The sequence below is a fragment of the Labrenzia sp. 011 genome (assembly GCF_003075075.1).
In the GTDB taxonomy this organism is placed as follows: domain Bacteria; phylum Pseudomonadota; class Alphaproteobacteria; order Rhizobiales; family Stappiaceae; genus Roseibium.
In genome coordinates this window covers 115180-172850 of the sequence record NZ_QCYM01000010.1, presented here as the reverse complement: position 1 = coordinate 172850, position 57671 = coordinate 115180, and the positions used below count along the sequence as shown (strand labels likewise).

48 protein-coding genes and 1 tRNA gene (2 of these 49 only partly in view) are annotated in these 57671 nt (G+C 62.9%); 20 read left to right on the top strand and 29 right to left on the bottom strand.

Going from position 1 to position 57671, the window contains the following annotated elements:
* The 4 genes from DCO57_RS12880 to DCO57_RS12865 form a co-directional block, all read right to left on the bottom strand.
* Nucleotides 1-106, bottom strand: partial view of an ABC transporter ATP-binding protein gene (locus tag DCO57_RS12880; protein ID WP_116699303.1) — the beginning only. The gene continues 953 nt to the left of window position 1, outside the view; 106 of the gene's 1059 nt are visible here — the first part of the coding sequence; it begins with the start codon at nucleotides 104-106; its stop codon lies off the left edge, out of view.
* Nucleotides 106-933 (bottom strand): carbohydrate ABC transporter permease, encoded by an 828-nt coding sequence (locus tag DCO57_RS12875; RefSeq protein WP_116699324.1) that lies wholly within the window; start codon nucleotides 931-933, stop codon nucleotides 106-108. Before DCO57_RS12875 ends, DCO57_RS12880 begins: the two co-directional genes overlap by 1 nt.
* A gap of 14 nt (nucleotides 934-947) precedes the next feature.
* Complete coding sequence (locus tag DCO57_RS12870) at nucleotides 948-2252, bottom strand: sugar ABC transporter permease (protein WP_116699302.1); 1305 nt, start codon at nucleotides 2250-2252, stop codon at nucleotides 948-950.
* Nucleotides 2253-2330: 78 nt separating this feature from the next.
* Entirely contained in the window at nucleotides 2331-3701 is a 1371-nt protein-coding gene (locus DCO57_RS12865; protein WP_116699301.1) for an extracellular solute-binding protein, read from the bottom strand.
* 476 nt (nucleotides 3702-4177) lie between these two features.
* On the opposite strand from DCO57_RS12865, the gene adhP reads away from it, so the two are divergent.
* Complete coding sequence (adhP, locus tag DCO57_RS12860) at nucleotides 4178-5194, top strand: alcohol dehydrogenase AdhP (RefSeq protein WP_116699300.1); 1017 nt, start codon at nucleotides 4178-4180, stop codon at nucleotides 5192-5194.
* Nucleotides 5195-5380: 186 nt separating this feature from the next.
* On the opposite strand, the gene DCO57_RS12855 is transcribed toward adhP, so the two are convergent.
* Complete coding sequence (locus DCO57_RS12855; RefSeq protein ID WP_116699299.1) at nucleotides 5381-6280, bottom strand: LysR substrate-binding domain-containing protein; 900 nt, start codon at nucleotides 6278-6280, stop codon at nucleotides 5381-5383.
* Nucleotides 6281-6527: 247 nt separating this feature from the next.
* Between DCO57_RS12855 and DCO57_RS12850 the strand changes: the two genes are divergently transcribed.
* From DCO57_RS12850 to DCO57_RS12825, 6 genes are all read left to right on the top strand, one after another.
* The gene (locus DCO57_RS12850; RefSeq protein WP_116699298.1) at nucleotides 6528-7319 is read left to right on the top strand and encodes an HAD family hydrolase; all 792 of its coding nucleotides are present in this window, start codon (nucleotides 6528-6530) and stop codon (nucleotides 7317-7319) included.
* Complete coding sequence (locus DCO57_RS12845) at nucleotides 7313-8239, top strand: ABC transporter permease (RefSeq protein WP_165814733.1); 927 nt, start codon at nucleotides 7313-7315, stop codon at nucleotides 8237-8239. The genes DCO57_RS12850 and DCO57_RS12845 overlap by 7 nt, the downstream gene beginning before the upstream one ends.
* A 5-nt stretch (nucleotides 8240-8244) precedes the next feature.
* Complete coding sequence (locus DCO57_RS12840; RefSeq protein ID WP_116699322.1) at nucleotides 8245-9138, top strand: ABC transporter permease; 894 nt, start codon at nucleotides 8245-8247, stop codon at nucleotides 9136-9138.
* Nucleotides 9139-9203: 65 nt separating this feature from the next.
* On the top strand, nucleotides 9204-10751 hold the full coding sequence (locus tag DCO57_RS12835; protein WP_116699297.1) for an ABC transporter substrate-binding protein: 1548 nt from the start codon (nucleotides 9204-9206) through the stop codon (nucleotides 10749-10751).
* Nucleotides 10752-10825: 74 nt separating this feature from the next.
* The gene (locus tag DCO57_RS12830) at nucleotides 10826-11698 is read left to right on the top strand and encodes a metallophosphoesterase (RefSeq protein ID WP_116699296.1); all 873 of its coding nucleotides are present in this window, start codon (nucleotides 10826-10828) and stop codon (nucleotides 11696-11698) included.
* A complete protein-coding gene (locus DCO57_RS12825; protein ID WP_116699295.1) occupies nucleotides 11695-13368 on the top strand; it encodes an ABC transporter ATP-binding protein in 1674 nt (557 codons plus the stop codon). Before DCO57_RS12830 ends, DCO57_RS12825 begins: the two co-directional genes overlap by 4 nt.
* Before the next feature lie 33 nt (nucleotides 13369-13401).
* Here the strand turns inward: DCO57_RS12825 and DCO57_RS12820 are convergent, their stop codons facing one another.
* The 4 genes from DCO57_RS12820 to DCO57_RS12805 all read right to left on the bottom strand — a co-directional run bounded on the left by DCO57_RS12820 (nucleotide 13402) and on the right by DCO57_RS12805 (nucleotide 16337).
* Nucleotides 13402-14016, bottom strand: coding sequence for a glutathione S-transferase (locus tag DCO57_RS12820; protein WP_116699294.1), 615 nt, complete (start codon nucleotides 14014-14016; stop codon nucleotides 13402-13404).
* Nucleotides 14013-15386, bottom strand: coding sequence for an NAD-dependent succinate-semialdehyde dehydrogenase (locus tag DCO57_RS12815; protein WP_116699293.1), 1374 nt, complete (start codon nucleotides 15384-15386; stop codon nucleotides 14013-14015). Before DCO57_RS12815 ends, DCO57_RS12820 begins: the two co-directional genes overlap by 4 nt.
* A 333-nt stretch (nucleotides 15387-15719) precedes the next feature.
* A tRNA-Ala gene (locus DCO57_RS12810) sits at nucleotides 15720-15795 on the bottom strand.
* A gap of 149 nt (nucleotides 15796-15944) precedes the next feature.
* Nucleotides 15945-16337: a TIGR02300 family protein gene (locus tag DCO57_RS12805; protein WP_116699321.1), complete on the bottom strand. Its 393-nt coding sequence runs from the start codon at nucleotides 16335-16337 to the stop codon at nucleotides 15945-15947.
* A gap of 327 nt (nucleotides 16338-16664) precedes the next feature.
* On the opposite strand from DCO57_RS12805, the gene aroA reads away from it, so the two are divergent.
* The 7 genes from aroA to DCO57_RS12770 all read left to right on the top strand — a co-directional run bounded on the left by aroA (nucleotide 16665) and on the right by DCO57_RS12770 (nucleotide 23356).
* Complete coding sequence (aroA, locus tag DCO57_RS12800) at nucleotides 16665-18020, top strand: 3-phosphoshikimate 1-carboxyvinyltransferase (RefSeq protein WP_116699292.1); 1356 nt, start codon at nucleotides 16665-16667, stop codon at nucleotides 18018-18020.
* On the top strand, nucleotides 18017-18634 hold the full coding sequence (gene cmk, locus DCO57_RS12795) for a (d)CMP kinase (protein ID WP_116699291.1): 618 nt from the start codon (nucleotides 18017-18019) through the stop codon (nucleotides 18632-18634). The genes aroA and cmk overlap by 4 nt, the downstream gene beginning before the upstream one ends.
* A 283-nt stretch (nucleotides 18635-18917) precedes the next feature.
* Complete coding sequence (gene rpsA / locus DCO57_RS12790; protein ID WP_116699290.1) at nucleotides 18918-20615, top strand: 30S ribosomal protein S1; 1698 nt, start codon at nucleotides 18918-18920, stop codon at nucleotides 20613-20615.
* 190 nt (nucleotides 20616-20805) lie between these two features.
* Nucleotides 20806-21234 carry a peptidylprolyl isomerase gene (locus DCO57_RS12785; RefSeq protein WP_116699289.1) on the top strand — a complete coding sequence of 143 codons (429 nt, stop codon included), beginning with the start codon at nucleotides 20806-20808 and terminating at the stop codon, nucleotides 21232-21234.
* 378 nt (nucleotides 21235-21612) lie between these two features.
* Nucleotides 21613-22599: a signal peptide peptidase SppA gene (gene sppA, locus DCO57_RS12780; RefSeq protein WP_116699288.1), complete on the top strand. Its 987-nt coding sequence runs from the start codon at nucleotides 21613-21615 to the stop codon at nucleotides 22597-22599.
* A gap of 15 nt (nucleotides 22600-22614) precedes the next feature.
* Nucleotides 22615-22914, top strand: a complete 300-nt coding sequence (gene ihfB, locus DCO57_RS12775; protein ID WP_116699287.1) for an integration host factor subunit beta — start codon at nucleotides 22615-22617, stop codon at nucleotides 22912-22914.
* A 76-nt stretch (nucleotides 22915-22990) separates the two neighbouring features.
* Nucleotides 22991-23356, top strand: a complete 366-nt coding sequence (locus DCO57_RS12770) for a lipopolysaccharide assembly protein LapA domain-containing protein (protein ID WP_244287935.1) — start codon at nucleotides 22991-22993, stop codon at nucleotides 23354-23356.
* Between the two features lie 610 nt (nucleotides 23357-23966).
* Here the strand turns inward: DCO57_RS12770 and DCO57_RS12760 are convergent.
* The 16 genes from DCO57_RS12760 to DCO57_RS12685 form a co-directional block, all read right to left on the bottom strand.
* Nucleotides 23967-24347, bottom strand: a complete 381-nt coding sequence (locus DCO57_RS12760) for a VOC family protein (RefSeq protein ID WP_116699285.1) — start codon at nucleotides 24345-24347, stop codon at nucleotides 23967-23969.
* Nucleotides 24348-24463: 116 nt separating this feature from the next.
* Complete coding sequence (locus DCO57_RS12755) at nucleotides 24464-25075, bottom strand: trimeric intracellular cation channel family protein (RefSeq protein WP_116699284.1); 612 nt, start codon at nucleotides 25073-25075, stop codon at nucleotides 24464-24466.
* Nucleotides 25076-25246: 171 nt separating this feature from the next.
* Nucleotides 25247-25879 carry a nucleotide exchange factor GrpE gene (gene grpE / locus DCO57_RS12750; RefSeq protein WP_116699283.1) on the bottom strand — a complete coding sequence of 211 codons (633 nt, stop codon included), beginning with the start codon at nucleotides 25877-25879 and terminating at the stop codon, nucleotides 25247-25249.
* 144 nt (nucleotides 25880-26023) lie between these two features.
* Nucleotides 26024-26344 (bottom strand): thioredoxin, encoded by a 321-nt coding sequence (gene trxA / locus DCO57_RS12745; protein WP_116699282.1) that lies wholly within the window; start codon nucleotides 26342-26344, stop codon nucleotides 26024-26026.
* A gap of 85 nt (nucleotides 26345-26429) precedes the next feature.
* Nucleotides 26430-29945 carry a double-strand break repair helicase AddA gene (gene addA / locus DCO57_RS12740; protein ID WP_208977926.1) on the bottom strand — a complete coding sequence of 1172 codons (3516 nt, stop codon included), beginning with the start codon at nucleotides 29943-29945 and terminating at the stop codon, nucleotides 26430-26432.
* Nucleotides 29942-33058, bottom strand: coding sequence for a double-strand break repair protein AddB (gene addB, locus DCO57_RS12735; RefSeq protein ID WP_208977925.1), 3117 nt, complete (start codon nucleotides 33056-33058; stop codon nucleotides 29942-29944). The genes addA and addB overlap by 4 nt, the downstream gene beginning before the upstream one ends.
* Before the next feature lie 29 nt (nucleotides 33059-33087).
* On the bottom strand, nucleotides 33088-33822 hold the full coding sequence (locus tag DCO57_RS12730) for a nucleotidyltransferase family protein (protein ID WP_116699279.1): 735 nt from the start codon (nucleotides 33820-33822) through the stop codon (nucleotides 33088-33090).
* A gap of 59 nt (nucleotides 33823-33881) precedes the next feature.
* Nucleotides 33882-35408, bottom strand: a complete 1527-nt coding sequence (tsaE, locus tag DCO57_RS12725) for a tRNA (adenosine(37)-N6)-threonylcarbamoyltransferase complex ATPase subunit type 1 TsaE (RefSeq protein ID WP_116699278.1) — start codon at nucleotides 35406-35408, stop codon at nucleotides 33882-33884.
* Nucleotide 35409: 1 nt separating this feature from the next.
* On the bottom strand, nucleotides 35410-37752 hold the full coding sequence (locus DCO57_RS12720; RefSeq protein WP_244287934.1) for a PAS domain-containing sensor histidine kinase: 2343 nt from the start codon (nucleotides 37750-37752) through the stop codon (nucleotides 35410-35412).
* Between the two features lie 413 nt (nucleotides 37753-38165).
* Nucleotides 38166-39554 (bottom strand): adenosylhomocysteinase, encoded by a 1389-nt coding sequence (gene ahcY / locus DCO57_RS12715; RefSeq protein ID WP_116699319.1) that lies wholly within the window; start codon nucleotides 39552-39554, stop codon nucleotides 38166-38168.
* 349 nt (nucleotides 39555-39903) lie between these two features.
* On the bottom strand, nucleotides 39904-41193 hold the full coding sequence (locus DCO57_RS12710) for a cyclopropane-fatty-acyl-phospholipid synthase family protein (RefSeq protein ID WP_116699276.1): 1290 nt from the start codon (nucleotides 41191-41193) through the stop codon (nucleotides 39904-39906).
* 74 nt (nucleotides 41194-41267) lie between these two features.
* Nucleotides 41268-41552: an HPr family phosphocarrier protein gene (locus tag DCO57_RS12705; protein ID WP_116699275.1), complete on the bottom strand. Its 285-nt coding sequence runs from the start codon at nucleotides 41550-41552 to the stop codon at nucleotides 41268-41270.
* 8 nt (nucleotides 41553-41560) lie between these two features.
* Nucleotides 41561-41965, bottom strand: coding sequence for a PTS sugar transporter subunit IIA (locus DCO57_RS12700; RefSeq protein ID WP_116699274.1), 405 nt, complete (start codon nucleotides 41963-41965; stop codon nucleotides 41561-41563).
* A gap of 118 nt (nucleotides 41966-42083) precedes the next feature.
* The gene (locus DCO57_RS12695; protein WP_116699273.1) at nucleotides 42084-42551 is read right to left on the bottom strand and encodes an HPr kinase/phosphatase C-terminal domain-containing protein; all 468 of its coding nucleotides are present in this window, start codon (nucleotides 42549-42551) and stop codon (nucleotides 42084-42086) included.
* Nucleotides 42548-44365, bottom strand: coding sequence for a sensor histidine kinase (locus tag DCO57_RS12690; RefSeq protein ID WP_116699272.1), 1818 nt, complete (start codon nucleotides 44363-44365; stop codon nucleotides 42548-42550). The genes DCO57_RS12695 and DCO57_RS12690 overlap by 4 nt, the downstream gene beginning before the upstream one ends.
* Nucleotides 44366-44465: 100 nt before the next feature.
* On the bottom strand, nucleotides 44466-45164 hold the full coding sequence (locus DCO57_RS12685; protein WP_116699271.1) for a response regulator transcription factor: 699 nt from the start codon (nucleotides 45162-45164) through the stop codon (nucleotides 44466-44468).
* Nucleotides 45165-45779: 615 nt separating this feature from the next.
* On the opposite strand from DCO57_RS12685, the gene DCO57_RS12680 reads away from it, so the two are divergent.
* The 6 genes from DCO57_RS12680 (at nucleotide 45780) to DCO57_RS12650 (ending at nucleotide 54296) form a co-directional block, all read left to right on the top strand.
* Entirely contained in the window at nucleotides 45780-47390 is a 1611-nt protein-coding gene (locus tag DCO57_RS12680) for a phosphoenolpyruvate carboxykinase (RefSeq protein WP_116699270.1), read from the top strand.
* Between the two features lie 189 nt (nucleotides 47391-47579).
* A complete protein-coding gene (locus tag DCO57_RS12675) occupies nucleotides 47580-47915 on the top strand; it encodes an XdhC family protein (protein ID WP_116699318.1) in 336 nt (111 codons plus the stop codon).
* A gap of 16 nt (nucleotides 47916-47931) precedes the next feature.
* Nucleotides 47932-48558 (top strand): LysE family translocator, encoded by a 627-nt coding sequence (locus tag DCO57_RS12670; protein WP_116699269.1) that lies wholly within the window; start codon nucleotides 47932-47934, stop codon nucleotides 48556-48558.
* Between the two features lie 3 nt (nucleotides 48559-48561).
* A complete protein-coding gene (locus DCO57_RS12665) occupies nucleotides 48562-49257 on the top strand; it encodes an XdhC family protein (protein WP_116699268.1) in 696 nt (231 codons plus the stop codon).
* The gene (locus tag DCO57_RS12660; protein WP_116699267.1) at nucleotides 49254-50870 is read left to right on the top strand and encodes a molybdopterin-binding/glycosyltransferase family 2 protein; all 1617 of its coding nucleotides are present in this window, start codon (nucleotides 49254-49256) and stop codon (nucleotides 50868-50870) included. The genes DCO57_RS12665 and DCO57_RS12660 overlap by 4 nt, the downstream gene beginning before the upstream one ends.
* An 816-nt stretch (nucleotides 50871-51686) precedes the next feature.
* Nucleotides 51687-54296, top strand: coding sequence for a PAS-domain containing protein (locus DCO57_RS12650; protein WP_116699266.1), 2610 nt, complete (start codon nucleotides 51687-51689; stop codon nucleotides 54294-54296).
* Nucleotides 54297-54503: 207 nt separating this feature from the next.
* On the opposite strand, the gene DCO57_RS12645 is transcribed toward DCO57_RS12650, so the two are convergent.
* From DCO57_RS12645 to atpA, 4 genes are all read right to left on the bottom strand, one after another.
* On the bottom strand, nucleotides 54504-54911 hold the full coding sequence (locus DCO57_RS12645; RefSeq protein ID WP_116699265.1) for a F0F1 ATP synthase subunit epsilon: 408 nt from the start codon (nucleotides 54909-54911) through the stop codon (nucleotides 54504-54506).
* 162 nt (nucleotides 54912-55073) lie between these two features.
* Nucleotides 55074-56507, bottom strand: a complete 1434-nt coding sequence (gene atpD, locus DCO57_RS12640) for a F0F1 ATP synthase subunit beta (protein ID WP_208977933.1) — start codon at nucleotides 56505-56507, stop codon at nucleotides 55074-55076.
* Between the two features lie 16 nt (nucleotides 56508-56523).
* Nucleotides 56524-57408: a F0F1 ATP synthase subunit gamma gene (locus DCO57_RS12635; RefSeq protein WP_116699263.1), complete on the bottom strand. Its 885-nt coding sequence runs from the start codon at nucleotides 57406-57408 to the stop codon at nucleotides 56524-56526.
* A 34-nt stretch (nucleotides 57409-57442) separates the two neighbouring features.
* Nucleotides 57443-57671: the 3' end of a F0F1 ATP synthase subunit alpha gene (atpA, locus tag DCO57_RS12630; RefSeq protein ID WP_116699262.1), read on the bottom strand. The gene runs 1301 nt beyond the window's last position; the window shows 229 of its 1530 coding nt (coding positions 1302-1530); its start codon lies beyond the right edge, outside the window; the stop codon is at nucleotides 57443-57445.

Here is a 57671-nt window from a genome sequence, read left to right as displayed (position 1 = left end):
GTCCCAGCAGGGCGAGCATTTCGCCGTCCCCGATTTCCAGCGACATGTCCTCGATCACGGTGGTGTCGCCGAAGGATTTGGTGAAGTTTTCGATTGAAATTCGCATCAGCCCTTCGTGCCTCCGCCATAGATGTTCATGAGTTGCCTGTTGAAGATCAGATAGATGACGATCACCGGCAGCGCGTAGAAGACGCCGACCGACTTGAACATGTTGAAGTCCGGTTTCACGTCGTCGAAGATCAGATTGGAGAGATAGGTGGACAGCACCTGCGCGCTGCCGCTCGGGGCCAGCACCTGCGGAAGGATGAATTCGCTCCAGGCGGACAGGAACACGAACACGGCAAGAGCCGCGATGCCGGGCTGGACCTGCGGCAGCACCAGCTTCCACCAGACGGTGAAGCGGCTGGCTCCGTCCTGCAGCCCGGCCATCTCGATTTCCCAGGGCACGTTGTCGAAGAACCCTTTCATGATCCAGATGCCGAACGGCAGTTCCAGCGCGGTCTTGACCAGGATGACGCCGATCAGCGTGTTGTAGAGGCCGATCATCTGCAGGATCAGGAAGATGGAGATGATCAGGGTGATGGTCGGAAAGGCGTGCAGCGTCAGGATGCCGCCCAGGAAGAAGCGCTTGAACGGCATGTTGAGGCGCGACAGCGCATAGCCGGCGGTGACAGAGGCCGACACGTTCACCAGGGTGGTGCAAATGGCGAAGACGAAGGTGTTGAGGGTCACCGTCCAGATGCTGACTCGGCCGGTTTCCGGCGCTTCCCACAGGAAGCGCCAGTGCTGGAGCGTGAACCTGTCCGGGATCAGCGAGCCCGCCGTGGTGTCGGTGACCGTGTCCACGAACAGATAGACATACATGGTCACCAGCGGCAGCGAGAGCACGGTCAGCAGCAGGAACAGCGGCCAGGCGCGGAAATTCGAGGACATCATGGCGGTCCTCCTCACTGTTCGATCCGTGGCTTGGCCACGAGATCGTTGAAGTTGAAGATGCGCAGGTAGACGAGCGAGGCGAGGATGCCGACGATCACCAGAACCAGCGCCATGGCGGCACCGAGGCCGTACTGAAGATTGCCCGCGTAATTGTCGAGCGCGGTGTGGAAGGCCATCAGGGACCAGACTTCCGTCGCCCCGCCCGGTCCGCCGTCGGTGGACAGCAGGATGTATTCAAAGCTCGTCATCAGGGACAGGGTCGAATAGGCGCAGATGAACATGATCGGCCAGCGCAGCTGCGGCAGGATGATGTAGCGGATCTGCTGCCAGCGGGAAGCGCCGTCCACTTCGCTGGCGTAGAGCATCGGTTGCGGGATGGCCTTGATCGCGCTGCCGAACAGGATCATGCCGAGCGAGGCGCCGACCATGCCGTTGATCAGCACGATGAACACCCAGGCATGGATGTCGGTATCCAGCATCCAGTTTCGCGGCGCCACACCGAAATTGGCGAGGAAAGACGAGATGAACCCCGTATCCCAGGCCAGCCACTTCCACATGAGCACGAAAATGACATTGGGCAGGATGCGCGGCAGGAACCAGATCGCCCGGAAGCTCGCCGCCGGAAGCGACGGCAGATAGAACGTCGTGATGGCAAGAAACAGTCCCAGCCCCACGGACACCGACAGGGTCAGAACCACATACATCACGGTGTTTCCCGCCACCCGCCAGATATAGGGGATCTGCGTCATCAGCGCGAAATTGTCCGTGGTCCAGCTCCAGCCGGTATAGATTGTCCTCGTCAGCAGCTCCTGCTGATCCGGCGTCATCGCGATGCCGTTGCCCGTGACCGCACCGACAAGTCCATCGGCCGTCTCGAACCGCACGTTGAGCACGGAGCGTTTGAACAGGTCGGCCGCCTTCTTGATGTCGCGGGTCGATCTCGGCCGGGATTTCAGCTTGCGGAAGGCTCTTTCCAGGTCGCGGCGGCTGGTAAACCGCTCGCCGAGCATCTGCGACCCGATCTCGTTGGCGAACTGCTCGCCATAGGCGGCGGCAACCGCGGTGATCCCGGCATCGTCAACCACGAAGGCTTCCTGGCCGAGGGCATCGAGGAAACTCTCCTGTGCGCCCGCGTCCGCCAGCTTCCGCAGAGAGGCCGAATTGATTTCATAGGCACCGCCGCTGATCCCGGTCGCCGTGCTCATGTTTGTGAAAGAGAACATCACGGTCAGAAGGACCGGGACCAGGAAAAGCATAACAATGATCACCAGGGCCGGCGAGAGAAAGCCGAGGCCCAGCAGATGTGCGCGCCGCATGGGGTAACTCCTGAAGGTCCCGGGCAGCGGCGCATATGACGCCGCCGCCCGGTTTCCGGTACCGGATTGATCGTGCGATCAGCGAATGATCACTTCGTCGCCCAGGGTCGCCTTCATTTCGGCTTCGACTTCGGCCACGGCCTCGGCCGGGGTCTTCGTGCCGGTCCAGGCCGTTTCCAGACCCTTGAACATGATCTGGGAGAACTGGCCGTAGTCGGTGTGGTTCGGCTGCGCATTGGCCTGGCCGAGCAGACGCTCGGTGGCTTCCGCCGCCCAGCGGTCGTTGGCATAGAGCTCGATGTTGGACTGTTCCTTCGCGATGCCCAGATGCGCGGATTTGATCGCGTGCAGCGTGTTGATGCGCGGCTCGGAAGCGATCTTGATCAGCTGCGCCGCGATTTCGACATCGTCTTCATTGTCCTGGGCGGTCAGGAGATAGGCCAGCGGCTGGGTGATGGTGTTGGCGCGGCCGTTTTCATTGCCGGCCGGGATCAGCGTGAACTGGATGTTGCCGAAGAAGTCGTCGAGACCTTCCTTGCCGGTATAGCGGGCGTAGTGCCAGGTGCCGCCGTGCCAGGTGGCCGCCTTGCCGCTGGCCACTTCCGCGTACCACTGGTCCCACTCGGTGCCGATGTGGTTCTTGCGGGTGACCTTTGCATCAACGGCGTCCACGAAGAACTGGTAGAAGTCCGTCATCGCCTGCTTGTCGAGAAGCAGCTTGCCGGATTCCTTGTCGAGCAGCTCGCCGCCGAAGGACTGGTAGAACTGGGCGTAGTCCGGGCCGTTGGACACACGCGGATAGAAGCCGTAGCCTTCTTCCACCAGCTCCATGTCGACCGCCTTCTTGGCGTCTTCCAGAACGTTGGCCAGCGTGTAGTCACCGGATTCGACCTTGGCCGGCAGGGCGTCGATCTCTTCGTCCGTATAGCCGATCTTCTTCATCGTGTCCTTCCAGAAGAAGAACGGACGGCTTTCCGCATCCTGCGGCAGACCGTAGACAACGCCGTTGTAGGAGGTGATCTCCAGCAGATTGTCGTAGATGTTGTTCAGCGGCCATGTGTCCATGTCGACATAGTCCTCGACCGGCACGATGAGGCCGGCCTGGCTCCACGGTGCGATGTCCAGGTGGCTGGTGACGACGATGTTCGGCGCGTCGCCGGATTCGGCGGCCAGCGTCACGGCCTGCTTGAAGGCGCCCCAGTCGGCGAAGTCGCGCTTCTTTTCGACCGTGATGTTCAGCTCCTCACCGAGGATCGCATATTCCCGCGTCAGGATGTCCGCGGCCATTTCGATGGCATCGAGACGATATACGTCACTGTCGTTGGTCCCCCCGGCCCAAACGGTGATTGTCAGGTCTTTCGCGAAGGCGTCACCGGCAAAGGATGCCGCGGTGACGGCCAGAACGGCAGCCGCTGTGGACTGTCGCAGTTTTGAAACTAGGTTTGTCATCTGATCTCGCCTGCTGTCTGATGCGCAGCGTCCCTCCCGGAGGCGCCATGCGCAGAATAGATACAACTTGCACACGTGTGCAAGGACGGTTTTAGATCGGGCAGATTACGGAGATATGACAAGAGGACGGAAAATCGGAATTTCGGCAGCTGCCGATGCGGAGACCGAACGGAGCTCCACCGCTCGTGCCAGTTCGTCTTCATTTATGAGCTCACCCCAAATCCCGGGCATAGCCGTTTGCACCGTTGGTCCCCGATACGTAATCGGACGAACTGGCGTGACCCGACGGCCTCACATATGAATTCAGGCATCGTGCGAGACCGGTTTCCCGGGCCACCGGCACGTCGGCTTTTACGTCAGGCAGGCGAAGGTCACCGGTTGCGCCAAGTTATCGCCCGATGCTCGAAACAGGTCTTGCCCGCAGGGGATCCGGCAGAGCAAGGGCTTGGTGATCGATATGGAGAAGGATATCTGGCATGGTCAGCATGAAAGCCGCCGTCGTGCGCAAGTTCGGTGCGCCACTGGACATTTGCGAGGTGGAGAAGCCTGAGGTGACAGACGGCAAGATCGTCGTGAAGGTGAAAGCCTCCGGCGTTTGTCATACGGACCTTCACGCCGCCAACGGCGACTGGCCGGTCAAGCCCAATCCGCCCTTCATTCCCGGCCATGAAGGCGTGGGGATCGTCGCCGAGGTTGGCGCGGGCGTCACGGCGGTCAAGGAAGGCGATCGCGTCGGCATTCCCTGGCTGCATTCGGCCTGCGGTCACTGCCGCCATTGCATGGGCGGCTGGGAAACCCTTTGCACCGACCAGCAGAACACCGGCTACAGCGTGAACGGCGGTTTCGCGGATTACGTCCTGGCCGATCCAGACTATGTCGGGCACATCCCGGACGGCGTGGGCCTTGCCGCGGCCGCGCCTGTGCTGTGCGCCGGGGTGACCGTCTACAAGGGACTGAAGGAAACCGACACCCGCCCGGGCCAGACCGTGGTCATTTCCGGAATCGGCGGTCTCGGCCACATGGCCGTGCAATACGCCAAGGCGATGGGGCTGCACGTGATCGCCGTAGACATTTCCAACGACAAGCTGGAACTCGCCCGGAAACTGGGTGCGGATCAGGTGATCAACGCGCTCGAAACCGACCCGGTGGCCGAAGTCCAGGCCGGCGGCGGCGCGGAAGGCGTTCTGGTCACGGCGGTGGCAGGCAAGTCCTTCCAGCAAGGTGTCGGCATGCTGGCGCGCGGTGGCACCATGAGCCTTGTCGGCCTGCCACCGGAAGACTTCCCCCTGTCGATCTTCGATACGGTTCTGAACGGCAAGACGATCCGGGGCTCCATCGTCGGCACACGGCTCGATCTGGCGGAATCCCTCGACTTTGCCGCCGAAGGCAAGGTGGCAGCGCATTACAGCGAGGAAACGCTGGACGACGTCAACAGCATCTTCGACCGGATGAAGGCCGGGCAGATCGAGGGCCGGATCGTCATGACGATCTGACGTCGTCGACAGGCCCGCGGCCTGGCCGGGTCGGGACCAGGCGAGACCGACCTGTCCAGACGGCCCGCGGCCCCCTCGGCGCGTCTAACGAAACCTTCGACACCGGCCTCTATCGCCTGCCCGACGCGCTTGCGCGCGCCGGGCTTCGTGGCGCCGAAGGCCCAAGTGTCAGCAGCCAGACAGCCTTCAGCTCCGGTTTTCCAGAATGGCCTCGGCCTCGTTCCGGAAGGCGGTGACGGTTGAATAGAAGGCATCGAACAGCAGGTTCCGTTCGTCCGTCAGGGAAAAGACCTGCTCTTCATACTGGCGATGCATGTCGGTCACCGAGACGCGATGGACGATGTCGGTCCGGCCGGTTCCGAAGCGCCACATGAAACCGACCCCGAGACCGTTGACGACGGCTTCATAGACCGCGTCCCGGGTATCGAGGGTGAGGAGCGGCGTGGGCTCGAATCCTGCCGTGCGAAAAGCCCGGTCGACCACCCGCTGGGTCGATGACCCCCTGGTGCGGAAGATGAGCGGTTCGGCCATGAGCCGCTCGCAGGTCACCGTGCTTTCGCGCAGCAGCGGGCTGTCCGGGTGAACGATGGCGACCACATTCTGCCGCGCCAGCAGTTCCCGCCGGAAACGGCTGTCGGCCGGGACATCCGGCAGCACACCGATATCCACCTCACGGGTCAGCACCGCGCGGGTGATCTGTTCGTGGGACCCGGTCTCCACGGCGATTTCCACACTCGGATGCCGTTTCAGGAACAGCGCAATCAGCGCCATGCCGGGCATGGAGTTGCCGAGGCCGATGACCAGGCGGCCGTTGAGCAGCGTGTTGTGCCGCGTGAGAAGCCGTGTTGCCGTCCGCTCCGCCTCTTCCATGCGCTCGGCAATGTCGCACAGCTCGTTGCACAGGGGCGTCGGCGACAGAACGCCGTTCTTCCGGTCGAACAGGCGAACGCCGTAATCCGCTTCAAGATCCTTGACATGCCGGGCCACCGCCGGCTGCGAAACCTTCAGCACGCGGGCCGCTGCGGCATAGGAACCGCCGGCGGCGACGGCATTGACGGCACGAAGACGGGACAGGGATACGGACATTTCGGGATTTCCCACGGGTTCGAAGCAAAAAGTTTCACCGCCCCAAACCTTAAGTTCCGTCTGTAACAGCCACGTCACACAGAAGCGACAGTTTGGCCCCGACTTCAGCAGGCCGAAGTCCAGGACGCGGCTTTTCTGAAAATGAGGACCACCGGCCCCCGCCGGCGGACATTGCAATGCCGGGCAGCGCGGGCTGCACGGCAAACGAAGGGGTGTGGACATCGCAATGCGTGCGCGCAGAACACAAATGACAACATCGCTGAGCGCGGCGGATGTCGGCGACTATGCTGCGGTCCTGTGCGACCTGGACGGATGCCTGATCGCTGAAGCGCGCGCGCTGCCCGGAGCGGAAGCCTTCGCTCAGGCCGCCGGGGACCGGCTGTCGATCGTGTCGAACAATTCGGCGGATACGGGCGCCACGCTTTCGCGAAAACTCGGGGCGATCGGCCTGGAGCTTGCCGAGGAGCGTATTTTCCTGGCCGGCGAGCTTGCGGTGCGCACGGTCGCGGCGGAGCGTCCCGGTGCCCGGGTGCTCGTCTTCGCCGAGCCGCCGCTGCGCCACCTCGCAACCGATCTCGGTCTGCGGCAGGCCGATGACCTTGCCGAGGTCGTGGTGCTCGGCCGCGACACCCGCTTCACCCTGGCAAGTCTGGAACGGGCCCTTCGGCTTCTGGACAGGGGCGCGGAGCTGGTTCTGACCAATCCCGACCTCTTCCACCCGAACGCCGACGGCCGCCCCGTCCCGGAGACCGGGTCGCTTTTCGCGGCGTTCCGGGCCTGTCTGCCCGACCTTCCGGCACGGGTCTTCGGCAAGCCCGAACCGTTTCTGATCGAGGCCGCCCTGCGCAGGACCGGGGTTGCGGAAGCCGATGCGGTCTTCGTCGGCGACAATGCCGACACGGATGGCGCCGCCGCCGCCCGGGCCGGCCTCGATTTCATCCACCTGGTGGCAAACGGGCATCCGACGCCCGCGAGCGATCACCCGGACCCGCCCGCCTCCCCTACGGAACCGACACCCATCGAGGTCACATCATGCTGATCTACGTGCTGCGCACCCTCGCCAAGATGGCCATTACCCTTGTCGTCATCGTGACGCTGGTGTTCTTCGCCACAAGGCTCTCCGGCAACCCGATCGATTTCGTCCTCGGCGACGGCATCACCCTGGAAGACCGGGAGCTCCTGATCGCCTACTACGGCCTGGACGCCTCGATCGGGACCCAGTACTGGCGCTACCTTGTCTCCGTCTTTTCCGGCGAGTTCGGCCTCTCCTTCCTCGAACGGCGCCCGGTGTCGCAAATCGTGCTCGAACGGGCCTGGCCGTCGCTGAAACTGCTGCTCAGCGCGATCGGCTTCACCCTGATCGTGTCCGTTCCGCTCGGCATCCTGGCGGCGATCTATCGCACCAGCATCATCGGCAGCGTGGTCATGGTCATCGCCTTTCTCGGCTATGCGGTGCCCGCCTTCATCATCGGCATCCTTCTGGTCCTGATCTTCGGCTACACGCTCAACTGGCTGCCGGTGATCGGCGACGGGTCCGCCCTGCACTTCATCATGCCCACGCTGGCGATCTCGGGAATGCTGGTCGCCGCCATCACCCGGTTCACCCGCAACGCCATGCTGGACGTGCTCAGCCAAGACTACATGCGCACGGCCCGGGCGAAAGGCCTTCCCGAATGGATCGTCATACTCAAACACGGGCTGCGCAATGCCTCGATCACGCTTCTGTCGGTGATCGGGCTGCAGATCGCCGGACTGGCGGCCTCGGGCAGCGTCGTCGTGGAAGCGATCTTCGCCTGGCCGGGTATCGGCGACCTGCTCGTGCGCTCCGCCATCCTGCGTGACTATCCCGTTCTTCAGTTCGGCGTCCTGTCGGTCGCCATCGTCGTCATCGTGATCAATGCGACGGTCGACATCGCCTACGCCTATGCGGATCCCCGCATCCGGCTTGCAAAAGGATGAAGCAGATGACCGATGTGACCCGGACCTCTTCTTCGCGCGCTTCCCTCCCCTTGCATATTCCGGTGTGGTCGGATGCGAACTGGATCGTGCGAATCGCCCTCCTCGTCGGGCTGGCCCTGATCGTGGTGGCGCTTGCCGCGCCGCTGATCGCCCCCTTCGACCCCAATGCCCAGAGCCTGATCTCCCGGCTGCGGCCGCCCGTCGGCTTCGAGCGCTACAAGGACGGGTTCTATTTCGGCACGGACGAACTCGGCCGGGATATCCTCTCGCGCTGCATCTACGGCCTGCGCCTCACCTTCGCACTGGCCCTGGCGGGCTCGGTCATCGGACTGCTGATCGGCGGCACGCTGGGGCTGCTGGCCGGTATCGCCGGCGGCGTCTTCGAGGATTTCATCATGGGCATGGTCGATACCCAGATCGCCATTCCCTTCACCCTGATCGCCCTGCTGATCCTGGCGGTCATGGGATCGTCGCTCGACGTGATGATCCTGGTTCTGGGCGTCTACGGCTGGGAGCAATACGCCCGGATCGTGCGGGCGGAAGTGCGCAAGCTGATGCAGATGCCCTTCGTGGAAGCCGCTCTTGCAGCCGGGGCGACGCCCTCGCGGATCGCCTTCCGCCACATCCTGCCCAATGTGGTTTCGCCGATCGTCGTCCAGTTCACCCTGAATTTTTCCAACATCGTGATCCTGGAATCGACCCTCTCGTTCCTCGGGCTCGGCGTACAGCCGCCCACGGCGACTCTCGGATCCATGGTCGGCATCGGCCGCGACTACCTGCCGACCGCGCCCTGGATCGTGCTGGTGCCCGCCGGGGCGATCCTTCTGCTCACATTCGCAGTCCAGATCCTCGGCGACTGGCTGCGCGACAAGGCGGATGTCCGTCTCAGGTCCCGCTGATCCCGCAACAACAACAGAAGCCGGAAACGGCCAAAGCAACACCCCCGAAGCCTTGGAGGCTCAAGATGACGAAACTACTGGCAACCACCGCACTCGCATCGCTGCTTGCGACCGGTGCATTCGCGACCGAACTGACCGTCGGCGCCGCCAACGTGTCCAGCTACCTGGACCCGGGCCGCGACCATTCCAACGTCGGCTCGCAGTTCTACTACAACGCGTTCGACACGCTGATCGCCAAGAACCACGACACCACCGACACCGAATGGCGTCCGGGCCTGGCAACCGAATGGAAGCTCATCGAGCCGACCGTGATGGAACTGAAGCTGCGCGAAGGCGTGACGTTCCACAATGGCGAAGAAATGACCGCCGACGATGTCGTCTTCTCCCTGAACCGCATGTATCAGGCCGACTTCCCGCCCTATCAGGTGCGTGCCCGCGATCGCCTCGCCAACTTCGAGAAGGCTGAGAAGATCGACGACTTCACCGTGCGCATCCACGCAAAGCGTCCCGAGCCGCTGTGGGAAACGCTTCTGAACCTGCAGCAGGTAATGATCATCCCGCTGGACTACACCATGGGCCTGGCCGGCGATCCGGACAAGATCGAGCATGACGACTACGAAGCCTTCTCCCTGAAACCGGTCGGCACCGGCCCCTACAAGGTCGCCGAATTCGTTCCGGGCGAGCGCGTCGTCTGGGAGCGTTTCGACGATTTCTGGGGCGAAAAGGCCCCTCTCGACAAGGTCACCGTCAAGCACATGCCGGAAACCGCCTCGCGCATCACTTCCCTGAAGACCGGTGAAGCCGACATCGTCACCAATATCGCTCCGGACCAGCTCGGCCTGATCGAAAGCGATCCGGACATGAAGGCCGCTGGCAGCGCCACCGCCCTGTTCCACGTCATGATCATGAACGTGAACCATCCGAAGCTGAAGGATGCCCGCATCCGTCAGGCCATGTCGCTCGCCATCGACCGCGACACGCTCAACGAAGCTCTCTGGGGCGGCGAGGCCGTGGTGCCCTCGACCCATACGCTGAAGGAATTCGGCGAGCTGTACCAGCCGGAGCTGACGACCTTCGAATACAATCCGGAAAAGGCGAAGGAACTGCTGCAGGAAGCCGGCTACGACGGTTTCGAGGTCACCTACCACACGGCCCCCAGCTACTACACCAACGGTCTTCTGGCGGCTCAGGCGATCATGGAAATGTGGGCCGAGGTCGGCATCAAGGGCAAGGTCGTCGTTCAGGACAAGTGGAACGGCGGATCGCCGGACATGATGTCGCGCAACTGGTCCAACCCGATGTATTTCGCCGATCCCTTCGGCTCCTTCGGCGTGATGTGGGCTCCGGACGGACCGTCCGAATCCCAGGGCCGTTTCAACACGGACGAAGACTACGCCAAGGCCTGGGAGCAGTTCCGTTTCTCCGGCGACACCGAGCTGCGCCGCGCGGCCTATGCCGAGCTGATGGAACGCATCAAGCAGGATCCGCCGGTTCTGCCGCTTTACCGTCCGTATGAAAGCTGGGCGATGAAGAACAACATCGACTGGGCGCCGAAGCCGGGCCACATCCCCTATGTGCTCGATTTCCGCGCCGGGTCCGTCGCCGTCAACTAACCGCAAGGGGCGCCGCCGGTCCGCCGGCGGCGCCTTCCTTCGAAACCGCGCCTCTCAAATCAGGAAAACCGATCGTGTCAGTCCGTATTGCCGTCGTCGCCGACATTCACCACGGCGCGCCCTCCGCCACCAAGCGTGGCGATACCGCCCTTGACCTGATGGCCGATTTTGCCCGCTTCGCCAATGACGCCCGGCCGGATTTCGTCATCGATCTCGGCGACCGCATTTCCGACATCGGCCGGGACGAGGACCTTCGCCTGGAGAGGGAAGTCGCCGAGGCCTTCAAGGCCGTCGAGGCCCCGATCCATCACCTCAACGGCAACCACGATCGCGATCATCTCGACGTCGCCGACAACGAGGCGATCCTGGGCCAGACGATGGTCAACACCACCTTTGACACCGGCGGCTGGCGCATCGTCCTGTGGCGCGCGGACAGCAAGATCATGCGCACGCCCGACCACACGGGTTTCATCCTGCGCGAGGCGGATCTTCTGTGGCTGTCGCGGGTCGCGCAGACGGCCGACCGGCCGCTTCTGGTCCTCAGTCACGTCCCGGTGTCCGGCCATGCCCAGACCGGCAACTACTATTTCGAACGCAATCCGTCCGCCTCCACCTATCCGATGGCGGAGCGCGCCCGGGCGGCCCTTGCCCAGTCACGCTTTCCGGTCGTCTGCCTGTCCGGCCATGTGCACTGGAACACGGTCACCGCCGTCGACGGCATCACCTATCTGACCCAGCAATCGCTGACCGAAAGCTTTACCACCAGCGGCGAGCCCGCCGGGGCCTTCGGCCTGCTGGAACTCGAGGAGACCGTCTCCTGGCAGGTACAGGGACGCGATCCCTTCGCCTTTTCCTTCCGGCCGACGGCACACCGCTGGACGCCGCCGCTGCCGGCCTTCGCCGACCACGTGGAATTTGCCGCCAAAAGACGGGGAGATCTCACATGACGGGACCGGTTCTGTCCGTTCAGGATCTCAGGATCTCCTTCGGCACGCATGAAGCGGTCAAGGGTCTGTCCTTCGACATTCACGCCCGCGAGACACTTGCGCTGGTCGGCGAGTCCGGGTCCGGGAAATCCGCGACGGCCCTCTCGATCCTCCGCCTGATCGAACGGGAAGGCGGAACCATCGGGTCGGGCCGGATCCTGCTCGACGACGGCGATGCCACCCGCGACCTGAGAACCCTGGACGGCGGTCAGCTGACCCGGTTGCGCGGCAATGCCATTTCCATGGTCTTTCAAGAACCGATGACCTCGCTCAATCCGGTTCTGAGAATAGGCGACCAGGTTGCCGAGGTCTTCATCCGGCACCGGAACCTGGACCGGCGCCAGGCCCTGAAGGCGGCGCAGGAAGCTCTGGACCAGGTTCGCATTCCCGAACCGGCGCGGCGGCTGGACCAGTATCCCCATGAACTTTCCGGCGGCCTGCGCCAGCGTGTGATGATCGCCATGGCGCTTGCCTGCCGGCCGAAACTGCTGATCTGCGACGAGCCGACCACGGCCCTCGACGTGACGACCCAGGCGGACATCCTGTCCCTGATCAAGGCACTCCAGACCGAGATCGGCATGGGCGTCCTGTTCATCACCCACGACATGGGAGTGGTCGCCGAAATGGCCGACCGGGTCGTGGTGCTGCGGCACGGCGAGAAGGTCGAGGAGGCGACGGTTCAGGATCTCTTCGACCGGCCTCAGGCGGGCTATTCGAAGAAACTCATGGCCGCGACCCCGAAACTGGGTACCGGCAGCAGCACGAAGACCGCGGGCACGGACATCGTCCTGCAGGTCGATCGCCTGTCGACACGGTTCGCCGCCAGACCGGGCCTGTTCTCAAGAGACGCCGGCGGCGTTCTGGCGGTGAACGACGTGTCGATCCAGGTGGCGCGCGGCGAGACCCTCGGTCTGGTCGGGGAATCAGGCTGCGGCAAGTCAACCCTGGCGCGTTCCATCCTGCGCTTGATCGAGCCGGAATCCGGCACGGTCCTGCTCGACGGCAAACCTCTGACCGGATCCTCGAAAGCACAGCTCAGGCAGAGCCGCAAGGAGGCCCAGATGATCTTCCAGGACCCCTATGCGAGCCTCAATCCGCGGCTGCCGGTTCATGAACTGATCACCGAACCGGCGCGGATACACGGTCTCGTGTCACGCCGGGACCAGAAGGATCTGGCGGCGCAGCTGGTCGCCAGGGTCGGTCTGGAAACCGATGCCGTCGATCGCTTCGCGCATCAGTTTTCCGGCGGCCAGCGCCAGCGTCTGAGCATCGCGCGGGCGCTGTCGGCCGCACCGAAGCTGATCATCGCCGATGAAGCCGTGTCGGCGCTCGATGTCTCGATCGCCCGCCAGATCACCGACCTGATGCTGGAGCTGCAGGAGCGCGACGGCCTGGCCTTCCTGTTCATCTCGCATGACATCGCCGTCGTCGAGCGCGTCAGCCACCGGATCGCGGTCATGTACAAGGGGGAGATCGTCGAGACCGGCCCCGCCGGCCAGCTGCTGGCCGCACCCAGCCACGCCTACACGCGGCGTCTTCTCACGGCCGTTCCCTCCGGCATTCCCGCCCGGCGACATATGCCGGCACCCGGCCCTGCCGCGGAAACGGCGCCGCTCACCCTGTCCGCCTAGGGTGTAAACCCGGGGGTGCCGTCTCTGCGTCTCTCAGCCCGGAGGCGCCATGGGACCGGCGGCGGCGACCGCCGCGATGTAGCCGGGCTGCTCCTGCAATCGCTGCCAGTAGGCAGCGATGCGCGGGGTCTCCTTCAGGAATCCGAAACGCTCGAGCAGGGCCAGAAGATAGGACATCTGGATATCGGCCAGCATCGGCTTGTCGCCACACAGGTATGGCCCGGTGCTCAGTTCCCCGGCGATATAGGACAGATGGTGCTCCAGAGCGGCTCTGGCGGATTCAGTCACGTCCTTCCCAGCGAATGCCGGAAGGATTGCCCCCAGCACGACCTCGCCGAAAGACGCCTCGACATAGTCGAGCAGCGCCTCATGACGCCAGAACGCGGTCGTGCCCCGCTCCGGCTGATGGCTGGCATCGCCATATTTTTCCACCAGATACCGCAGGATGGTGGCGGATTCGCCAATCACCCTGTCGCCGTCCTTGATCACCGGGGACTTGCCCAGGGGATGCACCCCCGACAGCGACTCCGGCGCACGAAATGTTTCGGTACGTTCGTAGTCGATCCGGTTGCAGGTCTGGCCCAGATCGTCCAGCAGCCAGAGCGCCCGGGTCGCGCGCGAATATTTCAGGGCGTGAAGCGTGATCATGGCAGATAGACCGCCTTTGCGTTGACGAATTCCTTCATGCCGAAGCCGCCGTGCTCGCGGCCGTAGCCGCTGTCCTTGACGCCGCCGAACGGCATGTTCGGGTCCGCTGCGCCAAAGGAATTGATGCGCACCATGCCGGTGTCGAAATACCTGCGCGCAAGCTCCAGGGCCCGGTCCTCGTCCCGCGAGAAGATGCCGCCGCCCAGGCCGTAACGGCTGTCATTGGCGATCCGCATCGCGTCCTCATCGTCCCCGGCACGGATGACCGCGGCCACGGGTCCGAAGATCTCGTCGTCATAGGCGGGCATGCCCGGCTTGACATCGGCGAGCACCGTGGCGGGATAATAGGCGCCGGCGCGGTCGGAGACCTCGCCGCCGCAAAGGATCCTGGCGCCCTTGCTGACGCTCTTTTCCACCTGGTCGCGGACTGTCTCGAACTGCTCCCGGCTGGAGAGCGGGCCGAGCTGCGTCGCCTCATCCATCGGGTCGCCGGTTTCGATCTTGCTCATCTCGTTCACGTAGGCCTCGACGAAGGCGTCATAGACCTTGTCGGTGACGATGAAGCGCTTGGCGCAGACGCATGTTTCACCATTGTTGTAGATGCGGCCCATCACCGAATATTTCACTGCCGTCTGGATATCGGCGTCCTCGAGCACCAGATAGGCGTCGTTGGACCCCAACTCCAGCACGGTCTTTTTCAGTGCCCTGGCGGCGGTCGCCGCCACATGACGGCCGGCGCCGTCGCTGCCGGTCAGCGTCACGCCGCGCACCTTCGGGTGTTCGATCAGCTTGTCGCTGACGTCATGGTCGATCAGGATCACCTGGAAGAGATCCTCCGGCAGTCCCGCCTCGATGCACAGCTCGCGCAGACGCAGCCCGGAGCCGGTGCAGAGGGAGGCATGCTTGAGGACACAGCCGTTGCCGGCCATCAGGCCGGCGGCAAGCACGCGCACCGGCTGGTAGAGCGGAAAGTTCCAGGGCTGGATCGAATAGATGACGCCGACCGGCTGATAGGTGACGACACCGCGGCTGCCGTCGCCATGGCTGCGCTCCTCGTCGGCCAGAACGTCCGGACCGTTTGCAGCGGCGTATTCGAACAGCAGGGCGCAGATCTCGACCTCCGTCAGTCCGTCCCTGTAGAGCTTGCCCATTTCGCTGGTCATCAGTTCGGCCAGCTCCTCCGCGTTGTCGCGCAGCTTCCCGGCGATCCTGGTCAGATAAGGCGCGCGCTCTTCGTGGGACAGTTCGCGCCAGTTCAGAAAAGCGGCGTGGCATTTCTCAACCCGCTCGACCGCCTCGGCCTCACTCATCAGCTCGTAGGACCGGATTTCTTTCCCTGTCGCGGGATTGACGGTGGTGATCTTCGGCATGAAAGCTCCTGTGGGTGTTCGCAAGGCAAACCGGCAGGGCGGTCATAGGTTCCGAAAATGGTAGGGGAACGGCCGGTGAGGGACTTTTTCCGGGAGGGGGGCGAAGCCCGCGAGAGGCCGGCTCACGCAGGAAGCAAACGCGCCGAATGAAGGCATGTCGCCCGGGGGACAGGCTTTCCCGGAACACGTGAAGCCCGAAGGGACCCTTGATGCCAGACCCCGCCTATTTGGCAGCGCATTGCCCGGCGCCAACTGCTCCGCACGGTCGGTTCCACGCGCAAGCGTCAGCCTCGACGGATCGATCAAATCTGGATGATTTTCGGAAAAGCGGAATGGTGGAGCCAAGGGGAATCGAACCCCTGACCTCTTCGCTGCCAGCGAAGCGCTCTCCCAGCTGAGCTATGGCCCCTTCTTCCAAACCGCCGGATCGGGTCTCCGGGGTCGATGGAGGCGGAACATAGTCACACCTCCGGGCAAGATCAAGCACAAAATGGAACGAAATCGTCCGCGTTTTGTGGAAAAGCCCGGACAGGGAAAAACCCCTGCCCGATCAGTGAATTAGCGGTCCGGGTCTTCGTCGATTTCGACCCGGATCGCCGGAACCTCGTCCGCGTCCTCGTCCTCATCGTCGATGAAAACGCCGTCATCGGCATCATCATCGTCTTCTGCGATGTCGACGTCGGTATCATCCAGCTCCGGAACGACTTCGCCGGTGTCCTCGGTTTCCGCGTCCGCCTCTTCGAGGGGCACGATTTCCGCGGCCGGCAGGTCTTCCTCTTCTTCTTCCTCGGGCGTCTCAACGACCTTGGCCGCCTTCGCCGCGCGCGAAGTCATCACGACTTCGAAAATCGTGCCGCATTTCGGACAGGTAATCGGATCCCGGTTGAGATCGTAATATTTCGCGCCGCAGCTCGGGCACAGCCGCTTTGTACCAAGTTCAGGTTTTGCCACCGTGCTCACCCTCATCGTTATGTCGCTGTCCAGATCAGCGGATGCCCGTTCGGGATCGATCGGTCATCCGGAAGCTGATCGTTTCAAAAATGATCGAACAACTTGCCAGCGTTCAGGTGAACCCAGACGAGATGCTCAAGAATTTGTGGGCCGCCCATAGCGTCAAGCGGGTCCCCTGTCAAAGGCAAATCAAACAAATTCCCTGTTCCATCCATTGTTCTGCATGTTGCGCGCCAAATTTCAAGCGCGCGGATGGATGACGGCGCTGCATCCACATGATAGGACGTGACACCTTTTGACAACCGCTCCAAGTTCCGGACATTGAAAATGTCACATGATTCCGCGCCCGCGCCCCTTACTTCCAGCATGGGCAGCCCGCTCACAGGCACCATTCGCGTGCCGGGCGACAAATCCATTTCCCACAGATCGTTGATGTTCGGCACACTGGCCGTCGGGCGGACAACCGTAAAAGGCCTGCTTGAGTCGGAAGACGTCCTGGCCACCGCCGATGCCATGCGCGCGGTCGGCGCCCGGATCGAAAAGCAGGCGGACGGGTCCTATACGGTCGACGGCATCGGCCTCGGCAGCCTGCTGGAACCGGAGCATGTCATCGACTTCGGCAATGCGGGCACCGGCGTGCGCCTGACCATGGGCATCTTCGGCAGCCACAACATCGCCGCCACCTTCGTCGGCGACGCGTCGCTGTCCAAGCGCCCCATGGGCCGCGTGCTCAATCCGCTGCGCGACATGGGCACCAATGTGATCGCCCGCGACGGCGACCGCCTGCCCGCCTCGATCCGCGGCGCCGAGCAGGCCCTGCCGCTCACCTACCGCGTGCCGATGCCTTCCGCACAGGTGAAATCCGCCGTGCTGCTGGCCGGGCTCAACGCGCCGGGCGAGACGGTCGTGATCGAACCGGTCCCGACCCGCGATCATACGGAAAAGATGCTCGCCGGCTTCGGCGCGGAGATTTCCGTCAGCGTGAACGAGGCCGGCGAGCGCGTCATCCGGCTGAAAGGCCAGCCGGAGCTGAAACCCCAGGATATCGAGGTCCCGGGTGACCCTTCCTCGGCAGGCTTTCCGATCGTCGCGGCACTGACCGTTCCCGGGTCAGACGTCACCATCGAGAATGTGCTGCTCAACGAACACCGCACCGGCCTGATCACCACGCTGATCGAGATGGGCGGCGATATCGAGATCGTCAACCGGCGGGAAACCGGCGGCGAGGAGGTCGGCGACCTGCGGGTGAAGGCCAGCCGGCTGAAGGGCATCACCGTGCCCGCGGAGCGGGCGCCGTCGATGATCGACGAGTATCCGGTGCTGGCCGTTGCCGCCGCCTTTGCCCAGGGCGACACCTTCATGCCCGGGCTGGAAGAACTGCGCGTGAAGGAATCAGACCGGCTTGCGGCCGTCGCCCGGGGGCTGGAGGCCAACGGCATTCCCTGTGTGGAGACGGAGGACACGCTCACCGTCACGGGCGGGGCCAACGCGATCGGCGGCGGCACCGTGACGACCCATCTCGACCACCGCATCGCCATGGCCTTCCTGGTGCTGGGAATGGCGGCGCACAGGCCGGTGACCGTCGACGACGGCGCGGTGATCGCCACCAGCTTCCCGGACTTCACGGCCCTGTTCGCCGGACTGGGCGCAAAATTCGCCACCGGCGCCAGCGAGGCCGCATGATCATTGCAATCGACGGACCGGCGGCCTCGGGAAAGGGCACGCTGTCGCGGCGGCTGGCCGATCATTTCGGCCTTCGCCATCTGGACACCGGCCTGACCTACCGCGCGGTCGCCGCCGCCCTGCTGGCCAACGGCCTGCCCCTGGGCGACGAGGCGGTTGCCGTGGAGATCGCGCATAATCTCGATCTGGCGCAGATGGACAAGTCGGTCCTGTCCTCTCACGAGATCGGCGAGGCCGCCTCGCGCATCGCGGTTCTGGGCGGCCTGCGCAAGGAACTGGTGGAGCTGCAGCGCCGGTTCGCCGAGGAGCCCCCGGGCGCCGTGCTGGACGGGCGGGACATCGGCACGGTGGTCTGCCCGGACGCCACGGTGAAACTCTTCGTCACGGCCTCTCCGGAAGCCCGGGCGCGCCGGCGGACCGACGAAATGATCTCCCGGGGACAGGAGGCGAATTTCGCCGCCGTGCTGGAGGATCTGAAGCGCCGGGACGAACGCGACAGCCAGAGAACCGTGGCTCCGATGAAACAAGCGGAAGATGCGGTCTTGCTAGATACGACAGAAATGGATATAGAAACCGCGTTCCAGGCGGCGGTGGATATCGTATCGCGCGCCTGACGGTGCCAGATCAGGACGGGGCTCACCCTTGGTGTGCCCCTGTTTGTGCATCCGGAACGCATTCGGTCCTGTGGACCAGAAGTTCCTGAGGAACGACCAAGGAATATCGGCAGGGCGCCTGTTTTCGGGCGGCCTGTGACGAGACCGGATTTTCCGTCTCCCGCCCCGCCGGCCCGCTGGATACAGCGGAAGGATTACGCGGAAACCGCGATCCCGGGAGACTGACAGTCCGGAGTGCAACACCAACCCGCTGGCGGCGCGCCAAATGGCGCCAGGAGAATAAATGTCTGATTACAATCCCTCAACCGAGGATTTTTCCGCTCTTCTCGAAGAGTCCTTCGTCCATAACGACCTTTACGAAGGTGCCGTGGTCAAAGGCACCGTTGTAGCCATCGAAAAGGATCTGGCCGTCATCGACGTCGGCCTGAAAGTTGAAGGCCGTGTGCCGCTGAAGGAATTCGGCGCCAAGGGCCGCGACGGCGAAATGAAGGTCGGCGACGAAGTCGAAGTCTATCTGGAACGGGTCGAGAACGCTCTCGGCGAAGCTGTCCTGTCGCGCGAAAAGGCCCGCCGCGAGGAAAGCTGGATCCGTCTGGAAGTCGCTTTCGAAGCCGGCGAAAAGGTCACCGGCCAGATCTTCAACCAGGTCAAGGGCGGCTTCACCGTCGACCTGGACGGCGCCGTTGCCTTCCTGCCGCGCTCGCAGGTCGATATCCGTCCGGTGCGCGACGTCACTCCGCTGATGCACACCCCGCAGCCGTTCCAGATCCTGAAAATGGACAAGCGCCGCGGCAACATCGTGGTGTCCCGCCGGGTCGTTCTGGAAGAAACCCGTGCCGAACAGCGTTCGGAACTGGTCCAGAGCCTGGAAGAGGGTCATACCGTGGAAGGTGTGGTCAAGAACATCACCGATTACGGTGCGTTCGTCGACCTCGGCGGCATCGATGGCCTGCTGCACGTCACCGACATCGCGTGGCGCCGCATCAACCATCCGTCGGAAGTTCTCAGCATCGGCCAGACGGTCAAGGTGCAGATCATCCGCGTCAACCAGGAAACCCATCGCATCAGCCTGGGCATGAAGCAGCTTGAAACCGATCCGTGGGATGGCATCGAAGCCAAATACCCGGTCGACACCCGCTTCACGGGCCGCGTGACCAACATCACGGACTATGGTGCATTCGTCGAGCTGGAGCCGGGCATCGAAGGCCTGATCCACGTTTCGGAAATGTCCTGGACCAAGAAGAACGTCCATCCGGGCAAGATCGTCTCCACCTCCCAGGAAGTGGAAGTCGTTATCCTGGAAGTCGATCCGGTCAAGCGCCGCATCTCGCTCGGTCTCAAGCAGACCCTGCAGAATCCGTGGGATGCGTTCGCAGAACAGTTCCCGGTCGGCACCGAAGTCGAAGGCGAAGTCAAGAACAAGACCGAATTCGGCCTGTTCATCGGCCTCGACGGCGACGTGGACGGCATGGTTCACCTCTCCGACCTCGACTGGAACCGTCCGGGCGAACAGGTCATCGAAGAGTTCAAGAAGGGCGACATGGTCAAGGCCGTCGTTCTGGATGTGGATGTCGACAAGGAGCGTATCTCCCTGGGCATCAAGCAGCTCTCCGGCGACCCGATGGAATCCGGCGCTGCCGGCGAAATTCGCAAGAATTCCATCGTCACCTGTGAAGTCATCGAGGTCAAGGACAGCGGACTGGAAGTCAAGATCGCAGACAGCGACCTGACCGCCTTCGTCCGTCGTGCCGACCTGTCCCGCGACCGCGAAGAACAGCGTCCGGAGAAATACTCCGTCGGCGACAAGTTCGACGCCCGCATCACCCAGTTCGACAAGAAGACCCGCAAGGTGGCCGCGTCCATCAAGGCGCTGGAAATCGCCGAAGAGAAGCAGGCGGTTGCACAGTACGGTTCTTCCGACAGCGGTGCCTCCCTTGGCGACATCCTCGGTGCTGCCCTGAAACAGGCAACCGACGACTAAGGTTTCCGGATCTCTACAGATCGGAAAACGCGAAAGCCCGGCGGAAACGCCGGGCTTTTTGTTATCCGGCAATATCCGCCCCACCCTTTACTTTTCACGATGCTGCGCTAGGTTGGCCTCTTGCGACGAGCACCCGCCACATGCACGCGGCCTCAAAACTCACCTCCCAGACAGAATTGCGATAAGCACCATGAGCGAAGCCAAGAGCGGCGACACGGTCCGTCTTCATTACAAGGGCACCCTGGACGACGGGTCCGTCTTCGACAGTTCCGAAGGCCGCGATCCGCTGGAATTCACGGTCGGCTCCGGCCAGATCATTCCCGGCCTCGACAATGCCATTCCGGGCATGAAGGTGGGCGAAGAGAAGACCGTGAAGATCGCGGCGGCTGAAGCCTATGGTCCTCACAACCCGGAGGCCCGCCAGGCGGTACCGCGCGCGAACATGCCGGAGAATGTGGACATCACCGTGGGGCTTCAGCTGCAGGCGCAGACCGAAAACGGACAGATGATGACCGTCACGGTCGTGGAAGTGTCCGAACAGGAAGTCATCCTGGACGCCAACCATCCGCTGGCCGGCAAGGACCTGACCTTCGAGATCCAGCTTACCGCGATCAACTGACCTGGACGCCCCGCGGATCACCGCGGGGCTCTCCCTGCCGGCGGCCCCCCGGAGCGTCATCGGCTCCCGGCCTCGAGACCACCGGGCAAGAGCGCGGCACCCGACCATCGCGGCCGCCGAGACACCCTCCCGGAAACGGCCGGCCGGCTTCGAAGAGCCCTGCCCGCTCCTGCCGGACATGCGTGCGATGACCACGGCCGCGACCGCAACCGGCACGCACGCCTCCCGCCAGGGACGCCTATTGCGAATTTTCTCCATAAAGTTGCCTGAAACACCCGCAATCTGATGTAAATCTCAGAAGGCGATTGCAATTCCCGTGAGGGTCACCCTATTTAGGTTGTTGGTTTTCATACGATCTTGTCCGGAGACACCGTATTCATGTCCGTTGATATCGACGCGCTCGTAGACAGGCGGCGCCTCAGACGCAAAGTGACATTCTGGCGGGTCGCGACATTTGTCGTGATCGCTGCAGCACTTGTCGGCGGTCTTGTCTATCTGTCCGGAGCTGCCGGACTTTCCAAGCGTTCGGCCCATATCGCCCGCATCCCGGTCGAAGGGGTCATCATGGAGGACCGCAAGACGCTGCAGATGATCGAAAAGATCGGCAAGTCGGATGCGGTCAAGGGCGTGGTGATCTCGATCAACTCGCCGGGCGGCAGCACAACCGGGGGTGAAGCGCTTTACGAAGCACTGCGCGAACTGGCGGAGAAAAAGCCGGTGGTGGCGGAAATCCGCACGATCGGCACCTCGGCGGGCTACATGGTCGCCATCGCGGCCGATCACATCGTTGCCCGCTACAACAGCATAACCGGCTCGATCGGCGTCCTGTTCCAGTTCGGCAACGTCCAGAAGCTGCTCGAGACCGTCGGCATCCAGATGGATGCGGTGAAAAGCGCGCCCCTGAAGGCGGAACCGGACTTCTATTCCCCGGTCACACCGGAAGCCCGGACCATGCTGGAAACGCTGGTCATGGATTCCTACGACTGGTTCGTCGGCCTTGTCGCCGAGCGCCGCGACCTGGCGCCCGCCAGGGCACGGGAACTTGCCAACGGACGCATCCTGTCCGGCCATGACGCCTTGGGCGAGAAGCTCGTCGACGCCATCGGCGGAGAGGACAAGGCCATCGCCTGGCTGGAGAAGGAAAAGGGTGTCGCGGAGGATCTTCCGGTCGTCACATGGACGACAAGGGAAAACCTGGAAGAGCTTCCCTTCTCCTCGCGCGTCTCACGAGAATTCGGAAAAGGGATCGGTTCAGCCCTCCTGAATCCCATTAATGAAGCTAAGGGGCTGATTCCATGGGGGCTTACGCTTGACGGACTGGTATCCGTTTGGCAGGCTTCCGACGCGGCTAACAATAAACGTTAAGCGAGGGGGCTCTTCATGATCAAATCTGAGCTTGTTCAGCATATCGCCGAACAGAATCCGCATCTCTATCAGCGGGACGTTGAGAACATCGTCAACGCCATCTTGGATGAGGTCACCGAGGCCCTGATGCGGGGAGACCGCGTCGAGTTGCGCGGGTTCGGCGCTTTCAGCGTCAAGAACCGCCCCGCGCGGATCGGCCGCAATCCACGCACCGGTCAGAAGGTGGAAGTGGACGAAAAGTTCGTCCCCTTCTTCAAGACCGGCAAGGAAATGCGGTTGCGGCTGAATGATGGCGTGGATCACGGGGACGAATGATCCCGTCCACCCCGCTCGTGTCCTGCCGCCGCCATTTGAAACCGATTTCTGACCTGACAACATCCGGGAGACCACAGTGACCCGCTTCATCAAGAACATGATATTGTTTGCTATCGCGGTGGTACTGGTTCCCCTTTCGGTTGCCAACCGGCACACGGTTTCCCTGTCCCTCAATCCGTTCGATCCCACCGATCCCCGCCTGACCCTTACGGACATTCCGCTGTTCTGGGTCATTTTCGCCAGCCTCGGCATTGGCGTCATCGTCGGCGGTCTCGGTGCCTGGGCGAAACAGGGCCGCTGGCGCAAGGAAGCCCGCATCAAGCGCCGCGAAGCCGAGAAGTGGCACAAGGAAGCCGACCAGCTCCGGGATATGGGCCCCGCTCCGCAGCCGGTTTCCGGTGTGAAGGGCCTGACCGGACCGGACAAGCGTTCGGCCGCCTGAGCACCAGGCGCTGAGCAACGGCCCTGAAGGCAAGCTCGTCCGGTGGCCATGATGCCGGGCGGCTCTGCCGGAAGTCCGGTCGATTTCCATTCAGCGGCCACCGTTACGCGGCCAGCCGCCTGCAGCTCACATTGTTTTGAAAATACGGTGTCCGTCCTTCAGCGGCGCGACATTTCCCGCCCGATGCGCCGCATTGCGCGGCGCGGCGCGTTCTGCCGGGCAATCGTCAGCCGGCCTCGAACAATTCAAACGCCAAAAGAGATACTTCCGGCTCTGGAACTCCACGTCTCCCATTCCCATATTGCGATGCGGCAGAGGAATGACGCGAGCGGACATTCGAAATGTCGCCCGCAGGCTGTCGGCTGTTCCGGCCGCCTTCCCGACTGCCGTGTTGCAAAGGAGCTTGAGATGTTGACGACACTTGCCTATTCGGCGAGCTTTCCGGCGATCGCGCTTGGACTGATCTACTATGTTTCGGCCTGTTCGGGGCTTGTCTACTAGGGTGTGAACTGAATTCAGGAAATCGCCCGAACGCATTTGCGGTGCAAACGCTGTCTCGGGCGTCTTCCGGAAGCCATGAACCCGCTTGAGCGCGACCCGCTCCAGATGTTCACGCCGGGTCGACGGGGGTCATCCAGCCCTGAACGGCGCCACCGGAATCCTTCAGGATCGCGATCCGGCCGATGCCCGGAACATCGAAGGGCGGCTGGATGATCTCGCCGCCATGGGCGCGGGCCAGTTCAAGGCGCTCGTCCACATCATCGACAGCGATATAGGACATCCAGTGTTCGGGCACGCCGTCGAATTGCGGGCCGCTCATCGGGAAAATCCCGCCGACCGGCTTTTCGCCCTGCATGGCCATGACATAAACGCCCTCTTCCATGGGCATTTCCGTGAAGGTCCAGCCCAGGACCTTGCCGTAGAACGCCCTGGCTTTCCCCGTGTCGCGGGTCATCAGTTCATTCCAGTAGAAAATTCCGTGCTCGGCCATGTCGCGTCTCCTGCCTGTCTCCACATAAGACATGCAAATTTATGGGTTCATACCCTAGCGGAGGCGCACCGGAAAATCGATACCACCAATCGGCCGCGCCCGGCGCATGAAGACGTTCAGGGGCCGGTTGCGCCGCGATATCCCGGCAGGGTCCAGCCCAGCTCGATCGCACCGCCGCGCAGGACCAGCGCCAGCAAGCCTGCCGCACCGGCGGAGCCCGCCGGCGGCAGCCCCAGATGTATCAGCGCAACGAAGCCCCCGGCTCCGGCGAAAGCGGCACTCAGGTAGATTTCCGGCTTGACGAGCGAAGACGGTTCACCGGCGATCGTGTCACGCAGGATGCCCCCGAATGTGGCCGTCGAGACCCCCATGAGGATCGCGACCAGCACCGTGTCGCCGACGCTCATGGCCTTCGCCGCGCCCATGACGCAATAGGCCGAAACGCCAATGGCATCTGCCCAGCGCAGGGGCTTGTTCAGGCGCTCGACCCAGTGGGCGGCAAACCACAGAAAGATGCTGACCATCAGACAGACCAGCAGGTAGGTCTCGTTCTCCACCCAGAACACCGGCACGCCCAGCAGCAGGTCCCGCAGGGTGCCGCCGCCGATGCCGGTCACGGTTGCGAAGAACAGGAAGCCGATGAAATCGAGCTGCTTGCGCGATGCGACAATGCCGCCGGTAATGGCAAACACCGCGACTCCGAGATAATCCAGCACCTGCAGCAGCATGTTTCCGCCTCGGATTGTCCAACCAACTCATGCACCGGCATCTGACCGTCTGCTGCCCGGTGTCGTGAAGTTCACCATACTCCGGTCGGTGCGCATATGTCCCGACAGTCAAAAGCCGCCCCCGCCAAAGGCAGGCACGGCTTTATCCGGGAGCTTGCGATCAGCCCGGGATCAGGCGCTCTTGTCGACGGTCTGTCCGGCGTCCGCATCCGAGTTCTGGGCGACCTCCTTCGGCCCGCCCTTGGAGACGCCAACCATGGCCGGGCGCAAGACCCGGTCGCCGATCACGTAACCGGCCTGGACGACCTGCACGACCGTGTTGTTCGGCACCTCGGTGTTGGGAACCTCGAACATGGCCTGATGGAAATTCGGATCGAATTTCTGTCCTTCCGGCTCCAGCTTTTTCACGCCGTTCTTTTCGAGCTGGTTGAGCAGATCGCGTTCGATCATCTCAACGCCCTCGATCAGGGCGGCAACACCGGCGTCGGCGTTCTTACGATCCTCTTCCGGCAGGGCTTCCAGGGCGCGGCGCAGGTTGTCGGAAACGTTCAGCATATCCCGCGCGAAACTGGACACGGAATACTGGCGCGCGTCCTTTATTTCCTTTTCGGTGCGGCGGCGGAGATTTTCCATATCCGCCATCGCCCTCAGGGCACGGTCCTTCAGGTCGGTGTTCTCTGCTTTCAGAACTTCGATCGGATCCACTCCGGTTTCTTCGGCGGTTTCGGGCTGTGCAGCCGGGGCGTCAGCTTCCGGAGTTGCCGCGGTCGGCTGTTCTTCCGGTTTTTTGTTTTCGTCGCTCATGAATGTTCCGTTTGGCTCAGGCTGTGTGCGGATGCTTATAAGGCCGGTTGCCGGTTTTTCAAAGAGGATCGGCGGATAGGCTGTCGCTTACCCGCCGGAACCGCTCATATTTCCGGCAACCGAAGCGCCGCGGGAAGGTTTCCCTTAAAGGGCGCTCTTGATCCAGTCGGAGAGCTTGCCCTTCGGCGCGGCACCGACCTGGGTTGCCATCGGCTCGCCATCCTTGAACAGGATCAGCATCGGAATGGAGCGGACGCCATATTTCATGGCCATGTCCTGATTCTCGTCGATGTTGAGCTTGGTGATCTTCACCTTATCGCCCATCTCGTCGGAAATCTCTTCCAGAGCCGGCGCGATCATCTTGCAGGGTCCGCACCATTCTGCCCAAAAGTCTACGACGACCGGGCTGTCGGATTTCAGAACTTCCGATTCAAAGGAAGCATCGGTGACTTGTGTGGTTGCCATGAAAAGATCTCGTGGTTGTATGCGCAACGCCTACCCGATGTAAGCGTGTCAGTTGGCACGAAGGTAGGTAGCCAAGGCCTTGCCGTCAAGCTGCTGTGCCATCCGGACGCAGAGCAGCGAAGGTTTCTTCCAGCATCTTTTCGGGAATTTCCATCAGCGCAGGTCCGGCCGTCCAGAGCAGATAGGCGCGAACCTGTCTTCCGGGATAAATCCGTTTCAGCATTTCCCGGTAAACACAAAGCTGTGCGCGGTATTCCTGCGGGACCTCGGCCACGGATTGCGGAGGATGGAGGTTGGTCTTGTAATCCACGATCGAAACGCGATCCGCCTCGACGAGAAGCCGGTCGATCTGGCCCGATATCTCGATCTGCGTCCCGTCGCCCGCGCGAATCGTCCCCACAAGCGGAACCTCCGCGCGCGCGGGCGCGGCGAAGAGCGGCCTGAACGTCTCTTCCTCGAGGATGGCACCGACTTCGGCCAGCAGGCGATCCCGGTAATGTTCGAACTCCGGTTTCAATGCCTGTTGCAGATAGGCGCCGGCGGCGGGCAGGCGGTCCGCTTCGGGAATATCGGGCAACAGCTCCAGCAACCGGTGAACGAGACGGCCCCTCTCCAGCGGCCATGAGGCCGGTTCCCTGCGGGCCTGAAGACGCGAGAGCGCAGGAACCGGTTCCACCCCCTCCTTTTCCTCCATGGCCTCGAAGGCCCGCGACGGCTGCAGGCGTTTTTTCTTCGGCAGGGGCCGGACCGGCTCGGAGAGCCAGGACGGCAGCGGCAGGTCCGCATCCTCTCCGGCCTGCGCAGCGGCCGGCCGGACTTCGGTCGGAGCGCTGCCCTGCGGGTCTGCGGTGCCCTGCTGCCAGCGCCAGGCCATGACATTGCCCGCGCGGTCCTTCAGTTCCCGGGCTTCCGGCTTCAGCGCCCGTTCGACCATGGAATACCAGCAGTTTTCATGGGCGCCGCGCTTGGGCTCCCAGCCACAGACGATCAGACGGTCTTCCGCCCGGGTCAGGGCGACATAGAGCAGGCGGCGGTATTCCTCCTCCTGGGACTGACGCAGAACCTGCACGGCGTCGTCGTGCCAGGGCATGCGATCGATCCTTGGGGGCAGCCAGACCAGCGCCGGCGGCAGGAGATCGTTTTCCAGACGCCGGTGCGGCAGGAAGGACGGATCATGTATGGCGCTGACAGGAGGCGCGCCCGGGTCGACCAGGATGACGGTCTTCGCCTCCAGTCCCTTTGAGCCGTGCACGGTCATGATGCGCACCATGCCCTTGGTGCTGGTCAGTTCACGCTTGATCTCCGTCGGGGCGGCGGCCATCCAGGCGAGAAAGCCCTCAAGGCCCGGCGTTCCGGTCTGTTCATAGGCGATCGTCAAGGCCAGGAACTCGTCGAGAACGTCATCCACTTCCACGCCGAGCCTGGCGCGAAACGCCTTGCGGCCGCCATCGGCACCACACAGCCGGGCATAGAACTCATAAGGGGGCACGAAGTCGGCGCGCGCGCGCCAGTCTTCGAGTCTTTCCCGCACCGCCTGCCACCTGGCGGAGCTCTCCGAGCGCCTGACCAGCATCTGCCAGAGCGTGCCGGGCCGGATCTTTTCGGGGCTCTCACGGGCAATCTCGAGAAGATCGTCATCCGTCAGGTCGAACAGCGGGCTCTTGAGGACGCAGGCCAGGGACAGGTCATCCTCCGGCAGCAGCAGGAACCGGCCGAGGGCCGCCAGATCCTGAACCGCGATATGTTCGGTCAGGACAAGGCGGTCGCTGCCGGCCGCCGGGATGTCGAGCAGCTTGAGTTCCCGGTTGAGCGCGTCGACAAACGGGCCGCGCTTGCGCACCAGGATCATCACCTCGCCGGGATCGGCCGTGCCGTCGCGCATCCAGCCGGCGATTTCGGCGGCGATCCGCCTTGCGACCTTGAGCATCGGGCTTCCGGAGCCGACATGATCGACCGGCTGGCGCCAGTCTTCCGGCTCCACCACTTCGGCTTCCGTCTCCAGCGGCCAGAGATCGACGATACCGGGGTCCCGGCGGATCGCCTCGTGCACCGGCGGCGCGACCTCCTTCGACAGCCCCCTGTGCGCGCTTTCGTCCAGGAACACCCGGTCGACGGCGGCGAGCACATCAGGCGTGGATCGGAAGGAAAGCTGCAGGTTGACGGAATGGAATTCCTGTGCGGCGGAGTTCGCCTGCTGCGAGAACTCCCGGCGCATGGCATCGAAATAGGCGGGCACCGCGCCCTGGAAGGAATAGATCGACTGCTTTTCATCGCCGACGGCGAACAGCGTGCGGGTTCTCTCATGCGCACCGGCGCCGGCAAAGAACTCCGCCGCAAGGGACTGGACCACTTCCCACTGGCGCGGGCTGGTGTCCTGGGCCTCGTCGACCAGGATGTGATCGAGCCCCTGATCGAGCTTGTACTGCACCCAGAGCGCCGCGTCGGACTTCCTGAGGAGCGTGGCCGTCTTGACTACGAGATCCTCGAAATCGAGGTAGCCCCGGGCCGTCTTGGCGCTTTCGTAGTGACGGATGACCGCATCGGCCAGACGCAGCAGGGCAACGGTACCCTCGAAGGTTACGACTTTCCGCCGTTCGTCCAGAAGCGCGAGCAGCCGCGCCTGTTCCTTCTCGAGCGCTTCGACCATGTCGGGAAACGCCTCGGCCACCTTCTTGGTGGCCAGAGAGCGGCGCGGTTCCAGTTTGGCCGTCAGGAAGATCTGCTGCCAGGCTTCCCGGAAAACCGACGGGTCGTGCAGCTCCCGGGCGGCAACAAGGGCCTCTGCCCGGGCCTGATCCGTCTTGGTGCCGGTCTGCAGGGCTTCCGCGTAACTGAGACAGACATTCCGGTCGAACGGGCATTCGTCCCTGAACCGGCTGTCGAATGTGGCCAGCCGGAGGGAGGGATCGACATCCAGCAGGCCGGCAAGTTCCCGGAGCGCGGCATGCAGATCTCCCGCGTCGACCGTCCAGCGACGGAAGGCGTCACGGTTCTGGATGAGTTCGTCCAGTGCCTTCTGCGCGCCGCCGTCGCTCATCAGGTCAATGACGGAGGCAAGGGCGTGGCCGAACACACTGTCCGGTTCCGTCTCCGCCCTGTGCAACACGCTGGCGCGGGCCTCGGCCATGAACTCGGCGGCGACCCGGTCGTCCAGAACGGAGAAATGTCCGGCCACATTGGCCTCAAGGGGAAACTGGTGCAGCAGGGCCTCGCAGAAGCCGTGGATGGTCTGGATCTTCAGGCCGCCGGGCGTTTCCAGGGCCCGGGCAAAGAGCCGCCGCGCCAGTGCAAGGCGCGCGGCATCCGGTCTCCGGCCCTCGATCTCCTCGAGCTCTGCGGCCAAGACCGCATCTTCCATCGTCACCCAGGTGCCCAGGATGCGGAAGACGCGGGTGGCCATTTCGGCGGCTGCGGCCTTGGTGAAGGTCAGCGCCAGGATCCGCGCCGGATCCGTGCCGTCGAGGAGCAGGCGCACCACGCGGCGGGACAGGACGAAGGTCTTGCCCGAGCCGGCATTGGCGCTCACCCAGGCGGAGGCGCGCGGACGGGAGGCCAGATCCTGCCGCTCCCTGGTCAGTTTCGGTATTTCAAATCCGCTCATGCCGGGTCTTCCTCCGACCCCAGAGCCCATTCCTGGGTGCGGGCGAGATGGTCGTAATCTCCGTTCAGCTGCCGCTCGCGCATCACGCGGGCGCGCGAAAGATAGCCGGTGTCCTGCTTGGCGTAGTGCGCGATCAGCTGTTCCAGCCGCGTCCAGGAATCCTCCACCAGATCCTCAAGAGGCGTTTCCTTCGGATTGCGCAGCGCTTCGATAACCGGCTCCGTTCCGCCCTTCAGCTGCAGATAGAGCAACTCGCGGATTTCCGCGTCCGACGGCACATCCTTGAAACCCGACCGCTTTATCAGGGCCGCCTCCAGCAGCAATTGCGGCGACAGCAGAGCTTCGACCTGCTTCTGGCTGGGGACCTGTCCGGTCTTGTAGTCGATCACGGACAGTCCGCCGCCGTCCAGAAGATCGATCCGGTCCGCCCGGCCGCGCAGGCGGAAGTCGAAACCGGGCAGTTTCATCTCCACGCCGCCGCCGATTTCCAGAAAGCGCCTGGTGACGCGCCTCGACCGGCCGGCCTCGTAATCGACGAAACCCCCGGCAATCCTCTGGAAGCGCGGCCACCACAAGGCGCGGATCGCGGGGAAGGCGTCCAGCGGTTCGAAGAGCTTCGCACCAATACCGATCAGCGCCGCGACAGCGGCATCGTCGAACGGGCCGGTCCACGTCATCAGGAATTGCGCCAGGGCGTCGTGAATGAGGTTGCCCTTGTCCGCGGCGCCCGGTTCGCCGCCGATGGGGTCCACCGGCTGCAGCTCCAGAACATGGCGGGCAAAGATCGCGTAAGGGTCGCGGATGAGGCGTTCGATTTCGGTGATCGACAGGGACCGGGGCCGGGCAGCCAGCGGCGGAAGCGGATTGGGCCGGGCGGCCGGTCTGACCGGCCCCTCGGGGCGGTCCAGCAGCGCGGCGAGCCGGGTGTACTGCTCTCCCTTGCGCTCCATCTGCCCGGTGACCACCGGCCCGGCCAGGGTTGTCAGCCGTTGCAGCCAGCGCGAGGCCACGGTCGGGGCGCCATCCGCCCGGGCGGCGCGTGTCAGCATGACCTGCCGTGCGCCCATGCCCTGCGCGAAGTCATGCGCCGACGCTCCCAGCCGGCGTTCGGGCGGCTCCAGTCCCATGCCCCGCTTCATCGGCCGGTTGAGCCAGGGATCGTTGCGGGTTCGCTGGGGCCAGATGCCTTCGTTCAGCCCGCCCAGAACCACGAAATCGAAGGCTTGCAGCCGCGCTTCCATCGGCCCCAGGATCTGCACCCTCGGATCCCCCGGCAGACGGCGGCGCACGGCCTGACCGGACATCAGGGCCGGCAGCACCGAGGGCCATTCGCCGGGCGGTATTTCCAGTCCGCTGGCTTCGGCTTCCAGAAGACCGGTGAGAAATTGCGCCAGCGCTTCTCCGGCTTCGCCGGAAAAGAGTTCATCGACCGACCCGGTCTCATCCGCAGCGACCGCCTGAAGCACGTCCGCATGCCGGGTAGCCAGTTCGATGACGGAGACCGGCTCGGCCTGCCCGGAAAGGGCCTCAAGCGGCGCCAGGGCAGACGAGAGCCGGTCCGCGAGGTCGGCGATCACGTCCCAGTCCTGGTCGTGGATCTTTTTCCAGCGCGGCACATGCGCTTCGCCGGCAGCGAAGCGGCTGGCCTCGATCGCGGCCTTCAATCCGCCGGTGCCCGGGCGGGCGCGCGGTCCGCGGATGACGCCGCGTTCGAGGGCGCGCGCGGCGGAACGGATGTCCCGGGCCGGCAGGCCCAGCCTGGCGAGCGGATGTTTCAGGAGCGCGAGCAGGTCTATCGGCTCACAGCCGCCGAGTGCCAGTTTCGCGGCCAGAAGGGCAAGGATCGCCGGTGCGGTCTGGTCAAGCGGGCGGCCGGCACTGTCGTCGACCTGGATATGCCAGCGGGCCAGTTCCGCCGCCACCCGGCGCGTCAGCATCCGGTCCGGCGAGATCAGCGCCGCGGTCTCGCCGCGGTCGATGGTTTCCCGCAGGGCAATGGCGACCCCCAGAGCCTCCTCCGCTTCGTTGCGGGCGGTCATGATCGCGACGCCCTCGAGAGCCTGCGCCCTCTGCTCCTCGGACCGCATGTCCAGAAACGCGGTCCAGCTGTCGGAGGTGTCCGCAGGCCGCAGGGCCTGGGAGACGAGTTCCTCGCGCAGGGCGAGACCGGGGGCGGGTTCCGGCCCGAGTGGCCTGACGTCAGACCGGGCAACGCCCAGACGGTCCAGCAGCTGCTTGAGGGAGTATTGCGGGTGAGAGGGGAGCGAAGCTTCGCCGGATTGAAAAAGAGGCCCTGCCCCCGGTGCCCGGCGCGCGCCCAGGGCCGCCCAGGCCCGGTCGTCCAGGTGCCGGTCAAGACCCGGCAGGACGATCACACCCTGCGAAAGACCGGCCACGACCTTGAGAAGTTCGGCGGTTGCCGGGACCGATCCCGTCACCCCAGCCACGATGACCGGTCCGGACGGTGCGCTGCCGGACAGGCGGCGGGCTTCGCGGCGAATGAGCGCGGACCGGCGCGCCTTCGGGTCCATCTGCTCCAGTTCGGCCAGATGCGCGGGCCAGGCCTCCTGGACGATCTTGAGAAAATCCAGCGTGATCTGCCAGTAGCGGGCGTGGTCCTCCGGCACCAGTCCGGCAAGCTCGGACCAGTCGGCCTCTTCCGTCTCGACCTCGTCCATCAGGGTGAGCAGGTCACCGGCAAGCCAGGCGGCGTCGGCCGTCGAGGCTGGCACACCGAGAGGTTCGTCGGACCGCAGGCTCAGCGCCTCCCGGCGCAGCATGCCCTTCCATGCCTTCACCAGCCGGGTCATGGCCAGATGACGCTCCAGCAGCGGCATCGCAGGCGGCAGAGCCTCCAGGTCCGGTTCGCTCGTCAGGCTCTGCGCATCTTCATCCGCATCGCCGACAGGCCGGATGGCGGGCAGCAGCACCGGACGGCCGGCGAATTTTTCCTGAAAGAGCTCCGGCAGCAGCCGGGCGGCACGGCGGGTCGGCAGATAGAGCGTTGCCGTAGACAGAAGCAGCGGGTCGTCCAGCGGGCGAAACCCCGGGACGAGCGTTCCCTCCGCCAGCGTGTCGACAAGCGTCTCGAGAAACGGAACGGCGGGTGACACGGAAAAAAGATTCGGCCGTTCCTCCATCCTCAGGCCGCACTTTCCCGCACGGCATATTCGGCGGCGCGAATGGCTTCCGGCGTGCCGATATGAAGCCACAGCCCCTCCATCTGCACCCCGAACAGCCGATCGGCCTCGATGGCCTTGTCGAACAGCTTGTTCATGGAGAACGGTCCGTCCGGCGCCCCCTCGAACAGGCGCGGATGCAGGATCGCGGCTCCCGCATAGGCAAAGGGCGTCACGGCTTTTTCCTGCCGCCGGGTCATGGAGCCGTCCCTGGCCATTTCAAAATCGCCCCGGCCGGAATAGCCGACGGCCTTGACGGTTTCCGCCACCAGAAGCAGCGCGTCCATGCGGGTCTCGTCCCAGGCGTCGATCATGTGTTCCAGGTTCGGCTTGACCCCCTCCACCCAGTAGCAGGTATCGGCGTTGAGCTGGAAGAAGGGCTCGTCTCCGAGCAGGGGCAGGGCCTTCCTGATGCCGCCGCCGGTCTCCAGCAAGAGATCCCGCTCGTCCGAAATGACGACCTCCATGTCCTGGCGGCGGCGGACATGCACCTCCACCAGATCTGCAAGATAGTGCACATTGACAATGCATTTCTCGACGCCTGCGGCAGCAAGCCTGTCCATGCCGTGATCGATCAATGCCTGACCGTTGACCTCGATCAGCGGCTTGGGGGTCGTCGCCGTCAGCGGGCGCATGCGTTTGCCCAGGCCTGCGGCCAGGATCATAGCGTTCTTCGGGCGGTAGCGCGTGTGTGTCATGGTTCTACTCGGCTGATTGCAAACGGCCCCGTTCGTCCATCCTGTCCCCGGGGCAAAACTCAGGGACGGTAGCGTGCGTACCAACCTTTCAAATCCGACAGGGCAGGCCTGTCAAGCACCCGGTCAAGGTATCCCTGCATGCGCGGCAGATGCGCCAGATAGGCCGGCTTGTCGTCCCGCCGGGCCAGACGGACGAAAATCCCGAGTATCTTCGATATCCGCTGCGCGGCCATGACCGCATAGGCCCTTGTAAACCCGGCCCTGTCGAAACCGGCCGCCTGACGTTCCCTGGCAGAGACATAGGCATCGAAGAGTTCGGTTTCCAGTTCGGGGCCGATATCCGTCCTGGCATCGAATGTCAGAGCCGCCACATCATAGGCCACCGGGCCGATGACCGTATCCTGAAAATCGATCAGACCGATGCGGTTTTCTCCGGCCGCGCCCTCCTGCCACAGCAGATTGGGCGAATGAAAGTCACGCAGCACCCAGCCCCGCTGCGTCTCCGCGATACTGTCCAGCGCGGCCCGCCACAGGGTTTCGAAGTCCCTGCGGGTGCCCGCGTCCGCAGGCGCGCCGGTGGCTTCCGGCACATACCAGTCGAGAAACAGTGAGGCCTCCGCGACCAGGGCGTCGGTCGAATAGGCAGGAACCTCGTAGACCGCCCCCTCCTCCAGGGCGACGGCCCGCGGCCAGGAAATGCCGTGCAGTCGCGCCAGAACATCGACGGCGGCGCGATAGCGTTCGGGGACGGGTGCTCCGTTCCGGACGATGGTTTCGCTGCCCAGATCTTCGGACAGCACCAGTCCCCTGGCCAGATCCGCTGCATAGATGCGCGGTGCCAGAAACCCGTGCCGCCGCAGTTCCCCGCCGATCGCGACGACCGAGCGGCAGTCCTGTGCCAGATGGACCTTCTGCATGTAGGCCCGGACCGTTTCGGACACCGCATCATCGTGGAAGGGCCAGCGCATCAGAACGGCGGTGCGGTCCCCCGCCTCGACCGTTTCGAAGGTCCGCAGGGAGGCGTCCCCTGCCAGAAAGCGGCGCCTGGCGCCTTGAAACTCTGTCCGTTCGACAAGGATGCGGATATCCCGCGTAAGCGCCATCCGCGGCTGCCATTGCGGGGCAAGGGACCCGAACTCGTAACGGCGGGCATCGGTATCCTCCTCCGGCTGGGTGATCCGGATCCACAGGGCGTCCTGCGGCAGAAGGCCTCCCGCCATTTCCGGCCATTCGATCAGCGCCGCGCCGGTTGCAAGCAGGTCGTCCAGCCCGAGTTCCTCAAGTTCCTCGGGCTCCTCCAGCCGGTAAAGGTCGAAGTGAGACAGATCGAACCGCTCGAACGCATAGGTCTGGACCAGGGTGAAGGTCGGGCTCGGCACCTCCAGTTCGGGATCACCGGCGAAGGCGCGCAGCAGGGCCCGCGCGAATGTCGACTTTCCGGCCCCCAGATCGCCTGACAGGCAGACGACATCTCCGGCCTTCAGGACCAGTGCGAGGTCGTTTGCCAGCTGCCGGGTTGCGGACTCGTCGGCAATCTCGATCGTGAGGAAGGAAGCGGGCAGCTGCTTCGGGTCGCGCTCTGCCATGCTATTCGGCGGCGGCCTGATCCGACAGTTCGGGCCGTGCGGGGAAAACGCAGGAAACCGTGGTGCCCTTGCCTTCCGCGGACTCGATGTCGACGGTGCCGCCGTGCAGTTCCACGAAGCTCTTGACGATCGCAAGACCGAGGCCGGCTCCCTGCCGCCGGGCGCCGGTGTCGTGGCCCACGAAGCGGTTGAAGACCTGGGTCAGGATTTCGGCGGGGATGCCATAGCCGTGATCCTTGACGATGAAGGTCACCGAGTCGTCTCCCCGGCTGCAGCTGATATCGACGACGCCATCGGCTTCCGAATAGCGCACCGCGTTGGAAATCAGGTTGAACAGCACCTGGCGCAGACGCTTTTCGTCGGCGACCATCATGCCGATATCTTCCGGAACATGGGTGCGCAGGTTGATGCGGGCTTCCGCGATCCGGTCCTTCAGACCCTCGACGGCCGCCGAGACGGTCGAAGCCACGTCGACCTCGCCAAGGTCGAGCTCCATGATGCCCGCATCGAGGGTCGCAAGGTCCAGAATGTCGTTGATGATGGCCAGCAGGGCGGAGGACGAGGACTGGATATATTCGGCGTATTCCCCCTGCTTCTCGGACAGGTCGCCGAACTTGGGATCGGCCAGAAGCTGGGCGAAGCCGATGATGTTGGTCAGCGGCGAGCGCAATTCGTAGGACACGTGCTGGATGAAGGCGTTCTTGATCTGGTCGGCCTGTTGCAGGGCCTCGTTCTTTTCCAGCAGCGCCCGCTCCACATTCACGCTGTCGGTGACATCGACGAAGGTCACCAGCGTGCCACCGTCGGGCAGCGGTACGGTGGCGTAGTCGAGCACGTCGCCATTGTGACGCTCCAGACGGCTGACCTTCTGGGTGCGGTTGTCGAGAAGACCGGTGACATTGCCGGCAAGCTGTTCCCAGGCGGCTTCCTCGGTCGCGTTCAGGGTGCAGGCGGAGACCACTTCCTTGACATGCGGCAATTCCGAGAGCTGGTCTTCTTCCAGGTTCCAGATACGGCCGAACGCAGGGTTCCACAGGCGCAGGCGACCATCGGAGCCGAACACGGCGACGGCTTCGGACAGATTGTCGAGGGTTTCTCCCTGCACGCGGGTCAGCGCGTTGTAACGGCTTTCCAGATCGAGCTGCTCGGTGACATTCTCATAGATATAGGTGACGCCGCCCTGCGGATGCGGGTTGGCGATGACACGTAGTGTGCGGCCGTCCGGCAGATGCCACCAGCTTTCCCGGGCTTCCAGGGACTGGTAGCTCTCCAGCATCTTGTTGCGCCAGACGCGGTAGTCCGCCTGTTCCGGGATCTTGCGCGCGGCGCGCAGAGCGTCGAGGACGGCCCCATCTTCCGGATTGCCTTCCAGAAATGCCGGATCGAGGTCCCAGAGCTGGCGGAAGGCGGCGTTGTAGAACTGCAGCTTGCGGTCGTTGCCGTAGATGGCGACAGCGGCGGCGAGCTGATCCAGGGTGCGGCCGTGGAATTCCTCCGCGCGGCCGAGTTCCTTGCGCGCCTGTTCCAGCTCACTGATATCGACGGCAATGCCGGCTCCGCCGACATTCGCGTTGACATCGGTCACCTCGAACACCCGGCGCTCGCCGGAGGCGACGATCGGAATGCGGGCGTTGAAGCAGCCGTCTTCCGTCCGCTGAACGGCCATCGCCGTGCGGGCCGCCGCGTCCAGGAAGGTGGCTCCCTGCTTCACCGCGGTTGACGCATCCGGCATTTCCACGGCTTCGGCATAGGCTTCGTTCGCCCAGATCAGGGCGCCTTCCGCATCCCGCTGCCAGGCGGGTGCCGGCATGGCATCCAGAAGCGCATGCAGCATGTGCAGTTCACCGGAGATCTTGGCGTTGCGCGCCGAGAGTTCGGCCTGCATCTGCCGTTCGCCGGTCAGGTCGCGCAGGCGCAGGACGACGGCACCGCCGGTCGTGCGGCCAAGCGCCTCGACATAACTGCCGGTGCGGGTTTTCAAGGTGGCGGTGAAGGCTTCGCCGGTGCGGAACAGCATGTCCAGATGACGTTCCAGATCGTCGGCACATTTGGCTGTCAGCCAGCTACCGAAGGCGAGGAGTTGTGCGGGCGGGCGTGGAACCCCGGATTTTTCCGGCAGGATGCCCCAGATCTGCGGCATGGCACCGTTGCCAGTCCACACGATCACGCGCTGCTCGTCCGTATTGAGCATGGCTTCCAGGCGGTCCACCCGGAATTTCAGGTCGCCTTTTTCCTTTTCCAGCGCTTCGAGCAGGATCGCGGAATTCTTGCGATGACGCACGAGGGCCGTCGCGGCGGTCACGGCGAAGACACACATTCCGCCGAGCGCACCAAAAAGAATCATGCTATCAGGATTTATCGCCGCCACGGCGTCCGCGAGCATATCGGCAGCCGCCGGACCGGAAGACAGTCCGAAGCACGCCATTGCGGCGCCGCCGACCTTGACCCTGCTCAGACTCCAATCTCGCCACGTCGTGCCCGATCGCACGCCGTCCCTGCTGCCTTTCGGCATTCTGTGATCCCCTTATGCCGCCATGTCCCGCCTTTGCGGGCACAGCTCCCAGTTTATGGGAGCAAATCAAAGACATCTGCCTCCTGGCCCTTGATTCGCTTAAACCATAACCTTTTTGAGAATCACGCAGAAGAGTCCGTTTCCGAAAAGTTAACAGGACCCTTCAAATTGAAGGGTCCTGCATTTTTTTGTTCACAGTACCGAATCGATGCGACGACTACATCTGGTGTGCCGTCATTACTGAATCAGTATTTGTAGTGTTCTGCCTTGAACGGGCCGGTCTTGTTAATCCCCAGATATTGAGATTGTTCGTCCGTCAGTTCGGTTAACGTGACGCCGAGCTTTTCCAGATGAAGGCGCGCGACCTTCTCATCCAGGTGCTTCGGCAGCACATAGACTTCGTTCTTGTACTGATCGCCCTTCGAGAAGAGTTCGATCTGCGCCAGCACCTGGTTGGTGAAGCTGGCCGACATGACGAAGCTGGGATGACCGGTGGCGTTGCCGAGGTTCACCAGACGCCCCTGGGACAGAAGAATCATGCGCTTGCCGTCCGGGAATTCGATCAGGTCGACCTGATCCTTGACCGGCCGCCACTTGTAGTTCTTCAGCGCCGCGACCTGGATCTCATTGTCGAAATGGCCGATGTTACAGACGATCGCCATGTCCTTCATGCCGCGCATGTGCTCAAGGGTGATGATGTCCTTGTTGCCCGTGGCGGTCACATAGATGTCGCCTTCCGGCAGGGCCTGTTCGATGGTCTTGACCTCGAAACCGTCCATGGATGCCTGGAGGGCGCAGATCGGATCGATCTCGGTGACGATCACGCGGGCGCCGGCGCCGGCCAGAGACTGGGCGGACCCCTTGCCCACATCGCCGTAGCCGCAAACCACGGCAACCTTGCCGGACATCATCACATCCGTGCCGCGACGGATGCCGTCGACCAGGGATTCACGGCAGCCGTAGCGGTTGTCGAACTTGGACTTGGTGACGCTGTCGTTGACGTTGATCGCAGGGAACGGCAACAGGCCTTTCTTCTGCATTTCATAAAGACGCATGACACCGGTGGTGGTTTCTTCCGAAACACCCTGGATCAGGTCGCGCTGGCGGGTGAACCAGCCGGCGCTGGACGCCATGCGCTTCTTGATCTGGGCGAAAAGATATTCCTCTTCTTCAGAGGTCGGGTTCTCGATGAGATCCGTCTCGCCGGCCTCGACCCGCGCGCCGATGAGAATATAGAGGGTGGCGTCGCCACCATCATCGAGGATCATGTTCGCCCCGTCGGGGAAATCGAAGATCTTGTCGGCATACGCCCAGTATTCTTCCAGGGTTTCGCCCTTGATGGCGAAGACCGGAATGCCCGCGTCGGCGATCGCGGCAGCGGCCTGGTCCTGGGTGGAGAAGATGTTGCACGACGCCCAGCGCACTTCCGCCCCCAGCGCAACCAGGGTTTCGATCAGCACGGCGGTCTGAATGGTCATATGCAGGGAACCTGCGATACGGGCACCCTTGAGCGGCTTGGATTCACCAAACTCGGCGCGGCAGGCCATCAGGCCCGGCATTTCGTATTCCGCGATCTCGATTTCGGTGCGGCCCCAGTTGGCGAGCCCGATATCCTTGACAATGTAGTCGGTCATGAAAGTGTCCTGCTTTTTTGCAGCCGGCTCCAAGTGCCTGGCCTTTTGAAGACAACCGCTCCTCCTGACGGAAAGAAAGCCGATGGAGGCAAGCCGGTCGCTGTCTGCCGGTCTCCGGCATCGTCCGGAAACCATTGGCAGGGGTTATAACGCCCGCCGCCACATATCGCAATAAAGATATAAAGAATTCTTTATATCTGCTTGAGGCCGCGAATCCGGACGTCTTTGCCCAGCCCCCGTGAAGAGCGGCGCAGCCACGTGGCGCTACCGTCAGGCCCCGCCGCATCTCAACAGAGGAATTAGCCTGTTTCGCGATGGGAGGCGGGTTCGTTTCACAAGACCGGCGCTGTCACGGCCGGTACAGATCTTCCCGCGTGGGCGGCAGGCCGGACGGCCCCTTGGTGCGCCGGGAGGCGACCGTCTGGAAGATGCCGATCGTGCCGCGCCGAAACCCGAGCGACACGCCGCACAGATAGGCAAGCCAGAGACGGTACTTGCGCTCGCCGACTTCGGCGATGGCAGCCTCTTTCGCCGCCATGAGGTTTTCCGCCCACAGACGGGTGGTGCGGGCGTAATGCTCCCGCCAGGCCTCGGTATCATGCACCTCGAAGCCATGCGCCTCGAGATTGGTCAGCGTCCAGCCGATGTGGTCCACCTCCCCGCCGGGAAAGATGTAGCGCACCAGGGTCCGGTACTCCGGTCTCTTGCGGCGGAATTTCGAGAAGTCCTTCTTGCCGCGCCGGGTGATCGCATGATGCAGATAGAGCCCGCGCGGCTTCAGGAGGCGTCGGACATCGCGGAAATAGCCGTCGTGATTGTCGAGGCCGACATGTTCGAACATGCCGATCGAGGAAATCTTGTCGAACTGGCCGTCCAGTTCCCGGTAGTCCTTCAGCTCCACGCGCACCCTGTCTTCCAGACCCCGCTCCCGGATCCGCTCGCGGGCCAGTTTTGCCTGTTCCTCCGCAAGCGTCACGCCGAGCGCCGTCACACCGTAGTGTTCCGCCGCATAACAGATAAGACCGCCCCAGCCGCAACCGATATCCAGGAGCCGGTCGCCGGGTTTCAGCCTGAGTTTGCGGCAGATCATCTCCAGCTTGTCGCGCTGCGCCGTCGCCAGATCGTTTTCCCAGTCGCGGAAATAGGCGCAGGTGTAAAGCATCTCCGGATCGAGAAAGAGCCGGTAGAAACTGTTGGAAACGTCATAGTGAAAGGCGATATCCGCCTTGCCGCTGCCGGCCCCCGCAGCGGAGGTCTTGCTGTCCGCATTGCCAGCGGCCGCTTTCGTGCCGCGCGACGCGAAGAAAAGCTTCCAGGCCGCACCGAGCAGCAGGCGTTTGTCGAGCTTCCGCAAAAGCGCCCGGCCCTTCACCGCGGGGCGCCGGTCGGCGAAATCGAAGATGGTGCCGCCGCGCGGATCGATGTCACCGGCGGCGTAAAGATCAATGACGGTCTTCAGGCCGGGCGCGCGCAGGAGCCGCGGCAAGGCGGCGTCGGACACGAAGAGGCGCAGGCCGCCGGGCGCAGCGCCCGGGGGGATCAGCGTGCCGTCCGCCAGTTCAAAGGCGAAATCCACACCGAGGACCTCGTGGATATGGGCAAGAACCTTCCGGGTCGTCCCGGCCGAACCGTTCGCCATGCTCGCTCCTGAAATTCATGCAACCGTGTTGAACACCGGGAGGCCCCGGGGCGCATCGGTCACCGCCGCCGAGCTCAGTCCGTCTCGCCGAATCCGCTTTCAACCAATTCTGAAATCGCACTCATCGCCGCTTCGGCGTCCGTTCCGCCCACGCAGACCCGGATGCAGCAGCCCGGACTGGCGGCAAGCATCATCAGACCCATGATCGATGTTCCGCCAACCGTCTGACCATCCTTGGAGACATGAACCTCGGCATCGAAAGTCTCGACGAGTTTTACAAGTCTGGCGGAGGCCCGGGCGTGAAGCCCGCGCCGGTTGACAATCGTCAGATCTCTTTCCAGCAGATTTGCAGTTGTCATGTTGATGATCAGTTTTGCCCCGACAGCACCTGACTTGCGACAGAAATATACTTCTGCCCGGCCTGACGGGCCTCATCCACCGCATCCGCCAGTTCGCGGTCGGCGCGCACGCTGGCGAGCTTGATCAACATGGGCAGATTGACACCGGCCACCACTTCCACGGATTTGCCGTCCATCACGGAAATCGCAAGATTGGACGGCGTGCCACCGAACATGTCGGTCAGCAGCACCACGCCCTTGCCAGTATTGGCCGCCTCGACGGCCACCAGAATATCCTGCCGACGCTGTTCCATGTCATCATCGGGTCCGATGGAAATGGTTTCGACCTGCTCTTGCGGACCCACAACATGCTCCAGCGCCGCCTTGAATTCTTCGGCGAGGCGTCCGTGGGTAACAAGTACTAGTCCAATCATACGTCTTTCGGCCTGATCACGGGGTGCGGTTGGCTCTTCACGGAGCCGGGCGTTCAACAGTCAGGAGCACTCTCTTCAACCGTATCGCCAGTTGCAAGCAAAAAAGTCCCGAGCGCCTCTAAATATAGTCCGGGCCGCCGGAAAGAAGCCTGCGCATGGCCCAGCGAAGCTGACGCAGAGCGATGGCAGGGCGATGTGACGGGCAGGCGATCGCCGGCAGGAAGATCCCCGCGAGCCAGTCCTGGTCAATCGCCATGTCGGGCAGGCGCTCCAGGGTCTCCAGCGGCTTCAGATCGATGACCAGACGAATGCGGGCCACCGGTTCATACGTGATGTCTTCCAGGGCAAATCCCCGAACCTCGATCCGCCCCTGGATGGTTTCGGGAGCCCGCGCCAGAAGCCGGCCGTCGTCCGCCTCCAGCAGAACCCGGTCATCGGCCACAAGGGCCGCGAAGTGACCTCTTGCCCGCGCCGCTTCGATCAGGGTTTCCGACAGCAGGGATTTGCCGCTGCCCGCCTCCCCGCGGATCAGCACGCCGCAGGTCCCGACAATCACGCAGTTCGCATGGATGCTCTGTCCGGTCACTTTCCGCTTCCGGCCGGCAGGTGAATGGTGAACCTGGCACCGGCGATCTTGCGTTCGTTGCCGTCATCGGGTTCGAGACGGTTGGTGGCGGTAATCGTTCCGCCGTGCGCCTCGATGATCTGCCTGGAGATCGACAGGCCGAGACCGGAATTGTTGCCGAAGCCCTCGCCGTCGGGCCGGTCGGTATAGAACCGCTCGAAGATGCGCTCCGTGTTTTCCGCGCGGATACCGGGACCGTCATCATCGACGGTGATCTTGATCTGCCGGCCCTCGCGGGAAAGATCCACCCGGACGGTTCCGTCGGGCGACGAGAAGGAGCGGGCGTTGTCGAACAGATTGCTGATCACCTGACCGAGACGGATATCGTGTCCCTGCACCAGATAGGGTCTGGGTCCGGGGGCATCGGCCACGGTCAGCTTGATATTGGCTTCCTCGGTTCCCGACCTCTGGTTGGCGGCGGCCACCATGTTGCGCAGGAACTCGGCCAGATCGAGGGGTTCGGCCTGGATGCGCGCCAGTTCCGCATCGAGACGCGAGGCATCGGAAATGTCGCTGATCAACCGGTCGAGGCGGCGGACATCGTGCTGGATAACCTCCATCAGCCGGTCCTTCGACTCCTGCGACTTCGCCAGCGGCAGGGTTTCCACCGCGCTGCGCAGGGAGGTCAGCGGATTTTTCAGCTCATGGGCGACATCCGCCGCGAACCGTTCGATCGCGTCGATCTTGTTGTAAAGCGCGTGGGTCATCTCGCGGAAGGACCTGGCCAGGTGCCCGATCTCGTCCTGTCGGTCGGAGAAATCCGGAATTTCCTCGCGCGAGGTCGACCCGCGCCGGACCCGGTCTGCGGCGGCGGCAAGACGCCGGACGGGGCCGGCGATGGTGCCGGCAAGCAGGATCGACAGGAGGATGGTCACCGTGGCGGCAAACAGGAACACCCGGATGATCGCGATGCGTTCGGCGCGCACGATGGCGTCGATATCACCACCCTGGGTCGACAGAAGCAGGGAGCCGAGCACCGCCCGGAACCTCTGGATCGGCACGGCGACCGACACGATCAGTTCGCCGCGCGGCGAGATCCTGGTGACGCTGGCCGGCGATCCGGCGAGCGCCGCCTCGACTTCCGGGTAGACCCGGCCGTCGCCGCCGCCTGCTTCCTGATAAAGCGGCAGGTCGCCCTGCCGCAGCCAGCGTTTGGTCCATTGCCAGATCGCATCCCAGAAATCCTCCTCCACCGCATTGGGCGGCGGCAGATCGAACCGCAGGATCTGGGCACTGGAATAAAGGTGCCGGGAATCGAGGATCAATATGCCCTCGGGATCGTAGATCCGCGCGCGCGTCTTGGTCGGCGAGATCAGCCGCCGCAGAACCGGACCGACCCGTTCCGGATTGATGGGGAAATCGAGGCTGTCCAGATCATCGCCCGTGGGAGTGATGCTTTCGCCCGCCTGCAGCTGGAGCAGGCGCTCCGGGTCGACCGTGATCGTTCCGGTGTCCACCGTCGCGGATGCGGCAATCGCTCCGGCGATGATCTCGCCCTGGGTCAGAAGGCTCTGCACCCGGGCATCGATCAGGCCGGCGCGGAACTGGTTCAGGTAAAGGATGCCGATCACCAGGGCGAGCAGGCCCACGAGGTTGATGGCAATGATCCGCCGGGTCAGGGAGGACAGGACATAGGTGCCGAAGATCCGTCCGAACTGGTTCAGAAGCCGGCGGCGGATGCGCTTGTTGCCGAGGCGGCGCAAGCGGGAGCGTTCCGAACCGTTCGCGGATTCGGAGGCGGCAACTGCCTCGGCGCTCTCGCTTTCAACCGCCATCTACCCCACCACGAGGGCAAGCGGCGCCACTGTGCCGGTGGGCCGGTTTCCCCTCATCAAATGCCTCAGTCCGATCGGAATGCACCCTACTATTGTCGTTTCAGGCTTCCCGGAAGCGGTAGCCCACACCATAGAGGGTTTCGATCATGTCGAAGTCGTCGTCAACAACCTTGAACTTCTTGCGCAGGCGCTTGATGTGGCTGTCGATGGTCCGGTCGTCCACATAGACCTGGTCGTCATAGGCCGCATCCATCAGGGCGTTCCGGCTCTTCACGACCCCCGGACGCTGCGCGAGGGCGGAGAGAATCAGGAACTCGGTCACGGTCAGCGTCACCGGCTTGTTGTTCCAGGTGCAGGTGTGGCGTTCCTGATCCATTACCAGCTGGCCGCGCTCCAGAAGCTTGTCCGCATCGTCGCGCGGCGCCGAGGCGTCCCGGGGCTGCGCCCGGCGCAGGACCGCCCGGACCCGCTCGACCAGAAGCCGCTGGGAGAAAGGCTTGCGGATGAAATCGTCGGCGCCCATCTTGAGGCCGAAAAGTTCGTCGATCTCGTCATCTTTCGAAGTCAGGAAGATCACCGGCAGATCCGAGTTCTGACGCAGGCGGCGCAGCAGTTCCATGCCGTCCATACGCGGCATCTTGATATCGAAAATCGCAAGTTCCGGAGGATCGCTCTGCAGCCCGTCGAGGGCCGAGGTGCCGTCCGTATAGGTCTGGACGCGATATCCTTCCGCTTCCAAAGCGATAGAGACCGAAGTCAGGATGTTGCGGTCGTCATCGACCAGGGCAATTGTCGGCATGCTTTATTTTTCCATTTCCGGCAACGCACCGATGGCACGCATCGGCTTCACTGTAACATAGAGCCTTTGGCCTGCTAAATGCGCATAAATTAAGGCATACCGCCATTTCCGGCGCTCCGGTTCGGGAATGGCGATTCCACTGCCTGCATGGTGGGGATCGTTGGCGGGAAATTCAAGTGACCGGTGGAAAACCGAAAGCGGTCGGGGACCCCGCCTGCCCGGCAATTCACCGCAGAGCGTTTCTGTGCGCACGGATCAAAAACGCCGCCTTCGACAGGCTGCCGGCCCGTGCAGGATCCGGGGTCCCGGTGACCGGAGACATGCCGGGGGCCATGGCCGCCTTGCGCTCCGGACGCACTCTCTTTCGAATTCCTGCGTGGAACCGAACATTTTGAAGGTTTCGATATTTAGTTCGCCATCCGAATTAAACAACCGGCACTTGAGGTGATATTTCAATCGATTAAACAACGACGTAGCACCTTCGTATGTCTTGCTGCCCCCAGGCCGTTCCACTAGGGTCGCAACCCCTACAGCCGGATCTGGCGCGAATTGACTTTCGCATTTCTTGCCTTTTTCCGGTGGCGACATGCCCAAATCACGAGGACTGCGGGAACAATGCAAGAAACTGGTGTCAGGAACCCCTCCATTGGCTGCGAAACCTTCGGCTTCAAGGGCCTGAAGGCGCTGTACTGGAATCAGCATGCGCCTGCGCTCTACGAATATTCGATTTCCCGCGGCGAAGCCCAGATCACGGCCGCAGGCGCCCTCGTCGCCGAAACCGGTGTTCATACCGGCCGCTCCCCGAAGGACAAGTTCATCGTCCTCGACGACGAAACCCGGGATACGGTCTGGTGGGACAACAACGGGCAGATGACCCGGGAGCAGTTCGATCTGCTGCTGGCCGATTTTCTCGATCATGCGCAAGGCCGCGAGCTGTTCGCGCAGGATCTTTACGGCGGTGCCGACGCGACCCACCGGCTGCCCGTCCGGGTCTATACCGAATATGCCTGGCATTCGCTGTTCATCCGCAACCTGCTGCTGCGGCCTGAAACCACCGATCTGGCCGCATTCGTTCCGGAAATGACCATCATCGACCTGCCCAGCTTCAAGGGCGTCCCCGACCGCCACGGCTGCCGGACAGAAACGGTCATTGCCTGTGACCTGACCCGCAAGATCATCCTGATCGGCGGCAGCTCCTATGCCGGTGAAATGAAGAAATCCGTTTTCACCATGCTCAACCACCTGCTGCCGGCCAAGGGCGTGATGCCCATGCATTGCTCCGCCAATGTGGGTGACGACGGCGACACGGCGATTTTCTTCGGCCTGTCCGGCACGGGAAAGACGACCCTTTCGGCCGATCCGGGCCGCACCCTGATCGGCGATGACGAACACGGATGGGGCGAAAGCGGTGTCTTCAATTTCGAAGGCGGCTGCTACGCAAAGACCATCAAACTGTCGGCCGAGGCCGAGCCGGAGATCTACTCCACGACGCAGCGCTTCGGCACGGTGCTTGAAAATGTGGTGCTGGACGAGAACCGGGTTCCCGATTTCGACGATGGTTCGAAGACCGAAAACACCCGGGCCGCCTATCCGATCCACTTCATTTCCAATGCCAGCCCCACGGGCCGCGCACCGATGCCGAAAACCGTCATCATGCTGACGGCCGATGCCTTCGGCGTGATGCCGCCGATCGCCCGCCTGACTCCGGCGCAGGCCATGTATCACTTCCTGTCCGGTTACACGGCCAAGGTGGCCGGCACGGAAAAAGGCGTCACCGAACCGCAGGCGACCTTCTCCACCTGCTTCGGCGCACCGTTCCTGCCACGGCATCCGTCCGTATACGGCAACCTCCTGAAGGACCTGATCGCCCGTCACAATGTGGACTGCTGGCTGGTCAATACCGGCTGGACGGGCGGGGCCTACGGCACCGGACAGCGCATGCCGATCAAGGCCACCCGCACCCTGCTGCAGGCGGCCCTGTCCGGCAGCCTCAAGGAGGCGGAATTCCGCACCGACGCGAATTTCGGCTTCGACGTTCCGGTCTCCGTGGAAGGGGTCGAGGACAGGATCCTCACCCCGCGGGAAACCTGGAGCGACAAGGACGCCTACGACGCACAGGCAGCGAAACTGGTACAGATGTTCGTCAGCAACTTCGAAGCCTTCGAGGCTCATGTGGACGGCGCGGTCCTGAACGCCGCTCCGGCCCTGAGGCTCGCAGCCGAATAAGGGGTCCGGAACGAACCCTGCCAACCCGGACGGCGCCTGCATCGCAGGCGCCGTTTTTTTGCGCGCGCTCACTGCCGGAGCAGATTCCGCAACACGCCCCGGCAAGACAGGTCACATTCACTGCCTGCCGGTATTTCATCGGAACGGGAAAAGTCTATATTGGGGGCCGACGTTGAAGGGACAATGAACATGCCTGCCACCGATACCTCTCCCCTAGCAGATGTACTCAAGACGGCGGAAGCCTGGCGCGGGGCGGGCCGCTCCGTGGCGCTGGCAACGGTGATCGAGACCTGGGGGTCCGCGCCGCGCCCGGTCGGCTCCCATCTGGTGATTGATTCCGACGGCAATTTCGAAGGCTCCGTTTCCGGCGGCTGCGTGGAAGGTGCCGTGGTCTCCGAAGCGCTCGACGTGATAGACACCGGAAAGCCCACGACGCTGGAATTCGGCGTGGCGGACGAAACCGCGTGGCAGGTCGGTCTTTCCTGCGGCGGCCGCATCCGCGTTTATGTCGAACCCGTCAGCTGATCCCGGACCGCCAGTCATGACAACCGAAACACTTCTCGCCTTTCTTGCCGCGACATTGCTGTTCGCCTATATGCCGGGCCCGGCGCTGCTCTACACCGCCGCCCAGACAATTGCCCGCGGCAAGCGGGCGGGGTTCATGGCCGCCGCCGGCATTCATGTCGGCTGCTATGTCCATGTGATTGCCGCCGCCTTCGGGCTGTCGACGATCTTCTCCGTGGTGCCGGCGCTATATTTCGCCCTGAAACTGGCCGGCGGCCTCTATCTGGTCTTCCTTGGAATCCAGATGATCCGCACCCGGGTTGCCGCAGGCCCGTTGCCGGAACTGCCGCGCAAGTCGGCCCGGAGGGCATTTGCCGACAGCGTTCTGGTCGAAGTCCTCAATCCGAAGGTGGCGATTTTTTTCATCGCCTTCCTGCCGCAATTCGTCAGCCCGGACGCGGGTCTGCCGATCTGGATGCAATTCCTGCTTCTGGGGACGTTCGTCAATTTCTCCTTCACCTCGGCCGACCTCATGACGGTACTGTTCGCCTCGGAAGTGAAAAGACGTCTGACCGGGAACGCCAGATACCAGGATCTGACCCGTTGGCTGGGCGGTTCGCTGCTGTGCGGCCTCGGCGTGAAACTGGCAACGGACAGGGCCTGACCCATGGATCTGACACTTCTTACCGAGCTCAACAGACTGCGTTCGGCCCGGCGCGCCGCCATCCTCGTGACCAGCCTTCAGGACGGCCGCCAGAGACTGGTGCGCGCGGAAGACGACCTTTCCCCCGATCCGCTGGCGGATGAATTGCGCGGGCGTTTCCGCTCCGGAAAATCCGGCACGGTGCGAACGGATAGCGGCGAAGACTTTCTGACCGTATCCGTGCCCGCCCCCCGGCTGGTGATCATAGGCGCGGTGCATATCAGCCAGGCACTCGTTCCCATGGCGGAGATCGCCGGGCTGGATGTGACAGTGATCGATCCGCGCACGGCCTTTGCAACGGCGGAACGGTTTCCGGGCAGTGCCCTGAAGGGCGAGTGGCCGGAGGACGTTCTCCGGCAGACCCCGCTTGATGCCTATACGGCCGTTGCCGCCGTCACCCACGATCCGAAAATCGACGATTTCCCGCTGATGGAAGCGCTCAGAACCGGGTGCTTCTACGTGGGGGCGCTCGGCAGCCGCAAGACCCATGGCAAGCGGCTCGAGCGCTTCGAGGCCGCCGGTCTCGATCCGGCGCTTTTCGAGCGGATCGACGCCCCGATCGGTCTCGACATCGGTTCGGCGTCACCGCAGGAAATCGCGGTGGCGGTGCTCGGCTCCATCATTCGGGCCTTGCGCAAGGGCCCGGAGGCCAAGGCATGAAATTCGGGCCCCGTCCGCCCCGGGAGGCCGCCGGCTGCATTCTTGCGCACAAGACGAGACTGGCGGACAGAACCCTCAAGAAAGGCCATGTCCTTTCCGAAACCGATTGCGCCGATCTGGCCGCATCCGGACAGGCACAGGTCGTGGTGGCGTCCCTTGACCCCGGCGACATCGGGGAGGACGACGCGGCGCGGCGGCTCGCCCTGGCCGCCAAGGGGCCGGGACTGGAGGAAGATACCGCCTTCACGGGACGGATGAACCTTTATGCGGCGGCAAGCGGGGTGCTCGTGGTCGACCCCGAGGCGATAACCGCCGCCAACCGGATCGATCCGGCAATCACCTTCGCCACACTGGCAAACCACAGCCGGGTGGTTGCCGGACGCATGGTAGCCACGGCAAAGATCATCTCCTTCGCCCTGGCCGGGCCCCTGGTGGAAAGAGCCGAAGCGGCCCTTCGCGGCGCCGTGCGCGTGGCCGCCTTCACACCGCGCAAGGTGGGGCTGGTCGCAACCGAACTGCCGCATCTGAAACCCTCCACCCTGGACAAGACGCGCCGGGTGCTGGAAGACCGCTTGCGGCCCAGCGGCAGCAGCGTCATCGCGGAAAAGCGCGTTCCGCATACGCAGGAAGCGGTCGCCGAAGCCATGAACGAACTGGTGCGCGCGGGCGCCGATTTCCTGATCCTGTTCGGCGCGTCGGCCATCGTAGATCGTCACGATGTCCTGCCAGCAGCCGTGGACCGCGCGGGCGGGCAGGTGCGCCATCTGGGTATGCCGGTCGATCCGGGCAACCTCCTGATGCTCGCGATGCTGGATGGCCTGCCGGTGCTCGGTGCGCCCGGCTGTGCCCGCAGCCCCAAGGAAAACGGATTCGACTGGGTTCTCGACCGGCTTCTTGCCGGGATCGAGGTCGAACCGGACGACATTACCGCACTGGGCGTCGGAGGCCTGTTGATGGAAATCGCCAGCCGGCCGCAGCCGCGCGAAGCCGCAAGCAAGAGCCGGAAATCGAAGATCGCGGCCATTGTTCTGGCGGCAGGCAAGTCCTCCCGAATGGGCGGGCCGAACAAGCTTCTCGCCGAACTTGAAGGCAAAACGCTTGTGCGCCACGCTGCGGAAGCCGCCACCGGTGCGCATCTGTCCCAGGTCGTCCTGGTCACGGGACATCTTGCGGATGCGGTCAGCGCCACAGTATCCGGTCTGGCGCTTGAGGTCGTGCACAATCCGGATTTCGCCGACGGGATGGCCGCCTCGATCCGGACCGGCATGAACGCACTTTCCCCCGACACCGACGCGGTAATCATACTGCTCGGGGACATGCCCCGGATCGACTCCCGGATCCTGCAAAGACTTGTCGCGACCTACCGGGAAAACGACACCGGCCTGATTGTCACGGCGACGGCCGGCGGCAAGCGCGGCAATCCGGTTCTGTGGGACAGCCGCTTTTTCGATGCGCTGAAATCCCTGAGCGGAGATATCGGCGCCCGGCACATCATCGCCGACAATCCGGATTTTGTCAGGGAAGTTGAAATCGGCGAGGCCGCGAGACTCGACCTCGATACACCGGAAGCCCTGCACAGAGCAGGCGGCAGGTTACCGCCGCAAACCGGGTGATCCGGTCAGTATTCGTTAACCCGGTATGCACGGAACGCAGGCCGGAAATTCCAGCTATTCTATTGCATTTTTGTGACGTGCCGCTTATGTAAGCTTTGCGCTTGCTGAAGAGCACCCTCACGGGTGGACAACGGATGACGTCCCGAGCGCCGATTACATCCGATTCCCGTCAAAAGCTGTTCGGATCCTCTCACGGGGATGCTCGAGCGTTTTTGCTGCTTGGTAGAAGAACAAAGGAAATACGAAATGGCTGACATGTCTCTCCCGCGTCCGGGGTGCTGCAAATGGGCGGAAGGTGATGCTGGCAACTACATTTTCCCGTGCTCGACGCGCGTTGAGGCTGGTGTCTCCTATTGCACCGAACACAGCGCCATTGTGTATATTCCGCCGGAAGAGCGTCGCCGCAGCCGCTCCGGTGGCGGCATGAGCCTTTCGTTCCGCCGCGCAGCCTGAGCCTTACATCTGCTTGACATAAGGCAGAATTATCGCGGCATGTCCGCGAGACTTGAACCCGGTCATCAGACCGGGTTTTTTGTTGACCGGACTCCCGGAACAGCAAAAACTTCCGCTAAGTTAGAATAAAATTTCGCACCACCTGAACGCATACATTCTTCCTGCTTTTCGGAAAAACAATTTTATTTCATATTGCAATAAATGCCTACATAGTAAAAAATGACAATTAACTTATAAGTGTCAAATTATCCACGGATTCAACCTCATGTGGTTAAGCTTTAATACTTTGTTGCACATTTCCTAATAACTTTTTAAGTTCATATTGACGTATTTCCGTACGTATTTTTGGAGATTTTGTGCCTGATGCAGATCGTGCGCGATCATAACGAAGAAGAGCGCGTTGCGGCTCTGCATTCGCTGCGAATCCTGCATTCCGAGCGTCTTCCTGAATATGATGCGGTCGTCGATACGGTTGCCGAGATTTTCGACTGCAAGATCGCCTTCATCTCCCTCATTTCAGAGAAGGGACAGTGGTTCAAGGCCCGCTGCGGTCTGGATATCGATGAAACCGGCCGCGAGATTTCCATCTGCCAGCATACGATCCTTACCGACGAGCTGCTCGTCGTTCCCGACACGCTCGAGGACGAACGCTTCAGGGACAACCCGATGATCACCGGGGAACCGCATGTCCGCTTCTATGCAGGCTGCCCCCTGTCCATCGATGGCCGAAACCGGCTCGGAACCCTCTGTGTCATAGGCCTGAAGCCCCAGACCCCCACTGACAACCAGCTGAAGCAGCTCCGTCGCCTGGGCACCGTCGTCGAAGGCCTGTTCAAGGCGCACCGGGCGGAGATTGTCTCGCAGAAAAGTCTTCTCGAGGCCGAAGCCGCACACTGTATCGCGATACGGGAAGGCGAGCTTATCGAGGAAATCGCCAATCTCTCGGGCGTCGGGGGCTGGGAAGTCGATGTGGCGACCAACACCCTGACCTGGACGGAAAAGACCCGGGAAATTCATGAGGTCGGACCGGACTTCGAACCCAGGATCGAGGCGGCCCTCGATTTCTACCCGCCCGAGACCCGGGATAAATTGGGCAAGGCCGTCCAGGGCGCCGTCGAGAACAATGTCGGATGGGACCTCGAAATGCCCCTCATTACGGCGAAGGGGAACCAGATCTGGGTTCGGGCAGTCGGTCGACCGATTACCGCCAACGGCTCTGTTGTTCGTATCATCGGGGCCTTTCAGGACATCACCCAAAGAAAGCTGTCCGAGCAGGACATCAGGCATTCCGAGGCCGTTCAGAGGACCACGCTCGAAGCATTGACCGAAGGGATCCTGCTCCTGACCCCTTCCGGAAGAATCCGCTCGGCCAATTCCGCTGCCCAGCAACAGCTGGGCTTTGCGGGAACGGATCTGGCCGGCAGAAGCGTCTGCGACCTGGGACTGGAGTTCAAGCTCAGCCCTCCCCTTTCCGGGGATCTTTCCGACCCATTGATGCTCGCGGCGAAAGACCCCGACCTCATCACGGATGTCATCGTCGGTCTGCAGCTTCCCGACAGCACCCATCGCACATTGCTGCGCCTGAATGCCCAACCGATCGATCCCCTGCAGGAATACGGGCTGGACGATATCGTCGTTTCGCTGGCGGATGTCACGGAAACCACGCAGCAATCAGAAACACTGCAGATCATTTTCGACAATTTCCCCGGCGGATTTGCCCATTACGACGAAAACCACAGGCTGGCGTCCTCCAACGCCGAATACCAGACTCTCCTGAACTACCCGCAGGACATGATCGACCAGAAACTGCATCTTCTGGACTATCTCAGGTTCAGCGCGGCCAGAGGCGACCTGGGGCCGGGCGTTCCGGAAGACATCGCCCAGGAACGATACCGGCTCATGTGCGAACCTCAGACGATCAACGACGAACGGCGGACGATGAGCGGACGCTTCCTCGAAGTTCGCAGCACGATGCTTCCGGACGGCGGCGGGATCTACAACTTTTTCGATGTGACCGACCGCAAGCGCATGGAAGAAAAGCTTGCGGAAAACGAACGGCTCGCCCGGCACCGGATGGAAGAACTCGAGGTCATCCTGGCCAACATGCGGCAGGGGGTCAGCGTCTTCAATGCGCGCGGGCATCTGACCCTCTGGAACAGACAATATATCGACATTTTCAGCAAGCCCGCGGACGAGGTCTACGCCGGTGTCAGCCTGACGGAGCTGCTGAAAGCCGAAGTACAGCGGGGCGAGTTTTCCGGCAATGTGCAGGATCATGTGATGGACCTGTTCTCCCGCCTGAAGGCCGGAGAGGTGGTGCGCTCCAAGTTCACGCATCCGAACGGCAAGATCATCAGCTCCGTTCAGGCGCCCTTGCCGGAAGGCGGCTGGATCGGGACCCATGAAGACATAACGCAGACCGAGCGGGCCGCGCAAAAGATCGCTCACGCCGCGCATCACGACCCTCTGACAGGCCTTGCAAACCGGACACAGTTCAATCTGAAACTGGAAGAGGCCCTTGAAACCGCCGCATCCCAGGACAAGCGGGGCAATCTTTTGCTGCTCGATCTGGACAGGTTCAAGCCGATCAATGACACCTACGGTCACGATGCGGGTGACGAATTGCTCAAACTCGTATCAAAGCGTCTGCAGGATTGTGTTCGCTCGACCGATCTCGTCGCCCGTCTCGGAGGAGACGAGTTCGCGATCATTCTCGGCGGCACCGGCCCCACCGATTTCCATACTTCGGAAATCGCCGGCCGAATCGTGGACAATCTCCGCTCGCCGTTCCTGGTGCAGAAACAATATGTTTCCGTGGGCATAAGCATTGGCATTGCGGCGATCAACAGCGACACCCCCGATGCGGGGACGGCTTTCAAGCGGGCCGATATCGCGCTTTATGCCGTCAAGAAGAACGGCCGGAACGGCTTCCGTTTCTTCGAGGAACTGGCCGCGCGCCGGGCCACGGGATAGCAGCAAGGTAGATATTGACCCGTCCGATGCCTGTCTGGTCTCGCGGCAAGTGCATCGCGTAGGCTCCGGGTTTGAGTGGGCGAGTGGTGCAATGAAGTCCCCAGGCATTGTCCGGCCTGCCCCTGAAGACCGATCGGCCCGGCTCAAACAGAAACGCGGCCCGTTGCCGAGCCGCGTTTCGTCATTTCAACGAGGAAGCTGAAATCCTCAGGCCGATTTCAGGGCCTCTGCCACGTCCCTGAGCTGGGACAGGGTCATTTCAGCCTTCTGTTTGGCATTGTCATCCTTGGCGTCGGCCAGGTCTTCTTCCGCGTTGCGGATCGCCAGGTCGAGCTGCTCGGCGCTGATCTCCGTCACCGGGACGGCCTGCTCGGCCAGAACGGACAGAACGCCGGACGAAATTTCCGCGAAACCGCCGCGAACGAAGTATTCGACCCAGCCGCCGTCATCGTTACGGACCTTCAGAATGCCCGGATTGATGGTGGAGACAAGCGGAGAGTGGTCCTTCAGAACGCCGAACTCACCCTCGACCCCGGGAACGACAACCTCGGCGACATGCGCGGACAGGAGCTGGCGCTCCGGCGAGACCAACTCAAACTGGAAAAGTTCAGCCATTTGGCGTTTTCCTTGTCAGTCTGGAGCATCCTGCGTTGTCGGAAACGCAACAGGACGCCCTAGCATCTTCAGATCGATCAATCTGATCTGTTTCGGATGGTCTTGCCATCCAGCATGAGGCAGACCGGACGCCCGCTGGGGCGTCCGGTCAATTCCAGAACCTTAGGCGGCTTCCGCGGCCAGACGCTGGGCTTTCTCGATCGCCTCCTCGATGGAGCCGACCATGTAGAAAGCCGCTTCCGGCAGATGGTCGTAATCACCGTCGACCAGGCCCTTGAAGCCCTTGATGGTGTCTTCCAGGGCAACAAGCTTGCCCGGGGAGCCGGTGAAGACCTCGGCCACGAAGAACGGCTGCGACAGGAAGCGCTCGATCTTGCGGGCACGGGCCACGGCCAGTTTGTCTTCTTCGGACAGTTCATCCATGCCCAGGATGGCGATGATGTCCTGCAGGGCCTTGTAGCGCTGCAGGGTCACCTGCACGGCACGTGCCGTGTTGTAGTGTTCTTCGCCGATGATGCGTGCATCCAGCATGCGCGAGGTGGAGTCCAGCGGATCCACGGCCGGATAGATGCCCTTTTCTGCGATCGAGCGGTTCAGAACCGTCGTTGCGTCCAGGTGGGCAAAGGTCGATGCCGGCGCCGGGTCGGTCAAGTCATCGGCAGGCACGTAGACGGCCTGCACGGACGTGATCGAGCCCTTGTTGGTGGTGGTGATGCGTTCCTGCATCGACCCCATGTCGGTGGCAAGCGTCGGCTGATATCCCACAGCGGAAGGAATACGGCCGAGCAGTGCGGACACTTCGGAGCCGGCCTGCGTGAAGCGGAAAATGTTGTCGACGAAGAACAGAACGTCCTGGCCCTTGTCACGGAAGTGCTCCGCAACGGTCAGACCGGTCAGGGCAACGCGGGCACGGGCTCCGGGAGGCTCGTTCATCTGGCCGTAGACAAGCGCCGCCTTGGAGCCTTCTCCGCCGCCTTCCTTGTTCACGCCGGATTCGATCATTTCCCAGTAAAGGTCGTTGCCTTCACGGGTCCGCTCGCCGACACCGGCGAAGACGGAGTAACCGCCATGCGCCTTGGCGACGTTGTTGATCAGTTCCATGATCAGAACGGTCTTGCCAACACCGGCACCGCCGAACAGACCGATCTTGCCGCCCTTCGCGTAAGGGGCCAGCAGGTCGACGACCTTGATGCCCGTCACGAGGATTTCCGCCTCGGTGGACTGCTCGATGAACTCCGGAGCTTCCTGGTGGATGCCGCGCCGTTCCTCGAAAGCGATGTCACCGGCTTCATCCACCGGCTCGCCGATCACGTTCATGATGCGGCCCAGGGTTCCGTCCCCGACCGGCACTGCGATCGGGCCGCCGGTGTCAACCACGTCCTGACCGCGGACAAGACCCTCGGTGGAGTCCATCGCGATGGTGCGAACCGTGTTTTCACCAAGGTGCTGAGCGACCTCAAGCACAAGGCGGTTGCCCTGGTTGTCTACTTCAAGAGCGTTCAGGATCAGCGGCAGGTGGTCATCGAACTTGACGTCGACAACGGCGCCGATGACCTGGGTGATCCGTCCGACCGTTTTGTCAGCCATATCCCTAATCCTCGTCTCGATCCGGTTAGAGCGCTTCAGCGCCCGAGATAATTTCAATCAGTTCCGTCGTGATCTGTGCCTGACGCTGGCGGTTGTAGGTGATCGTCAGCTTGTCGATCATTTCGCCAGCGTTGCGCGTCGCGTTGTCCATTGCGGACATGCGTGCGCCCTGCTCAGATGCCGCATTTTCCAGAAGAGCCCGGAAAACCTGGACGGAAATGTTACGGGGCAGCAGATCCTCAAGGATCTCGGCCTCGTCAGGTTCGTATTCGTAGACCGCGCTGGGGCCATCGACCGTCTCGGCTTTTCCCGCATCAAACTGAGCCGGAATAAGCTGCTGCGCGGTCGGCTCCTGCGCGATCACCGACTTGAAGGTCGAATAATACAGCGTGCAGACGTCAAACTCGCCATTTGCATACATGGCAAGCACTTCACGACCGATGTCATCCGCATTGGAGAAAGCGACATTCTTGACGCTGCGCAGATCGATCGTCTTGATCACATACTGGCCGAGTTCGCGTTTCAGGGCGTCGTAACCCTTCTTGCCGACACAGATGATCTTGACCGTCTTGCCTTGCGCAATCAGACTGCGTGCCCGGTCGCGTGCCAGCTTGGCGATGTTGGAGTTGAAGCCGCCGCACAGACCGCGTTCGGCAGTGGCCACGACCAGGAGATGTACCTGGTCATTGCCCGTGCCGGACATCAGCTTCGGAGCGTCATCACGCCCCTCGAATGCGACCGCGAGGTTGGCCAGCACCGCCTCCATGCGTTCCGCATAAGGGCGCGCGGCCTCCGCGGCTTCCTGGGCACGACGCAGTTTCGCCGCGGCCACCATCTGCATGGCCTTGGTGATCTTCTGCGTCGCCTTCACGGAAGCGATGCGGTTTCGTAAGTCCTTCAGGCTCGGCATGGCCGCCCCTGCTCCTTATCCCGGCGTGTGGTCCTTAGGCGAAGTTCTTGGCGAACTTGTCGACAGCCGCTTTCAGCTTGCCGGTCAGTTCGTCATCGAGCGCCTTCTTTTCCCAGATGGCGTCGAGCAGTTCCTTGTGCTCTCCACGCAGGAACAGCAGCAGGCCTTCCTCGAAGTCCTGCACCCGGTCGACCGGATGCGCGTCCAGGTAACCGTTCACGCCGGCATAGATCACCGCGACCTGCTCTTCCGTCTTCAGCGGC

Coding starts and splice junctions, on each gene's coding strand:
- tsaE (WP_116699278.1), bottom strand. CDS start 35,408: ATGGCAGAGCGCGACCCGAAGCAGCTGCCCGCTTCCTTCCTCACGATC.
- DCO57_RS12680 (WP_116699270.1), top strand. CDS start 45,780: ATGCAAGAAACTGGTGTCAGGAACCCCTCCATTGGCTGCGAAACCTTC.
- DCO57_RS12840 (WP_116699322.1), top strand. CDS start 8,245: ATGACCGATGTGACCCGGACCTCTTCTTCGCGCGCTTCCCTCCCCTTG.
- DCO57_RS12710 (WP_116699276.1), bottom strand. CDS start 41,193: ATGGCGAACGGTTCGGCCGGGACGACCCGGAAGGTTCTTGCCCATATC.
- adhP (WP_116699300.1), top strand. CDS start 4,178: ATGGTCAGCATGAAAGCCGCCGTCGTGCGCAAGTTCGGTGCGCCACTG.
- DCO57_RS12820 (WP_116699294.1), bottom strand. CDS start 14,016: ATGATCACGCTTCACGCCCTGAAATATTCGCGCGCGACCCGGGCGCTC.
- DCO57_RS12635 (WP_116699263.1), bottom strand. CDS start 57,408: ATGCCGAGCCTGAAGGACTTACGAAACCGCATCGCTTCCGTGAAGGCG.
- DCO57_RS12685 (WP_116699271.1), bottom strand. CDS start 45,164: ATGCCGACAATTGCCCTGGTCGATGACGACCGCAACATCCTGACTTCG.
- DCO57_RS12865 (WP_116699301.1), bottom strand. CDS start 3,701: ATGACAAACCTAGTTTCAAAACTGCGACAGTCCACAGCGGCTGCCGTT.
- DCO57_RS12855 (WP_116699299.1), bottom strand. CDS start 6,280: ATGTCCGTATCCCTGTCCCGTCTTCGTGCCGTCAATGCCGTCGCCGCC.
- DCO57_RS12835 (WP_116699297.1), top strand. CDS start 9,204: ATGACGAAACTACTGGCAACCACCGCACTCGCATCGCTGCTTGCGACC.
- sppA (WP_116699288.1), top strand. CDS start 21,613: ATGTCCGTTGATATCGACGCGCTCGTAGACAGGCGGCGCCTCAGACGC.
- DCO57_RS12785 (WP_116699289.1), top strand. CDS start 20,806: ATGAGCGAAGCCAAGAGCGGCGACACGGTCCGTCTTCATTACAAGGGC.
- DCO57_RS12690 (WP_116699272.1), bottom strand. CDS start 44,365: ATGGCGGTTGAAAGCGAGAGCGCCGAGGCAGTTGCCGCCTCCGAATCC.
- DCO57_RS12845 (WP_165814733.1), top strand. CDS start 7,313: ATGCTGATCTACGTGCTGCGCACCCTCGCCAAGATGGCCATTACCCTT.
- ahcY (WP_116699319.1), bottom strand. CDS start 39,554: ATGACCGACTACATTGTCAAGGATATCGGGCTCGCCAACTGGGGCCGC.
- DCO57_RS12645 (WP_116699265.1), bottom strand. CDS start 54,911: ATGGCTGAACTTTTCCAGTTTGAGTTGGTCTCGCCGGAGCGCCAGCTC.
- DCO57_RS12730 (WP_116699279.1), bottom strand. CDS start 33,822: ATGACACACACGCGCTACCGCCCGAAGAACGCTATGATCCTGGCCGCA.
- DCO57_RS12875 (WP_116699324.1), bottom strand. CDS start 933: ATGTCCTCGAATTTCCGCGCCTGGCCGCTGTTCCTGCTGCTGACCGTG.
- DCO57_RS12700 (WP_116699274.1), bottom strand. CDS start 41,965: ATGATTGGACTAGTACTTGTTACCCACGGACGCCTCGCCGAAGAATTC.
- DCO57_RS12815 (WP_116699293.1), bottom strand. CDS start 15,386: ATGCCGAAGATCACCACCGTCAATCCCGCGACAGGGAAAGAAATCCGG.
- DCO57_RS12760 (WP_116699285.1), bottom strand. CDS start 24,347: ATGGCCGAGCACGGAATTTTCTACTGGAATGAACTGATGACCCGCGAC.
- DCO57_RS12850 (WP_116699298.1), top strand. CDS start 6,528: ATGACAACATCGCTGAGCGCGGCGGATGTCGGCGACTATGCTGCGGTC.
- ihfB (WP_116699287.1), top strand. CDS start 22,615: ATGATCAAATCTGAGCTTGTTCAGCATATCGCCGAACAGAATCCGCAT.
- DCO57_RS12720 (WP_244287934.1), bottom strand. CDS start 37,752: ATGATTCTTTTTGGTGCGCTCGGCGGAATGTGTGTCTTCGCCGTGACC.
- cmk (WP_116699291.1), top strand. CDS start 18,017: ATGATCATTGCAATCGACGGACCGGCGGCCTCGGGAAAGGGCACGCTG.
- DCO57_RS12670 (WP_116699269.1), top strand. CDS start 47,932: ATGACAACCGAAACACTTCTCGCCTTTCTTGCCGCGACATTGCTGTTC.
- DCO57_RS12825 (WP_116699295.1), top strand. CDS start 11,695: ATGACGGGACCGGTTCTGTCCGTTCAGGATCTCAGGATCTCCTTCGGC.
- trxA (WP_116699282.1), bottom strand. CDS start 26,344: ATGGCAACCACACAAGTCACCGATGCTTCCTTTGAATCGGAAGTTCTG.
- rpsA (WP_116699290.1), top strand. CDS start 18,918: ATGTCTGATTACAATCCCTCAACCGAGGATTTTTCCGCTCTTCTCGAA.
- DCO57_RS12650 (WP_116699266.1), top strand. CDS start 51,687: ATGCAGATCGTGCGCGATCATAACGAAGAAGAGCGCGTTGCGGCTCTG.
- addA (WP_208977926.1), bottom strand. CDS start 29,945: ATGAGCGGATTTGAAATACCGAAACTGACCAGGGAGCGGCAGGATCTG.
- DCO57_RS12705 (WP_116699275.1), bottom strand. CDS start 41,552: ATGACAACTGCAAATCTGCTGGAAAGAGATCTGACGATTGTCAACCGG.
- DCO57_RS12870 (WP_116699302.1), bottom strand. CDS start 2,252: ATGCGGCGCGCACATCTGCTGGGCCTCGGCTTTCTCTCGCCGGCCCTG.
- DCO57_RS12665 (WP_116699268.1), top strand. CDS start 48,562: ATGGATCTGACACTTCTTACCGAGCTCAACAGACTGCGTTCGGCCCGG.
- DCO57_RS12755 (WP_116699284.1), bottom strand. CDS start 25,075: ATGCTGCTGCAGGTGCTGGATTATCTCGGAGTCGCGGTGTTTGCCATT.
- aroA (WP_116699292.1), top strand. CDS start 16,665: ATGTCACATGATTCCGCGCCCGCGCCCCTTACTTCCAGCATGGGCAGC.
- DCO57_RS12675 (WP_116699318.1), top strand. CDS start 47,580: ATGCCTGCCACCGATACCTCTCCCCTAGCAGATGTACTCAAGACGGCG.
- grpE (WP_116699283.1), bottom strand. CDS start 25,879: ATGAGCGACGAAAACAAAAAACCGGAAGAACAGCCGACCGCGGCAACT.
- DCO57_RS12660 (WP_116699267.1), top strand. CDS start 49,254: ATGAAATTCGGGCCCCGTCCGCCCCGGGAGGCCGCCGGCTGCATTCTT.